The 56123-nt window shown below is 72.2% G+C and carries 53 protein-coding genes (1 of these 53 running past the window's edge); 23 read left to right on the top strand and 30 right to left on the bottom strand.

Annotated features, from left to right (window positions below; all coding sequences use genetic code 11):
* On the top strand, window positions 1-340 hold the 3' portion of the coding sequence (locus D581_RS0115485; RefSeq protein WP_018958130.1) for a carboxymuconolactone decarboxylase family protein. 179 nt of this gene lie to the left of the window's left edge; the window shows 340 of its 519 coding nt (coding positions 180-519); its start codon lies off the left edge, out of view; its stop codon occupies window positions 338-340.
* An 84-nt stretch (window positions 341-424) separates the two neighbouring features.
* Here D581_RS0115485 and D581_RS0115480 read toward each other — a convergent pair whose 3' ends face one another.
* Window positions 425-790 carry an arsenate reductase family protein gene (locus tag D581_RS0115480; RefSeq protein ID WP_018958129.1) on the bottom strand — a complete coding sequence of 122 codons (366 nt, stop codon included), beginning with the start codon at window positions 788-790 and terminating at the stop codon, window positions 425-427.
* 120 nt (window positions 791-910) lie between these two features.
* On the opposite strand from D581_RS0115480, the gene D581_RS0115475 reads away from it, so the two are divergent.
* From D581_RS0115475 to D581_RS0115460, 4 genes are all read left to right on the top strand, one after another.
* On the top strand, window positions 911-1216 hold the full coding sequence (locus D581_RS0115475; RefSeq protein WP_007450191.1) for a hypothetical protein: 306 nt from the start codon (window positions 911-913) through the stop codon (window positions 1214-1216).
* 103 nt (window positions 1217-1319) lie between these two features.
* Window positions 1320-2150, top strand: coding sequence for a M55 family metallopeptidase (locus tag D581_RS0115470; RefSeq protein ID WP_018958128.1), 831 nt, complete (start codon window positions 1320-1322; stop codon window positions 2148-2150).
* Window positions 2151-2210: 60 nt separating this feature from the next.
* Entirely contained in the window at window positions 2211-2744 is a 534-nt protein-coding gene (cpt, locus tag D581_RS0115465; protein WP_026290541.1) for a chloramphenicol phosphotransferase CPT, read from the top strand.
* An 86-nt stretch (window positions 2745-2830) separates the two neighbouring features.
* Window positions 2831-3397, top strand: a complete 567-nt coding sequence (locus tag D581_RS0115460) for a GNAT family N-acetyltransferase (protein ID WP_018958126.1) — start codon at window positions 2831-2833, stop codon at window positions 3395-3397.
* A 28-nt stretch (window positions 3398-3425) separates the two neighbouring features.
* On the opposite strand, the gene D581_RS0115455 is transcribed toward D581_RS0115460, so the two are convergent.
* On the bottom strand, window positions 3426-4844 hold the full coding sequence (locus D581_RS0115455) for an aminotransferase-like domain-containing protein (protein WP_026290540.1): 1419 nt from the start codon (window positions 4842-4844) through the stop codon (window positions 3426-3428).
* Between the two features lie 105 nt (window positions 4845-4949).
* Between D581_RS0115455 and D581_RS0115450 the strand changes: the two genes are divergently transcribed.
* Together D581_RS0115450 and D581_RS0115445 are read left to right on the top strand one after the other, a co-directional pair.
* Window positions 4950-6203, top strand: coding sequence for a Tm-1-like ATP-binding domain-containing protein (locus D581_RS0115450; RefSeq protein WP_018958124.1), 1254 nt, complete (start codon window positions 4950-4952; stop codon window positions 6201-6203).
* A 100-nt stretch (window positions 6204-6303) separates the two neighbouring features.
* Complete coding sequence (locus D581_RS0115445; RefSeq protein WP_018958123.1) at window positions 6304-7128, top strand: phosphoenolpyruvate hydrolase family protein; 825 nt, start codon at window positions 6304-6306, stop codon at window positions 7126-7128.
* A gap of 86 nt (window positions 7129-7214) precedes the next feature.
* On the opposite strand, the gene glnA is transcribed toward D581_RS0115445, so the two are convergent.
* The gene (gene glnA, locus D581_RS0115440; RefSeq protein WP_018958122.1) at window positions 7215-8624 is read right to left on the bottom strand and encodes a type I glutamate--ammonia ligase; all 1410 of its coding nucleotides are present in this window, start codon (window positions 8622-8624) and stop codon (window positions 7215-7217) included.
* 281 nt (window positions 8625-8905) lie between these two features.
* Between glnA and D581_RS0115435 the strand changes: the two genes are divergently transcribed.
* Window positions 8906-9313 (top strand): RDD family protein, encoded by a 408-nt coding sequence (locus D581_RS0115435; RefSeq protein ID WP_018958121.1) that lies wholly within the window; start codon window positions 8906-8908, stop codon window positions 9311-9313.
* A gap of 160 nt (window positions 9314-9473) precedes the next feature.
* On the opposite strand, the gene D581_RS0115430 is transcribed toward D581_RS0115435, so the two are convergent.
* From D581_RS0115430 to lipB, 4 genes are all read right to left on the bottom strand, one after another.
* Window positions 9474-10181 (bottom strand): DUF4191 domain-containing protein, encoded by a 708-nt coding sequence (locus tag D581_RS0115430; RefSeq protein ID WP_018958120.1) that lies wholly within the window; start codon window positions 10179-10181, stop codon window positions 9474-9476.
* A 30-nt stretch (window positions 10182-10211) separates the two neighbouring features.
* On the bottom strand, window positions 10212-10412 hold the full coding sequence (locus D581_RS0115425; protein WP_018958119.1) for an SCO2195 family GlnR-regulated protein: 201 nt from the start codon (window positions 10410-10412) through the stop codon (window positions 10212-10214).
* A gap of 270 nt (window positions 10413-10682) precedes the next feature.
* Window positions 10683-11663: a lipoyl synthase gene (lipA, locus tag D581_RS0115420; protein WP_018958118.1), complete on the bottom strand. Its 981-nt coding sequence runs from the start codon at window positions 11661-11663 to the stop codon at window positions 10683-10685.
* A gap of 235 nt (window positions 11664-11898) precedes the next feature.
* Window positions 11899-12756 (bottom strand): lipoyl(octanoyl) transferase LipB, encoded by an 858-nt coding sequence (gene lipB, locus D581_RS0115415; RefSeq protein ID WP_018958117.1) that lies wholly within the window; start codon window positions 12754-12756, stop codon window positions 11899-11901.
* Window positions 12757-13090: 334 nt separating this feature from the next.
* Here lipB and D581_RS0115410 point away from each other — a divergent pair, with 334 nt between their 5' ends.
* Complete coding sequence (locus D581_RS0115410; protein ID WP_018958116.1) at window positions 13091-14767, top strand: NsdA family TPR-like regulatory protein; 1677 nt, start codon at window positions 13091-13093, stop codon at window positions 14765-14767.
* 36 nt (window positions 14768-14803) lie between these two features.
* Here D581_RS0115410 and D581_RS0115405 read toward each other — a convergent pair whose 3' ends face one another.
* Both D581_RS0115405 and D581_RS0115400 read right to left on the bottom strand, forming a co-directional pair.
* Window positions 14804-16216: an FAD-dependent oxidoreductase gene (locus D581_RS0115405; protein ID WP_018958115.1), complete on the bottom strand. Its 1413-nt coding sequence runs from the start codon at window positions 16214-16216 to the stop codon at window positions 14804-14806.
* A gap of 350 nt (window positions 16217-16566) precedes the next feature.
* Window positions 16567-17466, bottom strand: coding sequence for a TIGR01777 family oxidoreductase (locus tag D581_RS0115400; protein ID WP_018958114.1), 900 nt, complete (start codon window positions 17464-17466; stop codon window positions 16567-16569).
* 62 nt (window positions 17467-17528) lie between these two features.
* Between D581_RS0115400 and D581_RS0115395 the strand changes: the two genes are divergently transcribed.
* Window positions 17529-18056, top strand: coding sequence for a GNAT family N-acetyltransferase (locus tag D581_RS0115395; RefSeq protein ID WP_018958113.1), 528 nt, complete (start codon window positions 17529-17531; stop codon window positions 18054-18056).
* A 22-nt stretch (window positions 18057-18078) separates the two neighbouring features.
* On the opposite strand, the gene D581_RS0115390 is transcribed toward D581_RS0115395, so the two are convergent.
* From D581_RS0115390 to D581_RS0115350, 8 genes are all read right to left on the bottom strand, one after another.
* Complete coding sequence (locus D581_RS0115390; RefSeq protein ID WP_018958112.1) at window positions 18079-18600, bottom strand: DUF4240 domain-containing protein; 522 nt, start codon at window positions 18598-18600, stop codon at window positions 18079-18081.
* A 62-nt stretch (window positions 18601-18662) separates the two neighbouring features.
* On the bottom strand, window positions 18663-19646 hold the full coding sequence (locus tag D581_RS0115385) for a helix-turn-helix transcriptional regulator (protein WP_018958111.1): 984 nt from the start codon (window positions 19644-19646) through the stop codon (window positions 18663-18665).
* A 173-nt stretch (window positions 19647-19819) separates the two neighbouring features.
* Window positions 19820-22492 (bottom strand): pyruvate dehydrogenase (acetyl-transferring), homodimeric type, encoded by a 2673-nt coding sequence (gene aceE / locus D581_RS0115375; protein ID WP_018958109.1) that lies wholly within the window; start codon window positions 22490-22492, stop codon window positions 19820-19822.
* 327 nt (window positions 22493-22819) lie between these two features.
* Window positions 22820-23443: a GntR family transcriptional regulator gene (locus D581_RS0115370; protein ID WP_018958108.1), complete on the bottom strand. Its 624-nt coding sequence runs from the start codon at window positions 23441-23443 to the stop codon at window positions 22820-22822.
* 148 nt (window positions 23444-23591) lie between these two features.
* A complete protein-coding gene (gene sucB / locus D581_RS0115365; protein WP_018958107.1) occupies window positions 23592-25436 on the bottom strand; it encodes a 2-oxoglutarate dehydrogenase, E2 component, dihydrolipoamide succinyltransferase in 1845 nt (614 codons plus the stop codon).
* Between the two features lie 62 nt (window positions 25437-25498).
* Entirely contained in the window at window positions 25499-26887 is a 1389-nt protein-coding gene (gene lpdA / locus D581_RS0115360) for a dihydrolipoyl dehydrogenase (protein WP_018958106.1), read from the bottom strand.
* 369 nt (window positions 26888-27256) lie between these two features.
* A complete protein-coding gene (locus tag D581_RS0115355) occupies window positions 27257-28813 on the bottom strand; it encodes a leucyl aminopeptidase (RefSeq protein ID WP_018958105.1) in 1557 nt (518 codons plus the stop codon).
* A gap of 222 nt (window positions 28814-29035) precedes the next feature.
* Window positions 29036-29818 (bottom strand): adenosylcobinamide-GDP ribazoletransferase, encoded by a 783-nt coding sequence (locus tag D581_RS0115350; RefSeq protein ID WP_018958104.1) that lies wholly within the window; start codon window positions 29816-29818, stop codon window positions 29036-29038.
* Window positions 29819-29906: 88 nt separating this feature from the next.
* Here D581_RS0115350 and D581_RS0115345 point away from each other — a divergent pair, with 88 nt between their 5' ends.
* The gene (locus D581_RS0115345; protein ID WP_018958103.1) at window positions 29907-30668 is read left to right on the top strand and encodes a hypothetical protein; all 762 of its coding nucleotides are present in this window, start codon (window positions 29907-29909) and stop codon (window positions 30666-30668) included.
* 21 nt (window positions 30669-30689) lie between these two features.
* Here D581_RS0115345 and cobT read toward each other — a convergent pair whose 3' ends face one another.
* Entirely contained in the window at window positions 30690-31811 is a 1122-nt protein-coding gene (gene cobT / locus D581_RS0115340; RefSeq protein WP_018958102.1) for a nicotinate-nucleotide--dimethylbenzimidazole phosphoribosyltransferase, read from the bottom strand.
* A gap of 181 nt (window positions 31812-31992) precedes the next feature.
* Window positions 31993-33195 carry a bifunctional adenosylcobinamide kinase/adenosylcobinamide-phosphate guanylyltransferase gene (locus tag D581_RS0115335; RefSeq protein WP_018958101.1) on the bottom strand — a complete coding sequence of 401 codons (1203 nt, stop codon included), beginning with the start codon at window positions 33193-33195 and terminating at the stop codon, window positions 31993-31995.
* A 78-nt stretch (window positions 33196-33273) separates the two neighbouring features.
* On the opposite strand from D581_RS0115335, the gene D581_RS0115330 reads away from it, so the two are divergent.
* Window positions 33274-33483 (top strand): hypothetical protein, encoded by a 210-nt coding sequence (locus D581_RS0115330; RefSeq protein WP_018958100.1) that lies wholly within the window; start codon window positions 33274-33276, stop codon window positions 33481-33483.
* 92 nt (window positions 33484-33575) lie between these two features.
* Here D581_RS0115330 and D581_RS0115325 read toward each other — a convergent pair whose 3' ends face one another.
* The 3 genes from D581_RS0115325 to D581_RS0115315 all read right to left on the bottom strand — a co-directional run bounded on the left by D581_RS0115325 (window position 33576) and on the right by D581_RS0115315 (window position 36192).
* Window positions 33576-34664, bottom strand: coding sequence for a trypsin-like peptidase domain-containing protein (locus D581_RS0115325; RefSeq protein WP_018958099.1), 1089 nt, complete (start codon window positions 34662-34664; stop codon window positions 33576-33578).
* A 137-nt stretch (window positions 34665-34801) separates the two neighbouring features.
* Window positions 34802-35464, bottom strand: a complete 663-nt coding sequence (locus D581_RS0115320) for a class I SAM-dependent methyltransferase (protein WP_018958098.1) — start codon at window positions 35462-35464, stop codon at window positions 34802-34804.
* A 128-nt stretch (window positions 35465-35592) separates the two neighbouring features.
* Complete coding sequence (locus D581_RS0115315; protein WP_026290538.1) at window positions 35593-36192, bottom strand: DUF3043 domain-containing protein; 600 nt, start codon at window positions 36190-36192, stop codon at window positions 35593-35595.
* Between the two features lie 319 nt (window positions 36193-36511).
* On the opposite strand from D581_RS0115315, the gene D581_RS0115310 reads away from it, so the two are divergent.
* The 5 genes from D581_RS0115310 (at window position 36512) to D581_RS0115290 (ending at window position 43104) form a co-directional block, all read left to right on the top strand.
* Window positions 36512-37297 carry a PspA/IM30 family protein gene (locus tag D581_RS0115310; RefSeq protein ID WP_018958096.1) on the top strand — a complete coding sequence of 262 codons (786 nt, stop codon included), beginning with the start codon at window positions 36512-36514 and terminating at the stop codon, window positions 37295-37297.
* A gap of 9 nt (window positions 37298-37306) precedes the next feature.
* Window positions 37307-37585, top strand: coding sequence for a PspA-associated protein PspAA (gene pspAA, locus D581_RS0115305; protein ID WP_020679206.1), 279 nt, complete (start codon window positions 37307-37309; stop codon window positions 37583-37585).
* A gap of 156 nt (window positions 37586-37741) precedes the next feature.
* A complete protein-coding gene (locus D581_RS0115300) occupies window positions 37742-39025 on the top strand; it encodes a sensor histidine kinase (protein ID WP_018958094.1) in 1284 nt (427 codons plus the stop codon).
* Window positions 39022-39768: a response regulator gene (locus D581_RS0115295; RefSeq protein WP_018958093.1), complete on the top strand. Its 747-nt coding sequence runs from the start codon at window positions 39022-39024 to the stop codon at window positions 39766-39768. The genes D581_RS0115300 and D581_RS0115295 overlap by 4 nt, the downstream gene beginning before the upstream one ends.
* Before the next feature lie 186 nt (window positions 39769-39954).
* The gene (locus tag D581_RS0115290; RefSeq protein WP_018958092.1) at window positions 39955-43104 is read left to right on the top strand and encodes an efflux RND transporter permease subunit; all 3150 of its coding nucleotides are present in this window, start codon (window positions 39955-39957) and stop codon (window positions 43102-43104) included.
* 61 nt (window positions 43105-43165) lie between these two features.
* Here D581_RS0115290 and D581_RS0115285 read toward each other — a convergent pair whose 3' ends face one another.
* Genes D581_RS0115285 through D581_RS0115275 form a run of 3 tightly spaced genes read right to left on the bottom strand, consistent with a single transcriptional unit; the run spans window position 43166 to window position 44433 of the window.
* Entirely contained in the window at window positions 43166-43360 is a 195-nt protein-coding gene (locus D581_RS0115285; RefSeq protein ID WP_032752756.1) for a DUF397 domain-containing protein, read from the bottom strand.
* 54 nt (window positions 43361-43414) lie between these two features.
* On the bottom strand, window positions 43415-43609 hold the full coding sequence (locus D581_RS0115280; RefSeq protein WP_018958090.1) for a DUF397 domain-containing protein: 195 nt from the start codon (window positions 43607-43609) through the stop codon (window positions 43415-43417).
* Entirely contained in the window at window positions 43606-44433 is an 828-nt protein-coding gene (locus tag D581_RS0115275; RefSeq protein ID WP_018958089.1) for a helix-turn-helix domain-containing protein, read from the bottom strand. Before D581_RS0115275 ends, D581_RS0115280 begins: the two co-directional genes overlap by 4 nt.
* A gap of 149 nt (window positions 44434-44582) precedes the next feature.
* On the opposite strand from D581_RS0115275, the gene D581_RS0115270 reads away from it, so the two are divergent.
* Complete coding sequence (locus D581_RS0115270) at window positions 44583-44882, top strand: hypothetical protein (RefSeq protein ID WP_026290537.1); 300 nt, start codon at window positions 44583-44585, stop codon at window positions 44880-44882.
* 25 nt (window positions 44883-44907) lie between these two features.
* A complete protein-coding gene (locus D581_RS0115265) occupies window positions 44908-45408 on the top strand; it encodes a GNAT family N-acetyltransferase (RefSeq protein WP_018958087.1) in 501 nt (166 codons plus the stop codon).
* Between the two features lie 3 nt (window positions 45409-45411).
* Here the strand turns inward: D581_RS0115265 and D581_RS0115260 are convergent, their stop codons facing one another.
* Together D581_RS0115260 and nadA are read right to left on the bottom strand one after the other, a co-directional pair.
* Window positions 45412-47640 carry a tetratricopeptide repeat protein gene (locus tag D581_RS0115260; protein ID WP_018958086.1) on the bottom strand — a complete coding sequence of 743 codons (2229 nt, stop codon included), beginning with the start codon at window positions 47638-47640 and terminating at the stop codon, window positions 45412-45414.
* A 351-nt stretch (window positions 47641-47991) separates the two neighbouring features.
* Window positions 47992-49179, bottom strand: coding sequence for a quinolinate synthase NadA (nadA, locus tag D581_RS0115255; RefSeq protein WP_018958085.1), 1188 nt, complete (start codon window positions 49177-49179; stop codon window positions 47992-47994).
* Window positions 49180-49443: 264 nt separating this feature from the next.
* Between nadA and D581_RS0115250 the strand changes: the two genes are divergently transcribed.
* The gene (locus tag D581_RS0115250; RefSeq protein ID WP_007451212.1) at window positions 49444-49800 is read left to right on the top strand and encodes a HesB/IscA family protein; all 357 of its coding nucleotides are present in this window, start codon (window positions 49444-49446) and stop codon (window positions 49798-49800) included.
* Window positions 49801-49896: 96 nt separating this feature from the next.
* Here D581_RS0115250 and D581_RS0115245 read toward each other — a convergent pair whose 3' ends face one another.
* Window positions 49897-51336, bottom strand: a complete 1440-nt coding sequence (locus D581_RS0115245; RefSeq protein WP_018958084.1) for a hypothetical protein — start codon at window positions 51334-51336, stop codon at window positions 49897-49899.
* Between the two features lie 197 nt (window positions 51337-51533).
* A complete protein-coding gene (locus D581_RS0115240) occupies window positions 51534-51731 on the bottom strand; it encodes a hypothetical protein (protein ID WP_026290536.1) in 198 nt (65 codons plus the stop codon).
* A gap of 157 nt (window positions 51732-51888) precedes the next feature.
* Between D581_RS0115240 and D581_RS0115235 the strand changes: the two genes are divergently transcribed.
* Window positions 51889-52863 (top strand): carbohydrate kinase family protein, encoded by a 975-nt coding sequence (locus tag D581_RS0115235; RefSeq protein WP_018958082.1) that lies wholly within the window; start codon window positions 51889-51891, stop codon window positions 52861-52863.
* On the opposite strand, the gene D581_RS0115230 is transcribed toward D581_RS0115235, so the two are convergent.
* Window positions 52864-54246, bottom strand: coding sequence for a cysteine desulfurase/sulfurtransferase TusA family protein (locus tag D581_RS0115230; protein ID WP_018958081.1), 1383 nt, complete (start codon window positions 54244-54246; stop codon window positions 52864-52866).
* A gap of 273 nt (window positions 54247-54519) precedes the next feature.
* Between D581_RS0115230 and ctaC the strand changes: the two genes are divergently transcribed.
* Together ctaC and D581_RS0115220 are read left to right on the top strand one after the other, a co-directional pair.
* Window positions 54520-55488, top strand: coding sequence for an aa3-type cytochrome oxidase subunit II (gene ctaC, locus D581_RS0115225; RefSeq protein WP_026290535.1), 969 nt, complete (start codon window positions 54520-54522; stop codon window positions 55486-55488).
* Window positions 55485-56123: cbb3-type cytochrome c oxidase subunit I (locus D581_RS0115220; protein WP_018958078.1), on the top strand; the 639-nt coding region annotated here is incomplete at its 3' end. The genes ctaC and D581_RS0115220, both read left to right, overlap by 4 nt.

The raw sequence follows: 56123 nt of genomic DNA, 5'->3' as shown, positions 1-56123 counted from the left end.
CCAGATCCGCGCCTCGCACCTGAACCGCTGCGCGTACTGCCTGCACATGCACACCACGGACGCGCGGAAGGCGGGCGAGAGCGAGGAGCGCCTGCACATGGTCGCGGTGTGGCACGAGGCGGACCACTTCTTCACCGAGCGGGAACAGGCCGCCCTGGCCCTGACGGACGCGGTCACCCGGATCGGGGACGCCGGCGTGCCGGGCGAGGTCTACGACCGGGCGGCGGCCCACTTCGACGAGGAGGAGCTGGCCCATCTGCTGGCCCTGATCCTCACAATCAACACCTGGAACCGCATAGCCCTGTTCACCGCCAAGCGCGCGGGCACGGACGAACGCTGAGCCTGTACGACACCAGGCGCGGGCTCACGTCAACCGGGGCCGGAGCTCCAGCCAGGCCCGCACCTCGGCCCGCAGCTCCGGGAGTCAGACACCGCGCCCCAACGCGTCCCGCACCGCTTCCTCGCTCCGCGCCACCACGGCCGTACCGTCATCGGCGGTGATGATCGGCCGCTGGATCAGCTTCGGGTGCTCGGACAGGGCGGCGATCCACCGCTCCCGCGAACCGGCCTCCCGCGGCCAGTCCTTCAGCCCGAGCTCCTTCGCCGCCGCCTCCTGCGTCCGCGTGATGTCCCACGGCTCCAGACCGAGCCGGTCCAGCACGGCCCGGATCTCCTCGGGCGAGGGCACGTCCTCCAGGTAGCGGCGGACGGTGTATTCGGCCCCCTCCGCATCGAGCAGGGTGAGCGCGCCGCGGCACTTCGAACAGGCCGGATTGATCCAGATCTCCATGGGGCCAAGGTTACGCGAGGGACTGCCGAAATAGGCTCTGGCCAGGGGCGATTGTCAGTGGGGGGCAGTAAAATGGAGGGAGTTCGTGAGGGTTCCACCACGCTGCCAGGAGGATGCCGAATGGCTGTTGCCACAGTCACGACCGAGCCGCTCGACCGACAGCTCCCGATGCCCTTCCACCCGCCGCTTCCCACCCCGCCGACGAAGAAGCGACTGCCCGCGGGCCGCCCCCGCGAGTGGTACGTCTCCCACAACCGCCGCCTCAAGGCCATGCGCCTGGCCATCGCCCTGCTCGACAGCGGGGTCTACCAGCCCTCCAGCGCGGGCAACCACCGGATACGGATCACCGCCGAGCGCCTCGGCATCCACCCGCCGTCCGACACCACCTGCCGCATGGTGCGCGCCCTGATCCGCTACGGCCGCTGACCACACCGCACCGCCGATCGCCCGGTGCCCCCGGCCTGCTCGTCCGGCCGGGGGCACAGGCCTGCCCCCCACCACCAACCGGCCCCGGTAAGCTCCCGAACCCATGAAGCTACTCATCTCGGTCGACATGGAAGGCGTCTCGGGAATCGTCCATTCCAGCGAGACGAACCCCGAGCGCTACGACTACCAGCGCGGCCGGGAGCTGATGACGGCCGACGCGAACGCGGTCGTCGCGGGCGTCCTGGACGCCGACCCCACGGCCGAGGTGCTGGTCGCCGACGCGCACGGCACCTTCCGCAACCTCCTGCCGGAGCAACTCGACCGCAGGGCCCGGCTGGTACGGGGCAAGCCGCGCGCGCTGAACATGCTCGCCGGGCTCGACGAGGCGACCGACGCCGCGCTCTTCGTCGGCTACCACGTCCGCGCGGGCGAGGGGCCGGGCGTGCTGGCGCACACGATGAACGGCGAGATCCTCGACGTACGGGTGGCGGGCCGCTCCCTGGGCGAGATCGGGCTCAACGCCGCCATGGCCGGCCACTTCGGCGTACCGGTCGTCCTGCTCAGCGGCGACGACGCGGCCTGCGCCGAGATGAACGCCCTGGTCCCCGGGACGGTCACCGTCGCGGTCAAGGAGGCCCTGGGCATGGCGGCGGCCGTGACGCTGCACCCGGACGAGGCCCGGGACCGGCTGCGCCGGGCGGCGGCGGACGCGGTGACCCGCCGCGCGGCCATCGAGCCCCTGACGCTCGCCCCCGCCCCGCTGGACGTGGAGGTCGACCTCGCGAGCCCGCACACCATCGATCTGGCGACCCTCGTACCGGGCGTCTCACGCGCCGGGGGCGCCCGTACGGTCACCTTCACATCCCCCGACTACGCGACGGCGTACCGGCTGATCCTGCTCCTCGCGCAACTGGCCACGATCAAGCCCGCCTGACCGGCCGGAGCCGCTCGAAAACGCGTCGAACACCGCCCCGGTTCCCTCTACTGTGACCGGGTGACAACCCAGGTGATCGTGCTGAACGGCGGCTCCAGCTCCGGCAAGTCCGGCATCGTCCGCTGCCTCCAGGCGGAACTGCCGGCCCCGTGGCTCGCCGCCGCGGTCGACGCTTTCGTCGATGCGCTGCCCGCGTCCCTGCGCACCTCGGACGCGGGTTTCGAGTTCGCCGAGGACGGCGGCGTGGCGGTCGGCCCGGAGTTCCGCAGGCTGGAGGCGGCCTGGCGCGAGGGCGTCGCCGCGATGGTCCGCGCGGGCGCCAAGGTCATCGTCGACGACGTGTTCCTCGGCGGCCCGGCGTCCCGGGAACCGTGGCGGAAGGCGCTGACGGGCCTGGACGTCCTCTGGGTGGGCGTCCGCTGCGAGGGCGCGGTCGCGGAGGCCCGCGAGATCGCCCGGGGGGACCGCCCGAGAGGCATGGCGGCAGCACAGGCGGAGACGGTCCACCGGGGCGTGGCGTACGACCTGGAGGTCGACACGACCCACACGGAGTCCCTGACCTGCGCGAGAACCATCGCCGCCCACCTCACGTAACGGCACCACACCACCGCACCACACCACCGCACCACCACATCACCGCAACCCGGCCCCCGCACGGGCCGCCGAGACAGTGGAGAACTATGACCGACCTGTGGACCGGCGAGAGAATACGCCTGCGCGGCGTCGAACCGCAGGACTGGGAGGGCTTCCGGGCCCTGGCCCTGCACACCGTGGACGCCCGCAACGCCGACGTGGTCCAGCCGCCCCGCTCGGACGAGAGCTTCCGCGCCTGGGCCGCCGAGCGCGCCGGCCGCACCCCGAACCCGGCCGCGTACCACCTGGTCATCGAGACCCGCTTCGAGCACGCCTTCGTCGGCGCGGTGTCGGTCGGCGAGACGGACGCCCGGGCGGGCCGCTTCCGTACGGGCATCGAGGTCACCCGGGAACACCGCCGCCAGGGCTACGCGGCCGAGGCCTCCGAGCTGGTCCTCACCTACATGTTCGCCGAACAGCGCAGCCACAAGTGCGAGGTGGAGGTCTACGCCTTCAACGACGCCTCCCTGGCCCTCTACCGCAGACTCGGCTTCGTGGAGGAGGGCCGCCTGCGCCAGCACGAGTTCTTCGCCGGCGCCTACCACGACGTGGTCCTGCTGGGCATCACGGCCGACGAGTACTGGGCGGGACGGGCGCGGCCCTCGCTGCGGTGAGGGCGGGCCCGCACCGGCTCCCCGTACGTCAGAGTGATCCAGTGCTCCGCTCCGCGCTGTCGACCAGTACCGGAAGGGCCCTCTCCAGACTGCCGTAATCGTCGGCGAACGGGAGGCGCAGATGGTGGCGGAAGCCGTCGACCGCGGAGAAGGCGGGGCCGGGCACGATGAGGACGCCCGCCCGGCGGGCGAGCTGGGCGGTGGCCTCCGCGTCCGCGCCCGGGATCTCCACCCAGAGGGCGGAGCCGCCCACGGGGCGTTCCCACCGCCAGCGCGGGGCATGGGCGAGGAGGAGGCGTTCGGTCTCCGCGAGACGGTCGCGCAGGCGGGAGCGGCGCTGGGCGCGGGCCTCGGGCAGCTGCTGGAGCAGCCGCACGGCGAGCATCTGGTCCACCACCGGGCAGGAGAGGTCGACGGACTTCTTGATGTCGGCCAGGCGGTGGACGACGGTGGCGGAGGCGCGGATCCAGCCCACCCGCAGGCCGCCCCAGAACAGTTTGGACAGGGTGCCGATCGTCGCCGTGGCGGCGGCCGGCAGCTTGGGGGCGAGGGAGACGGGCGCGCCGTCGTGACGCAGCGCCAATTCGGCGTACGCGTTGTCCTCCACGGTGTAGACCCCCTGTTCCGTCAGTGCGGCCGCCCAGCGCAGCCGGGCGTGCTCGTCCATGCCCCGGCCCGTGGGGTTGTGCACGGACGGCTGCAGGTAGGCCAGCCGCGGCCGGACACGACCGGCCAGCCGGGCCAGCGCCGCCGGGCCGTCGCCGTGGGGTGACGCGGCCGGGAGCGGGACGAGGCGGGCGCCCCGGGACCGCAGCGCCTCCAGCGCCCCCCGGTACGTCGGGTCCTCGACGGCCACCGTGTCCCCGGGCTCGACCAGCCCCTGGGTGATCAGCCAGATGGCCTGCTGGGACCCGGCGGTGACCAGGATCTGTTCCGGGGAGGTGGGCAGCCCGGCGGAGCGGTGGTATCCGGCGAGCGCCTCCCGCAGCTCCGGCAGCCCGAACGGAACGTAGCCGTCACCGGCCAGCGCGGGGCCGAGGTCGTGGGCGGACAGGGCGCCGACCGCCGTCGCGACCGCGGGCAGGCCGTCCAGCGCGCCGCTGGACAGGTCGATGCCGCTGTCCCTGGTCCCGAAACTGGCCAGGCGCCCCTCCGTCGCCGGCTCGCCCACCGCCCCCGAGGCCCGCAGCCGCGACCCGCTGCCGTGCCGGCTCTCCAGCCGGCCCTCGGCCTCCAGCAGCCCGTACGCGGCCGTCACCGTACTGCGGCTGACACCGATCGCCGCCGCGAGGGCCCGCTGCGAGGGAAGCACCGTTCCCGGGGGGACGTCCCCACGCTGCGCCAGTTCCCGCAGGGCGTCGGCCAGCAGTCGCGGCATCGCTCCCGTCCCCCCTTGGGACCAACCGGTGAGCAGACGCGACAGGCGGGTGGGAGGGATCCGGTCCATGCACCCATCATCCCGCTTCGCAGGCCACTTGGCCTCAAGTGGTGTGTGCCGCCCCGGGGTGCCGCGCGCAGGATCGAGAGACCGTTCGTTCGAAGGAGAAAGAACATGGCGACCGTCGTGCTGGTCGGAACTCTGGACACCAAGGGGACGGAGTACGCGTGGCTCGCGACGCGGCTGCGCGCGTCCGGGTGCGATGTCGTGACCGTCGATGCCGGGGTGATGCCGCTGCCGGCCGGAGCCCCCGTGGGGGACATCGACGCCGCCGCCGTCGCCCGACGCGCCGGGCACGACGTGGAGGCGCTGCGGGCCGCCGGGGACCGCGGCGCGGCGGTCTCGGCCATGGCCGAGGGCGTCGAGCTGGTCGTCGGCGATCTGCACCGGGAGGGCCGGCTGCACGCGGTGCTGGCGGTGGCCGGCAGCGGTGGCTCGTTCATCGCCGCGCGGGCCATGCGGGCGCTGCCCGTCGGCGTGCCGAAGCTGCTGGTGTCCACCATGGCGGGCGGGGACGTGTCCGCGTACGTGGGGAGCAGCGACATCACCATGATGTACAGCGTGGTCGACGTGGCGGGCATCAACTCCGTGTCCTCGCTGATCCTGGGGAACGCGGTGGCCGCCGCCGCCGGTATGGCAGCCCATCACGAGCGGAGCCTGGTACGTCCGCGCGCCGAGGGCCGCAGGCTGATCGGCGCCAGCATGTTCGGCGTCACCACACCGGCCGTCGACGCCGCCCGCCGCCGACTGGACGAACTCGGTTACGAGGTCCTGGTCTTCCACGCCACAGGCGCGGGCGGGCAGGCCCTGGAGAAGCTCGCCGCGGGCGGGTTCCTGGCCGGGGTCCTGGATCTCACCACCACCGAGCTCGCGGACGAACTGGTCGGCGGGGTGCTGAGCGCCGGGCCCGACCGGCTCACCGCGGCGGGCCGGTCGGGCATCCCCCAGGTGGTGGCCCCGGGGGCGCTGGACATGGTCAACTTCGGGGCCCGGGAGACGGTCCCGGAGCGCTTCGCCGAACGCCACCTGCTCGTGCACAACCCGACGGTCACCCTGATGCGGACCACCGCCGACGAGATGGCGCTGCTCGGCACCTCCCTCGGGTACAAGCTGGCCGCCGCGGAGGGGCCCGCCGCGGTCTTCTGGCCGCTGGGCGGCGTCTCCGCCGTGGACGAGCCCGGAGGGCCCTTCCACGACCCCGCGGCCGACGAGGCCGCTCTGACCTCCCTGCGGTCGGCTCTGCGGGGCAGTGACGTCGAGCTCCACGAGATCGACGCGCATCTGAACGACCCGGCCTTCGCCATCGCCGCCGCCGACCGCCTCCACCAGCTGATCACCGCCCGTGACCATCGGACCGCGGACGCCTGAGACGGCTCCGGGCGCCTCGGGGCCACGGCCCTTCCCGCCCTCCCTACCCTCCCCGCCCTCCACACGGGACACCGAAACCCCACCGAACAGGAGCACCCTCGTGGACCGCAACCAAGCTCTGAACCGTCTGATCGCCCAGGTCAGCGCCGGAAAGCCCGTCATCGGAGCAGGCGCCGGCACCGGCCTGACCGCCAAGTGCGCGGAGGCCGGCGGTGTGGACCTGCTGATCATCTACAACTCGGGCCGCTACCGGATGGCCGGCCGCGGCTCCCTGGCGGGCCTCCTGCCCTACGGCGACGCCAACGCCATCGTGCTGGAGATGGCCGGGGAGGTGCTTCCCGTCGTGCGGGAGGTGCCGGTACTCGCCGGGGTGTGCGGCACCGACCCCTTCCGGATCATGGGCAACTTCCTCGACCAGTTGAAGGCCGTCGGCTTCACCGGCGTACAGAACTTCCCGACGGTCGGGCTGTACGACGGCACGTTCCGGGAGAACCTGGAGGAGACGGGCATGGGCTTCGGCCTGGAGATCGACATGATCCGTGAGGCCCATGAACGGGAACTGCTGACCGCCCCCTACGTCTTCGACCCCGACCAGGCCGCCGCCATGGCCGCGGCCGGCGCGGATGTCCTCGTACCCCACGTAGGACTCACCACCAAGGGCGCCATCGGGGCCGCCACCGCCCTCACGCTCGACCAGGCCGCCACGGCCGTGCAGGACATGCACGACGCCGCCAAGCGCGTCAACCCGGACATCATCGTGCTCTGCCACGGCGGGCCCATCGCCGAACCCGACGACGCCCGCTACGTTCTGGAACACACGTCGGGCATCGCCGGGTTCTTCGGCGCCTCCTCCATGGAACGCCTCCCCACCGAGCGCGCCGTCACCGAACAGGCACGCGCCTTCAAGTCACTTTCGATCGGCTGAGCGCCATGCCGAAGGGCCGCCACCTCCCGGAAGGAGATGGCGGCCCTCGGCGTCCCGGGCGCGGGTGAGTCCGGCCCGTGGTGTTCCTAGAGGTCGAAGTACAGCTCGAACTCGTGCGGGTGCGGGCGCAGCTGGATCGGGGCGATCTCGTGGGTGCGCTTGTAGTCGATCCACGTCTCGATCAGGTCCGACGTGAAGACGCCGCCCGCCTGGAGGTACTCGTTGTCCGCCTCCAGGGCTTCGAGCACGGCCGGGAGGGACGTCGGGACCTGCTGGACGTTGGCGTGCTCCTCGGGAGCCAGCTCGTAGAGGTCCTTGTCGATCGGCTCGGCCGGCTCGATCTTGTTCTTCACGCCGTCCAGGCCCGCCATCAGCAGGGCAGAGAACGCGAGGTACGGGTTCGAGGACGGGTCCGGGGCGCGGAACTCGACGCGCTTGGCCTTCGGGTTCGAGCCGGTGATCGGGATGCGCATCGCGGCGGAGCGGTTGCGCTGCGAGTACACCATGTTGACCGGGGCCTCGAAGCCGGGGACCAGGCGGTGGTAGGAGTTCACCGTCGGGTTGGTGAAGGCCAGCAGCGACGGGGCGTGCTTCAGGATGCCGCCGATGTAGTAGCGGGCCATGTCCGAGAGGCCGGCGTAACCCTGCTCGTCGTAGAAGAGCGGAACGCCGCCCTGCCACAGCGACTGGTGCACGTGCATGCCCGAGCCGTTGTCGCCGAAGATCGGCTTCGGCATGAAGGTCGCGGTCTTGCCGTTGCGCCAGGCGACGTTCTTCACGATGTACTTGAAGAGCATCAGGTCGTCCGCCGCGGCGAGCAGCGTGTTGAACTTGTAGTTGATCTCGGCCTGGCCGGCCGTGCCGACCTCGTGGTGCTGGCGCTCGACCTGGAGGCCGTTCTTGTCCAGCTCCAGGGAGATCTCGGCACGCAGGTCGGCGAAGTGGTCGACCGGCGGGGTCGGGAAGTAGCCGCCCTTGTAACGGACCTTGTAGCCGCGGTTGTTCTCCTCCGACCCGGTGTTCCAGGCGCCGGCCTCGGAGTCGATGTGGTAGAAGCTCTCGTTCGCCGACGTCTGGAAGCGGACGTTGTCGAAGACGTAGAACTCGGCCTCCGGGCCGAAGTACGCGGTGTCCGCGAAGCCGGTCGAGGCGAGGTACGACTCGGCCTTCTTGGCGATGTTGCGCGGGTCACGGCTGTACTGCTCGCCCGTGATCGGGTCGTGGATGAAGAAGTTGATGTTGACGGTCTTGTCACGGCGGAAGGGGTCCACCCGAGCCGTCGACAGGTCCGCGCGCAGCGCCATGTCCGACTCGTGGATGGCCTGGAAGCCGCGGATCGACGAACCGTCGAAGGCCAGTTCCTCGGCCGGGTCGAAGGTCGCTGCCGGGATCGTGAAGTGCTGCATCACCCCGGGCAGGTCGCAGAACCGGACATCGATGAACTTGACGTCGTTGTCCGCTACGTACTTCTGCACTTCGTCGGCGTTCTGGAACATCCAACTCCTCCTACTCCCGGCCCGGGAGGGACGGGGTTATAGCTCGTGGTGCGGCCAGTGCGGTGGCGCACGCTGGACCCGACCATAGGCAGGCGTGATTTCTCAAGCGTGACCCATTTGTTTCGCCCAAGTTAACCGGGGCGGTGGTGGGAGGCATCTCCGCGACTGTTTCCGGTGCCCCGCCCGGCCAGGGGTAAACACGGGCGCAGTACCGTGGACGGGTGGACAACAGGCAAGCAATCGGATCGTGGCTCTCGGGGCCCCGCGCGGCCGCCGAGGAGATGGGCGCCGACTTCGGCTACCGCGGGAAGGGACTCGGGCTGCCCGAGGAGGGGCCCGGCTCGGTCGCTCCGCTCGGACGGCGCTTCGGGGCCCTCTTCATCGACTGGTCGCTCTGCATGGTGATCGCATACGGGCTGCTCGCTCGCGGTGACCAGCAGGCGGCGGGGAACTGGGCGCTCGGGGTCTTCCTCGTGATGAGCCTGCTGACCGTCGGCACCATCGGCTGCACGCCCGGGAAGCGTCTCCTGGGCGTACGGGTGGTCGCTGAGGACGGCGGGCGGCTCGGGTTCGTACGGGTCGTCGTGCGGACCGTCCTGCTCCTGCTCGTCATCCCCGCGCTGGTCTGGGACCGCGACGGGCGCGGACTGCACGACCGGCTGGCGCGTGCCGTGCAGGTCCGGATGTGACCTCCCCGGTAGGGGCATGGGGAACCACTGGATGTGACACCCCCGGGACGGGCGTGAGGAACCGGATGTGACACCCCTGGCAGCACGGGTATGAGAAACGGGGCGGCCCCGGGACCGTTCACCGGTCCGGGGCCGCCCCGTTTCACGTCTGTCGCCGTGGTCAGCGCATCTTCCCGCCGCGCGGCATCCGCATGCCCTTGGGCATCGGGCCCTTCGGCAGCGGCATGTTGCTCATCAGGTCGCCCATCGCGCGCAGCCGGTCGTTGGTGGAGGTCACCTGCGGGCCGGTCAGGACGCGGGGAAGCTTCAGCATCTTGGTGCGGACCTTCTTCAGCGGCACCTGGCCCTCGCCGTTGCCGACGATGATGTCGTGCACCGGCACGTCCACCACGATGCGGGCCATCTTCTTCTTCTCGGACGCCAGCAGGCTCTTCACCCGGTTCGGGTTGCCCTCGGCCACCAGGACGATGCCGGCCTTGCCGACCGCCCGGTGGACGACGTCCTGGCTGCGGTTCATCGCCACCGCGGGGGTGGTGGTCCAGCCGCGTCCGATCCGGTCCAGGACGGCGGCCGCCGCTCCGGGCTGGCCCTCCATCTGTCCGAAGGCCGCCCGCTCGGCGCGACGGCCGAAGATGATCGCCATCGCGAGGATGGCCAGGACGAAGCCCAGGATGCCCAGATAGACCGGGTGCCCGATCGCGAAGCCGATGCCGAGGAGGACACCGAACGTGACGATTCCGACACCCGCGACGACAAGACCGATCTTGCTGTCGGTCCGCCTGGTCATCTTGTAGGTCAGGGCGATCTGCTTGAGCCGCCCTGCGTTCTCGGCGCTGTCCGCGCCTTCAGTTTTTGCCTTCCTCGCCATGTACTGAAGTTTACGTGGCGTGGGAGCGACCTAGGAACGCTGGTCGGCCACGGCTTCCAGCACGTGCTGGGCCTCCACCCGGTCCTTGGCGCGGCGGCGGTCCTCCAGGACGGCCGTCCAGGCGTTGCGGCGGGCGGTGCGCTGGCCGCTGCTCAGCAGCAGCGACTCGACGGCCCGCAGGGCGGTGGTGACGGACGGAAGGGCGTGGGCGCGGACCGGTGCGGCCTGCATCGTGGTGTTCCCCCTCGGAACGGATGCGCCTCGGGGGCGCGGATGGGTGTGGGAAGCGGTGACGGCGGCGGCCGCTGGAGCCGCTGCCGTATGTGTACCCAGGGTCACTGCTCGGTGTTACCAGTGCATGACCGGGTGGTCAAACACCAATGAAGCCTTGATTCCGGCGCCGCGCACGCCGAAGCGGTCCGTACGCGTCCCCGACCTGCGGGGAGCGTCCGGACCGCTTCGACGGTGCGGTTACTGCTCGGTAGTCGCTCGTGAGCGGATTCACACGGCCGGTGCGGCCTGAGTGCTTCCGGCGGCGGCGACGCCGCGCGCCTCCATCGCCTGCTGGAAGAGACGTCCCGCGCGGTACGAGGACCGCACCAGCGGGCCCGACATCACGCCGGAGTAGCCGATCGCGTCGGCCTCGTCCTTCAGCTCGACGAACTCGTGCGGCTTCACCCAGCGCTCGACCGGGTGGTGCCGTACCGAGGGGCGCAGGTACTGCGTAATCGTGATGAGCTCGCAACCTGCGTCGTACAGGTCCTGGAGCGCCTCGCTGACTTCCTCGCGGGTCTCGCCCATGCCGAGGATCAGGTTCGACTTGGTGATCAGACCGGCCTCGCGGGCCCGGGTGATGACCTCCAGGGAACGCTCGTAGCGGAAGCCGGGGCGGATCCGCTTGAAGATCCGCGGCACCGTCTCCACGTTGTGCGCGAGCACCTCGGGGCGCGAGGAGAAGACCTCGGCGAGCTGCTCGGGCTCGGCGTTGAAGTCGGGGATCAGCAGCTCGACCTTGGTCGCCCCCGCCTCCCGCTCCGCGGTGAGCGTGTGGATCTGGCGGACGGTCTCGGCGTACAGCCAGGCGCCGCCGTCCTCCAGGTCGTCGCGGGCGACGCCGGTGATGGTGGCGTAGTTCAGGTCCATCGTGACGACCGACTCGCCGACGCGGCGGGGCTCGTCACGGTCCAGCGCCTGCGGCTTGCCCGTGTCGATCTGGCAGAAGTCGCAGCGCCGGGTGCACTGGTCGCCGCCGATGAGGAAGGTGGCCTCGCGGTCCTCCCAGCACTCGAAGATGTTGGGACAGCCCGCCTCCTGGCAGACCGTGTGCAGCCCTTCGCCCTTCACCAGCTGCTGCAGCTGCTTGTACTCGGGGCCCATCTTCGCCCGCGTTTTGATCCACTCGGGCTTGCGCTCGATGGGGGTCTGGCTGTTCCGGACCTCCAGGCGCAGCATCTTGCGCCCGTCGGGTGCGACAGCGGACACTCCGGCTCCCCTTTGCTCTCTGCTGCGTTGGATTCGCGTCGGGTTCGCGTGGGATGCGCGAGCGATGCGCGAGGGAATCGCTTGGGATTCTTTGGCGAACACCAGGGTACGCCCGTACATCGAACGGCCTTACGCCTGCCCAACCTGCGGCCGACGGGGCCTATTCCCCGGCCGGTGGCGGCGGTCGGGGCTACTGGTCGGTAAGGTCGGTGGGGCCGGCATGGCCTGTGGGCCCTTAGGCGGGGGCCGCAGCTGGGGACGCGGCTGGGGCCGGAGCCGGGGCCGGAGCTGGGGACGCGGCTTTCGGCTGCTCGACCGCGCGCGGCGCGAGCTCCGCGTTCTCCAGGATGTCCCGCAGGTGCTTCTCGGCGACCGGCAGCACCTCCTCGATGGTGATCTCCCGGCCCAGCTCGTTGGAGAGGGACGTGACGCCCGCGTCGCGGATGCCGCACGGCACGATCCGGTCGAACCAGGTGTTGTCCGGGTTCACGTTGAGCGCGAAGCCGTGCATCGTGACGCCCTTGGCGACCCGGATCCCGATCGCGGCCAGCTTGCGGTCCTCGCGGCGCTGGCCGGCGTTGGACGGGGCGTACTCGGGGCCGTTCAGCCGCGGGTCGAACTCCTCGTCCTGGAGCCTCGGGTCGAAGTCCAGCGAGAGGCCGCCCAGCGCCTGGCGCTGCTCGACCGGGTCACCGAGCACCCAGACGCCGCTGCGGCCCTCGACCCGGGAGGTCTCCACGCCGAAGTCGGCGGCCGTGCGGATCAGCGCGTCCTCCAGCCGACGGACGTGCGCGACGACGTCGACCGGGCGCGGCAGCTTCTGGATCGGATAGCCGACGAGCTGCCCGGGGCCGTGCCAGGTGATCTTCCCGCCGCGGTCCACGTCGATGACCGGAGTGCCGTCCAGCGGACGCTCGCTCTCCGCCGTGCGACGCCCCGCGGTGTAGACGGGCGGGTGCTCCAGGAGCAGACAGGTGTCCGGCACCCGGTCCTCGAACCGGTCCGCGTGCACCTCGCGCTGCTTCTGCCAAGCCTCCGTGTACTCGACGGCCTGTTCGCCGAAGCCCAGACGGACGAACCGCAGTTCGCTCACCGATGCCTCCCTACGTGGGTCCCGGGTGCCCGGAGGGGTGTCCCCGGGGTGACGGAACCCTGCACTGATCGCGCCCGCATCCACTGTACGACCGACGCCCGGACGGCCCCCCGGCAGGTGCGGGGCCGGTGCGGGGTCCGGTCCCGGGCCCGTCCGCCGCCCGGGGCCGGACCGTCCACGGGCCGGACGTTTCCGTCAGCTCCGCCCGGAATCCTCACACGATCGGATGAACGTGGAGCAAAGGGCGGCTGTGACCGCTCCGGTGGCCGCTAAATTCACGCCGTTCCCATGAGGGCTGCCCGTCCGGCCCCGAAGGCAGGAGACCGTACAGCTGATGTCGGAACGACCCCCGCAGCGCACGCCCAACCGCAGACTCGCCTCACTCATCGCGGAAGCCGGCTTCTCGCACGCCGGCCTGGCCCGCCGGGTCGATCAGCTCGGCCTCGAACACGGCCTCGACCTGCGGTACGACAAAACCTCGGTCACTCGCTGGCTGCGGGGGCAGCAGCCGCGCGGCACCACGCCCGCGCTGATCGCCGAGGTGTTCACCCGACGGCTCGGGCGGCGGCTCTCCGCCCAGGACCTCGGGCTCGACGCCTGCGCGCCCGTCTACGCGGGGCTGGAGTTCGCGGCCACCCCCGCCGAGGCGGTCGACATCGTCAGCGGTCTCTGGCGCAAGGACTCCGGCACCCACGTCGAGCTGCGCAAGATCGCCTTCACCCCGGCCGGACTCGTCGTCCCCAGCCGTGACTGGCTGATCGGCCGGGCCGACGAATGGGTGGCCCGGGACGGCGCCGCCGCCCGCCGGGCCGGGGGAGAGGCCGCGGCCCCCTCGCCCGGCCGCCCGGACGGGGCGCCGCGCACCGAGGCCAGGGGACTCCCGCGCCCGGCCACCGGACCGGGCCGGCCCACGCCCCCGGGCCCGTCCGCCACTCACCAGCCCGCCACGCACCCGTCCGCCACTCACCAGCCCGCTACGCACCCCTCCGCCCCGCATCCGCCCGCCACCCACCGGTCCCTCACGCACCCGCCCGCCGCCGGGGCGTCGCCCGGGGCCGCGGCGCTGCCCATGGTCCCGCGCCAGCGCCAGACCGACCGCGGCCCCGGACAGCGGGTCGGCGGCGGGGACGTCGCCGCGCTGCGTTCGGTCGGCGAGCTGTTCCGCACCCTCGACCACGCCTACGGCGGCGGCCACGCCCGGCAGGCCCTCGTGCGGTACCTGGAGCACGAGGCCGAGCCGATGCTCCGGGGCACGTACGGCGAGGCCACCGGACGGCGCCTGTTCGCCGCGGTGGCCGACCTGACCCGGCTGGCCGGCTGGACCTCGTACGACATCGCCGCCCACGGCCTGGCCCAGCGGTACTTCGTCCAGGCGCTGCGGCTCGCCCAGGCCGCCGGGGATCGCGGATACGGCGCCTACGTCCTGATCACGATGAGCCGCCAGGCGGTCTACCTCGGGCACGGCAGGGAGGCCGTCCAGCTCGCCCGCGTGGCCCAGCAGGGCGTCGGCTCGGCCGCCCCGCTCCTCGTCCAGGCGCTGCTGCACGCGGTCGAGGCGCGCGGGCACGCCGTGCTCGGCGAGGCGCGCTCCTGCACCGCCGCCCTGACCCGGGCCGAGCACGCCCTGGAGACCGCGCGCCCCGGCGACGAGGTGCCGCACTGGGCCCGGACCTTCGACGAGGCGCAGCTCGCCGACGAGCTGGGCCACTGCCACCGCGACCTCCAGCAGTGGCGGGCCGCCGCCCAGCACGCCGAGCGGTCGCTCCAGCTGCGCGCACCGGCGTACGCCCGGAGCAGGCTGTTCTGCCGGGTGGTCCTCGCCTCGGCCCGGCTGGGCCTGGGCGAGCTGGACCAGGCCTGCCTGCTGGGCGCGGAGGCGGCCCAGCAGGCGGCCGAGATGCGCTCGGTGCGCGCCGCCGAGTACGTACGCGCCTTCGAGCGCAGCCTGGAGCCCTACCGGGACGCGGTCGCCGTACGCGGCTACCGCGACCGGGTCGCCGCCCTCGGCTGACCCGCCGGGTGCGTGGCCGGGGCGCGGCCGGGTGCGTCACGCGGCATCCGGCAGGCGCGGGCTCCCCTCGCGCGTGCCCGGGACCGCCAGGTCGGTCAGGATCGCCTCGGCCGCCCGCCGCCCCGAGTGCAGCGCGCCCTGGACCGTGCTCGTGTCGCGGTGGTCGCCGCACACGTACAGCCCGGCCAGCACCCGCACCGGTCGGCGCGGATCGTGCGGGGCCTCCATCGCGGGTACCGCCTCCGGGTCGTGATGGGCCGCCAGCAGCTCCCAGCCGTCCGTCGGCACCCCGTACAGCGCCGCCAGGTGCGTCCGCACCGAGCGGTCCAGGTCCGGCGGCGGGGTCCCGAGCACCGTGGAGGTGATCAGCGTCCGGCCCTCCGGCGCCCGCGACGGATCGACCTCGCTCATCACCGCGGTGTACGCCACCGGGCCCGACCGGTCGCCGTCCAGCACCAGCGACCTGCCCGTGGGCGGCGGGGCGGGCGCGGTGTGGTGAAGGACCGTCACCGGGTGGAAGGACGGCACCCGCAGACCGGGCAGCAGCTCGGCCGCGGCCCCCGCGCCGGTCGCCAGCAGCAGGGAGCGGCACCCCAGTTCACCGTGCTCCTTGGTGCGTACGGAGGTGATGTCGGCGGCCGTGACGTGCACCCCGGTCCGGACCGTGCCCGGCGGCAGCGCGGCCGCCAGCAGCTCCGGCAGCTCGGACGACCCGCCCGCCGGTACGCACAGGCCGCCGCGTGCGTAGTCCCGCAGGGCGAGATCGGCGCGCCGGCTCGACGTGGTGAGGGCGGGGTCGCTGAGCAGGGCCGTGAGCAGGGGGCGCAGGACGCCGTCCACCGTACGGGCGGGCAGGCCGACGCCGGGCAGGGCGTCCCCGGCGGTCCGCTCCGGGCGGGCCAGGAGCCGGGCCTGCGGGGTGGCCGCCAGCCGGGACAGCGCCGCGCCCAGCCGGGCCCGGTCGATCGCACCGGTCACCACGGCGCCCCGGCCGCCCCCGCGCGCCGGGGCGCCGTGCTCGTGCCCGTACGCGCTCTGCGCCGCCCAGGGCGTACGGGAAGCCCGGGCGGCTCGGGGGGCTCGGGCGGCTCGTGGGGCGCTCGAACGGGTGCGCACTGCCTTGAGTGCGCCCCTCGCGCTCCGTATGTCGCCGGTGAGCTGGCGGCGGCCCTCGCTGTGGACCAGGACGCCCGGCGCGAACTCCCGCAGCTCCGGAGCGCTGAGCCCCGGGGTGCCGGTCAGCTCGGGCCAGGACGTGCAGAGGAGCGGGCCGAGCCGGTCGAGCCGGAACCCGTCCGTCTCGTCGGTGGTGAGCCGGCCGCCCACCCGGGGCTCGGCCTCCAGGACACTGACGCCGAGCCCCGCCCGGACGAGCAGGTGGGCCGCTGACAGGCCGGCGATTCCGGCCCCGATGATGATCACGTCTGCGTGGTGTGCCGTGCTGCGCACGTGCCCCTCCCCGAGTCGGTGCGACTGGTGGGGGGCTCTTGCCCCCGACAGGCCCCCGGAATGCCGGAGTTCGCAACGAAGCTAGGATGATGGCTGATACTCGGTCAGACGCGCGTGCCGGGGAGCACGGGGGCACGGGGTCGCACACGCGCCCCGGTGAGACCGGTCGGCCACGTGAGAAACGGAAAGCGCGCCGGTCGGCCACATGAGAAACGGTGAGTGCGGCCGGTGGCCTCGTGGGAAACCGCTACCGCGACCGGAGGCCCCCGCGAGGATCCGCTACCGCGGCCGGTCGGCCCCGCGAGAACGGCGTATGACCGCCGCGAGGGACCGGTGGACGCGCGGCCGGATCAGCGCAGCGCGGCGCGGATCGCCGCGTCGATGCCGGGGAAGGCGAACGAGAAGCCGGAGTCCAGCAGCTTCGCCGGGATCACTCGCTGGCTGCCCAGCACGTCCTCCGCGAACTCACCGAGCGCGAGCCGCAACGCGGGCGCCGGCACGGGGAACAGCGTCGGGCGGCGCAGCACCCGCCCCATCGCGGCGGTCACCTCGGCGTTGGTGACGGGCTTCGGTCCGGTCAGGTTCACCGGGCCGGTCAGCGTCTCGGTGTCCAGGATGTGGCGCAGCGCCGCGACATGGTCGTGCAGCGCGATGAAGCTCCAGTACTGGCGGCCGTTGCCCAGCTTCCCGCCCAGCCCCGCCTTGAACAGCGGGAACAGCCGCCCCCAGGCCCCGCCCTCGCGGCCGACGACCAGCCCGGTCCGCGCGTGCACCGTGCGGACGCCCGCTTCCTCGGCGGCGGCGGTGGCCGCCTCCCACTCCTCGCAGACCGAGGGCAGGAACCCGTCCCCGGGCGGCGCGCCCTCGTCCACCGGGCGGTCCCCGGTGTCGCCGTAGAAGCCGATGGCGGACCCGGCGAGCAGCACGCGGGGCGGGGTGTCCAGCGAGGCGACGGCCTCGGCGACGGCGGCGGTCCCCAGGACCCGGCTGTCCCGGATCTCCCGCTTGTAGGCGTCGGTCCAGCGGTGGTCGCCCACCCCGGCCCCGGCCAGGTGCACGACGGCGTCGCAGCCGACGAGGCCGGCCACGTCCACGTAACCGCGCTGGGGGTCCCACTCGACCTCGTCGCCGGTTCTGGCGGCGCGGCGCACCAGGCGGGCCACCTCGTGCCCGTCGGCGCGCAGCGAGCGCACCAGCGCGGCCCCGATGAGTCCGGACGATCCGCTGACGGCGATACGGGAGCTCGGCATGGGCCCATCCTGCCCCATGAAACGCCTCGAACACCGGGGGCACCGCGTGACAAAGTGACCCCATGGCCGCACTCACCCTCCGCCCCGTCCGCACCGCCGCGCCCGCCGACGACGACCAGCTCGCCGAGCTCGACCGGTCCACCTGGTCGACGCTGCACGCGGTCCTGCCGCGGCCGACGCCCCCGTACGACCCCTTCTTCGGGGAGCGGAACCCGCCGGAGGACTTCCTCGTGGTGGAGGCGGACGCGGAGACGGAGGGCGACGGACCCCGCATCGCCGGGTACATACGCCTCGTCCCGCCCACCCCGCTCGCCGCCAACGCCCATGTCCGCCAGATACGGGGCCTCGCCGTGGCGACCTGGGCGCGCGGGGCCGGCGTGGGGCGGACCCTCCTGCGGGCCTCGTTCGCCGAGGCCCGCCGCCAGGGCGCCAACCGGATCACGCTGCGGGTGCTCGCGCACAACGACCCCGCCCGCGCCCTGTACGCCTCCGAGGGCTTCGCCGTCGAAGGGGTGCTGCCCGGGGAGTTCTTCCTGAACGGGCGTTACGTCGACGACGTCTGCATGGGACGCTCGCTCGGCCCCGCCTGAGCACCGGGCGGCCGGACGGGAGCTACCGGGGCCCGAAGCGGTCCCACAGCTCGGGGAAGCGGGCGGCCAGCGCCTCCTCGTCCTCGAAGTCGACCGGGGAGCCCAGCGGCTCCGCGGCCTGCGGCGGCAGCCCCAGGTCCGGCGCGACCACACCGGTGAGCTGCTCGTACGCCTCGTCGGCCGCGTAGCCCAGCTCCTCGCCGTCCCCGTCGATCTGCTCGTCGAACTCCTCCAGCGACTCCGCCAGGCCGTCCGGATCGTGCAGCGCCCCCTCGAAGACCTCCCGGCCCTGGCCGATCAGCCAGCAGCGGAAGTAGTCGAACGCGTCGTCGCTCGCCCCGCCCAGCAGCACGGCGGCCGCGCCCCACAGATCCCAGTGGTAGGCGCGGTTGTAGCGGGCCTCGAAGTGCCGGGCGAAGTCCAGCACGGAATCGGGATCGAGCTGCACCAGCCGTTCCACCAGCAGGTCGGCGTGGTCCTCGGGGTCGCCCTCGGCGGCCTCGCGGGTGCTGTCGATGATCTCCCAGAATTCCGTTTCGTCCATCACGGGTCCAGCATCCAGCCTGCCGGGGGCTCCCGCACGCGCAGACACCGAATTGACGCCTTTCAGCGATACATCTCGCGCAGGCGTTCGGCGGCGTCCGCGAACCGGATCCGCAGCGACTCGGGCGCCAGGACCTCCAACTCGGGCCCCAGCGCCAGCAGCTGGCCATAGGCCACATCCAGCGATTCCACCGGCAGCGTGAGGGTGCGCAGGCCGTCCGGACCCGGCTCGGAGGCCTCCGCGAGCGCGGTGGCGGCCGCCGCCCGGTCACCGGTGTACGCCAGCATCCGCGCCCCGCGCTCGGACACCCGTACGGTCACCTCACTGCGCAGCAGGGACCGGGCGAACCCGGTGGCCCGCTCCTCCCAGAACCCGGGCAGGTCGAAGGTCCCGTCCCGGTCGAACCGTTCGTCGGCGGGCTCCACGGCGGTGAAGCGGTCGATCCGGTAGACCCGGAAGTCCTCGCCCGCCCGGGCGCAGAGGTACCAGACCCCGGCCTTGAGGACGAGACCGTACGGAGCCAGCTCCCGCGCCACCTCCCTCCCCTCCTGCTCGCGGCCCCCGCCCGGGCGGTAGCGGGCCCGCAGCAGCCGGTCGTCCCAGACCGCGTCGGCGATGACGGGCAGCAGTCCGGGGGTCTCCGGCTCGTGGTACCAGGAGGGCGCGTCCAGGTGGAAGCGCCGGGCGGCGGAGGAGGAGGCGTCGCGGAGGGAGGGCAGCAGCGCCGCCGACACCTTGAGGCGGGCGGCCGACGCCGCGTCCTCCAGCCCCATCTCGCGCAGCGCGGCGGGCAGCCCGGAGAGGAACAGCGCCTCCGCCTCGTCCCGGGCGAGGCCGGTCAGCCGGGTGCGGTAGCCGCCGACGAGCCGGTAGCCGCCGGCCCGGCCGCGCTCCGCGTACACCGGGACGCCCGCGTCGGAGAGCGCCTGCGCGTCCCGGGTGACCGTACGCTCCGACACCTCCAGCTCGGCCGCCAGCTCGGCGGCGGTCATCGCGGGTCGGGCCTGCAGAAGCAGCACCATCTTGATCAGCCGGGCAGCGCGCATGGCCCCATTGTGGCGGCACCGGCACGGTGGACCACGCCGGAACCCCCGGCCGCCGGGCGGGCGCGTTGTCGGACGCGCACGCTCCGGTGACCGGGGGCTTCGGCTTCGTACAGGACTTCGTACAGGACTTCGTACAGGACCTCGTGTAGGAGGGGGGCCGTACGGGAGTGGGCTCAGAGCCCGTAGCGCTCCCGGGCCTCCTTGATCGCGGAGGCCGGGACCTCGCCGCGCCTGGCGAGCTGGGCCAGCGAGGCCACCACGATCGACTGGGCGTCGACGCCGAAGTGGCGGCGGGCCGCGGCGCGGGTGTCGGAGAGGCCGAAGCCGTCCGTGCCGAGCGAGGACCAGTCCTGCTCCACCCACTGGCTGATCTGGTCCGGGACCTGGCGCATCCAGTCGCTGACCGCGAGCACCGGGCCCGGAGCGCCGGAGAGCGCCTGCGTCACGTACGGGACCCGCTGCTCACCGCGGAGCAGCGCCTCGTCGGCCTCCAGCGCGTCGCGGCGCAGCTCGCCCCACGAGGTGGCGGACCAGACGTCGGCCGTGACACCCCAGTCGGCGGCCAGCAACTCCTGGGCCTCCAGGGCCCAGTGGATCGCCGTACCGGAGGAGAGCAGCTGGATGCGCGGCGCGTCCGCCTTCGCGGGCGTGCCCTCCTTGAAGCGGTACAGGCCCTTGACGATGCCCTCCTCGACGCCCTCGGGCATCGCGGGCTGGGGCTTCGGCTCGTTGTAGACCGTCAGGTAGTAGAAGACGTCCTCGGCCTCGGGGCCGTACATCCGGCGCAGGCCGTCCTTGACGATCACCGCGACCTCGTACGCGAACGCCGGGTCGTAGTTGAGCGAGGCCGGGTTGGTGGCCGCGATCAGGTGCGAGTGGCCGTCCGCGTGCTGGAGGCCCTCACCCGTCAGGGTCGTACGGCCCGCCGTCGCCCCGACGATGAAGCCCTTGCCGAGCTGGTCGGCGAGCTGCCACATCTGGTCGCCGGTCCGCTGCCAGCCGAACATCGAGTAGAAGATGTAGAACGGGATCATCGTCTCGCCGTGCGTCGCGTACGACGTGGCGGCGGCGATGAAGTCGGCCATGGACCCGGCCTCGGTGATCCCCTCGTTGAGGATCTGGCCGTCCTTGGCCTCCTTGTAGTACATCAGCTGGTCGCGATCGACCGGGTCGTACGTCTGCCCCAGCGGCGAGTAGATGCCGGCGGACGGGAAGAGGGACTCCATGCCGAAGGTACGGGCCTCGTCCGGGACGATCGGCACCCAGCGCTTGCCGGTCTCCTTGTCCCGCATCAGGTCCTTCACCAGGCGGACGAACGCCATGGTGGTAGCCATCTCCTGCTTGCCGGACCCCTTGTACAGGGCCTTGAACGCGCGCTCCTCGGGCTGCGGCAGCGGCGCGGAAGCGTGCATCCGGCGGGCCGGGGCGGGGCCGCCGAGGGCGGCACGGCGCTCCTGGAGGTAGCGGACCTCGGGGGAGTCGGCGCCGGGGTGGCCGTAGGGGACGAGACCGTCCTCGAAGGCGCTGTCGGGGATCGGGAGGCCGAGCAGCTCGCGCATGCCCTTGAACTCGTCGATCGACAGCTTCTTCATCTGGTGGTTGGCGTTCTTGGACTCGAAGCCCTTGCCGAGCGTGTAGCCCTTGACCGTCTGGGCCAGGATCACGGTCGGCGCGCCCTTGTGCTCGACGGCCGCCTTGTACGCCGCGTACACCTTGCGGGCCTCGTGGCCGCCGCGCGAGGTGTAGAAACACTCGCCGATCTTCGCGTCCGTGAGCAGCTTCGCCAGCTCGGCGAGCGCGGGCTCGGCGCCGAAGAAGTGCTCGCGGATGTAGGCGACGTCGCGGGTGGCGTACGTCTGGAACTGCGCGTCCGGGACCTCCCGCAGGCGGCGCAGCAGCGCGCCCGTGGTGTCCAGCTGGAACAGCTCGTCCCAGGCGTTGCCCCAGAGCGTCTTGACGACGTTCCAGCCGGCCCCGCGGAACTGCGCCTCCAGCTCCTGGACCACGCGGAAGTTGGCGCGGACCGGGCCGTCGAGGCGCTGCAGGTTGCAGTTGATGACGAAGGTCAGGTTGTCGAGCTGCTCACGGGAGGCCAGCGCGAGGGCGGCCGTCGACTCGGGCTCGTCCATCTCGCCGTCGCCCAGGAAGGCCCAGACGTGCGAGTTGGCGGTGTCCTTGATGCTGCGGTTGGTCAGATAGCGGTTGAAGCGCGCCTGGTAGATGGCCGAGAGCGGGCCGAGGCCCATCGACACGGTGGGGAACTCCCACAGCCAGGGCAGCCGCCGGGGGTGCGGGTAGGACGGCAGACCGTCGCCGCCCGTCTCCTGGCGGAAGTTGTCCAGCTGCCGCTTGTTGAGCCGGCCGTCGAGGAAGGCGCGGGCGTAGATGCCGGGGGAGGCGTGGCCCTGGATGTAGAGCTGGTCGCCGGAGCCGTCCCCCTCCTTGCCGCGGAAGAAGTGGTTGAAGCCGGTCTCGTAGAGCCAGGCGGCCGAGGCGAAGGTGGCGATGTGGCCGCCGACCCCGTACCTGGCTCCCCGGGTCACCATCGCGGCCGCGTTCCAGCGGTTCCACGCGGTGATCCGCGACTCCATCTCCAGGTCGCCGTCGAACGCGGGCTCGGCGGCGGTCGGGATGGTGTTGACGTAATCGGTCTCCAGCAGCTTGGGCAGCGCGAGACCGGCGCCCTCGGCGTGCTGCAGCGAGCGGCGCATCAGGTACGCGGCACGGTGCGGGCCGGCGGCCTGGGTGACGGCGTCCAGGGAGGCCGCCCATTCGGCGGTCTCCTCGGGGTCACGGTCCGGGAGCTGGTCGAGCTCGCTCGGAAGCTTTCCTACGGGGTCGGTCATGATCGCCGCCTTCCGGAGAGGAGGGGGGTGGAGAAGGCCCTGGCTGGCAGGACAGGGCGATGGGGCCGGTGGGCCCGCGGATGAACTGTAAGGCGCTGATCGATGATCGATCAAAGGATTGAAGGCAAAACTTCTCGATACGAAGAAAAGTGGCATGGGGTGCCTCGAAAGGGGGCACGGAGTGACGCGAAATAGCGTGCAAATGGGGCGCTGACCTGCACGGAAGAGCAGGCTGGGCGGCAGATGATCGGAGCTTCACAGGGGTCGTCGGGCGAAGGGCGCCGGGAAGCTCGCTGGCGCCGGGAAGCTCGTCGGCACCGGGAAGGCTCAGGCCCGGGGCGCGCAGCCGAGCACGTGCGCCTTCACCAGGGCCCCGATCGCCGGGTCCTCGGCGAGGAACGCGTCGATGAGCGCCTGGTGCTCCTCCGCGTACGACTTCTGCACCGTGCCCAGCCAGCGGATCGACAGGGCCGTGAACACCTCGATGCCCAGCCCCTCCCAGGTGTGCAGCAGCACCGCGTTCCCGGCCGCCCGCACCATCTCCCGGTGGAAGCCGACCGTGTGCCGTACCTGCGCCTCGCCGTCGGCCAGCCGGTCCGCCTCGTACAGCGCGGCCACGTGCGGGGCCAGCGCCGAGCAGTCCCGGCCGAGCCGCGGGGCCGCCAGCTCCGCCGCGATCTGCTCCAGCCCGGCCCGGACCGGGTAGCTCTCCTCCAGATCGGCCGCGGTGAGGTTGCGGACGCGTACGCCCTTGTTGGGGGCCGACTCGATCAGCCGCAGCGTCTCCAGCTCGCGCAGCGCCTCGCGCACGGGCGTCTGGCTGACCTCCAGCTCGGTGGCGATGCGGCGCTCCACGATCCGCTCACCCGGCTTCCAGCGCCCGCTGACGATCCCCTCCACGATGTGCTCGCGGATCTGTTCGCGCAGCGAGTGGACGACGGGCGGGGTCATGGAGGGCTCCTTCAGGGCAGACCGGTGCTGCCTACATCATCACGGCGGCGGTAGGCCTTCTGTGGTGGTTAGACAATACGGCGGCGCCCCCGCCCGGATGAGTTCCGGACGGGGGCGCCGCTGGTGAGGCTGGTTACAGCCGGGCAGTTCAGAGGCCGAGTTCGACCTCGAACTCACCCGCCTCCAGGATCGCCTTGACCGACGTCAGGTAGCGGGCGGCGTCCGCGCCGTCCACCAGACGGTGGTCGTAGGAGAGCACGACGTACGTCATGTCGCGCACCGCGATCGTCTCGCCGAGGTCCGGGTGGTCGATGACCACCGGACGGCGGACCGTGGCGCCGATGCCCAGGATGGCCGCCTGGTTCGGGGGCACGATGACGGTGTCGAACAGCGCACCGCGCGAACCGGTGTTGGTGATGGTGAAGGTGGCGCCGGACATGTCGTCCGGCGTCAGGCCGCCACCGCGCGCCTTGCCCGCGAGCTCCGCGGTCTTCTTGGCGATGCCGGCGATGTTCAGGTCGCCCGCACCCTTGATGACCGGGGTCATCAGACCCTTCTCGGCGTCCACGGCGATGCCGATGTTCTCCGAGTCGAAGTACGTGATGGTGCCCTCGTCCTCGTTGATCCGGGCGTTGACGACCGGGTGGGCCTTCAGCGCCTGGGCCGCCGCCTTCACGAAGAACGGCATCGGGGACAGCTTGACGCCCTCACGGGCGAGGAAGGCGGACTTCGCCTGGTTGCGCAGCTTCATCAGCTTGGTGATGTCGACCTCGACGACCGAGGTCAGCTGGGCCTGCGAGTGCAGCGCCTTCATCATGTTCTCGCCGATGACCTTGCGCATGCGGGTCATCTTGACCGTCTGACCGCGCAGCGGGGACGCCTCCAGCTTCGGCGCCTTGGCGGCCGCCGGAGCAGCGGCTGCCGGGGCCGGAGCGGCCGCGGCGGCCTTGGCGGCCTCCGCGGCGGCGACCACGTCCTGCTTGCGGATACGGCCACCGACGCCGGTGCCCTTGACCGCGCTCAGGTCCACGTTGTTCTCGGACGCGAGCTTGCGGACCAGCGGCGTGACGTACGCGCCGTCGTCACCGGAGGGCGCGGCCGGGGCGGCCGGCGCCGGGGCGGCGGGGGCGGGCTGCGCCGGCGCCGGGGCGGCGGGAGCCGCCGGGGCCTGGGCCGGAGCGGCCGGAGCCGGAGCCGCGGGGGCCGGGGCGGGAGCCGCAGGGGCCTCCTGCTTCGGCTCCTCGGCCTTGGGGGCCTCGGCCTTCGGGGCCTCCTGCTTCGGGGCCTCCTGGGCCGGGGCGGCGGGCTGCGCCGGAGCGGCGGCCGGGGCCGCGCCCGGAGCGCCGATGACGGCGAGCTTGGCGCCGACCTCGGCGGTCTCGTCCTCGCCGACCACGATCTCCAGCAGCACACCGGCGACCGGGGCGGGGATCTCGGTGTCGACCTTGTCCGTGGAGACCTCCAGCAGCGGCTCGTCCTCGGCCACCTCCTCGCCGACCTCCTTGAGCCAGCGGGTGACGGTGCCCTCGGTGACGCTCTCGCCGAGCGCCGGGAGGGTGACGTCGGTGCCCTCGGCGGACGAAGCGCCGGTGGTCGCCTCGGCGGTCGGGGCCTGGGCCGGAGCCTCGGTCTCGGTCGACGGGGCGGTGGGCGCCTCCTCGGCCTGCGGGGCCGGGGTGGAGGCGGGCTCGGCGGCGGGGGCCTCGGCGGCGGGAGCCTCGGCCTGCGGGGCTTCGGCCTCGGTCGGCGCGCCCGAGCCGTCGTCGATGACGGCCAGCTCGGCGCCGACCTCGACGGTCTCGTCCTCGGCGACCTTGATGGAGGTCAGAACACCGGACGCGGGGGCCGGGATCTCGGTGTCGACCTTGTCGGTCGAGACCTCGAGCAACGGCTCGTCGGCCTCGACGCGCTCGCCCTCGGCCTTCAGCCAACGGGTGACAGTGCCCTCGGTGACGCTCTCGCCGAGCGCCGGAAGGGTTACGGAAACCGACATGGTTTCAGTTGCTCCTTACGAAATTGCGGAAGTGGTCGGTCGTCGCGCCCGGGACCGGGGGATCAGTCGTGGGCGTGGAGAGGCTTGCCGGCCAGCGCCAGGTGAGCCTCGCCCATCGCCTCGTTCTGCGTCGGGTGTGCGTGGATGAGCTGGGCGACCTCGGAGGGCAGCGCCTCCCAGTTGTAGATCAGCTGTGCTTCGCCGACCTGCTCGCCCATGCGGTCGCCCACCATGTGGACGCCGACCACGGCACCGTCCTTGACCTGGACGAGCTTGATCTCGCCCGCGGTCTTCAGGATCCGGCTCTTGCCGTTGCCCGCGAGGTTGTACTTGAGGGCGACGACCTTGTCCGCGCCGTAGATCTCCTTGGCCTTGGCCTCGGTGATGCCGACGGAGGCGACCTCGGGGTGGCAGTACGTCACCTTGGGCACGCCGTCGTAGTCGATCGGAACGGTCTTCAGACCGGCGAGACGCTCCGCCACCAGGATGCCCTCGGCGAAGCCGACGTGGGCGAGCTGGAGGGTCGGGACGAGGTCGCCCACGGCCGAGATCGTCGGGACGTTGGTCTGCATGTACTCGTCGACCAGGACATAGCCGCGGTCCATCGCGACGCCCTGCTCCTCGTAGCCCAGGCCCTGCGAGACCGGGCCGCGGCCGATGGCGACGAGCAGCAGCTCCGCCTCGAAGGTCTTGCCGTCGGCGAGCGTCACGCGGACGCCGTCCTCGGTGTACTCGGCCTTGTCGAAGAAGGTGCCGAGGTTGAACTTGATGCCGCGCTTGCGGAACGCGCGCTCAAGAAGCTTGGAGCTGTTCTCGTCCTCGACCGGGACGAGGTGCTTGAGGCCCTCGACGATCGTGATCTCGGTCCCGAAGGACTTCCACGCCGAGGCGAACTCGACGCCGATGACGCCGCCGCCCAGCACGATCGCGGACTTCGGGACGCGGTCCATCTTCAGCGCGTGGTCCGAGGAGATGATCCGGTTGCCGTCGATCTCCAGGCCGGGCAGCGACTTCGGCACGGAGCCGGTCGCCAGCAGCACGTGGCGGCCCTGGACGCGCTGGCCGTTCACGTCCACGGAGGTGGGGGAGGAGAGCTTGCCCTCACCCTCGATGTAGTGGACCTTGCGCGAGGCGATGAGTCCCTGGAGACCCTTGTACAGCCCCGCGATCACATCGTCCTTGTACTTGTTGACGGCCTCCATGTCGATGCCCTCGAAGGTCGCCTTCACGCCGAACTGGGCCGACTCGCGGGCCTGGTCCGCGATCTCGCCCGCGTGCAGCAGTGCCTTCGTGGGGATGCAGCCGTTGTGCAGGCAGGTGCCGCCGACCTTGCCCTTCTCGATCAGGGCGACGTCCAGGCCCAGCTGCGCTCCGCGCAGGGCCGCGGCGTAACCGCCACTGCCACCGCCGAGGATCACTAGGTCGAAAACGGTGCTGGCGTCGTTCGCCACGTCACGTCCTCCATGCATGTGCGCCGTACGCCGGGCCCCGTCGCTGGGGTGTGACCGGCCGGTCGGCTGGTGTGCGGCCGCTTTTGTCTTCGGCCCTGTGGTGGGGGCCCTGTCCTGCCGAGAACCCATCTTCGCACTTGTCGACGGTGGGCGGGACGCGGGGCCCGGGTCCGGGACGGATGATCGTCCGTCCCGGAGGGTTACTGCTGCGTAGATACCTACGGTTTCGGCCGGTGTTCGTCGAGAGCGAAACCCGCTCGCCCGCCGTCGCCCATCCGTCCTGTCCCGCTCATCCTTGCCGCTTACGCTCCGAGAACACGTACGGCCCCGGACCTATGCCCGGGGCCGTACGCGACGGAAGGCGGGGACTCAGCCGAGGTCGCCGGCGGCAGTGCGCTCGGCGAGCCGCACCAGGGTGCGGACCGCGGAGCCGGTGCCGCCCTTGGGCGTGTAGCCGTACGGCGCGCCCTCGTGGAACGCCGGGCCCGCGATGTCCAGGTGCGCCCAGGCGATGCCCTCGCCCACGAACTCCTTCAGGAACAGGCCGGCCACCAGGCCGCCGCCCATCCGCTCGCCCATGTTGGCGATGTCGGCTGTGGGCGAGTCCATGCCCTTGCGCAGGTCGGCGGGGAGCGGCATCGGCCAGGAGGGCTCGCCGACCTCCTCGGCGATCTCGTGGATCGAGGTGCGGAACGCGTCGTCGTTGGCCATCACACCGAAGGTGCGGTTGCCGAGCGCCAGCACCATCGCGCCGGTCAGGGTCGCCACGTCGACGATCGCGTCCGGCTTCTCCTCCGAGGCGCGGGTCAGCGCGTCGGCCAGGACGAGCCGGCCCTCGGCGTCGGTGTTGAGCACCTCGACGGTCTTGCCGCTGTACATGCGCAGCACGTCACCGGGGCGGGTGGCGTTGCCGGAGGGCATGTTCTCGGCCAGCGCGAGCCAGCCGGTGACGTTGACCTTGAGGCCCAGACGGGCGGCGGTGACGACGGCGGCGAACACGGCGGCGGCGCCGGCCATGTCGCACTTCATCGTCTCGTTGTGGCCCGCCGGCTTGAGCGAGATGCCGCCCGAGTCGTAGGTGATGCCCTTGCCGACCAGGGCCAGGGTCTTCTCCGCCTTCGGGTGCGTGTAGGCGAGCCTCACCAGGCGCGGGCCGCGCTCGGCGCCCTGGCCGACGCCGAGGATGCCGCCGAAGCCGCCCTTGACCAGGGCCTTCTCGTCGAGGACCTGGACCTTGACGCCGTGCTCCTTGCCCGCGGCGGTGGCCACGGCGGCGAAGGACTCCGGGTACAGGTCGTTCGGCGGGGTGTTGATCAGGTCGCGGGCGCGGTTGATCTCCTCGACCAGGGCGAGGGCGCGCTCGACGGCGGCCTTGTAGGCCTTGTCACGCGGCTTCGCGCCGAGCAGGGCCACCTCGGCGAGCGGCAGTTTCGGGCCACTGTCCTTGGACTTCGCGTCCTTGGGGGCGAGCTTGTTCTCGCCGCCCTGGTAGGCGGTGAAGGCGTACGCGCCCAGGAGCGCGCCCTCGGCGACGGCGGCGGCGTCCTCGACGGAGGCGGCGGGCAGCGCGAAGCCGGCCTTCTTGGAGCCGGTCAGCGCACGGGCCGCGGTGCCCGCCGCGCGGCGCAGCGCCTCGGCGTCGTAGGCGTCCTCCTTGTCCGGGACCGGACCGAGGCCGACCGCGACGACGACCGGGGCCTTGAGACCGGACGCGGCGGGCAGCTTGGTCAGTTCGCCCTCGGCACCGGTGGCGCCCAGGGTCGCGAGGACGGCGGCGAGCTTTCCGTCGAACGCCTTGTCCACGGCCTCGGCGCCGGGCGCGAGGACCAGACCCGACTTGGACCCAGCGCCCTTGGCGACGCCGACGACGAGTGCGTCGGCGCGCAGCGTCGCCGCACCGGCAGTGCTGAGAGTGAGAGCAGTCACGGTGGTGAAATCTCGCTTCCGTTGAGTTCGAGTTCGGTCGAGGGGTGGGCCGACCGTGCCCGGCGCATCGTAGACGCCCCGACGATGTGCCGGGAATGAGCCTACGCGCGCGGTTCCTGCTCCGGGACGGCGGCGGGGCTTCCGGGACCTTCTCCGACCGTTACGGCGGTCCGGAAAGGCCCGGGAAGGCCCGGGAAGCAAGGCCGCCGATGTGCCCCTCCGTCAGGTCCCGAGCGCCAGTGCCACCAGGGCCGCCGTCGCCGCCGTCTCCCCGACGCCCCCGAAGACGTCCCCGGTGACCCCGCCGAACCGCCGCACGCAGTGCCGCAGCAGCAGTTCGCCCGCGGCGAGCGCGACGAGCACCGCGAGCGCGTGGCGCAGCTCCCCGTACGGGCCGAGGGGCGCGCCCGCCACCGCGCACAGCGCCACCGTCACCACCGCCGCGAGCAGAGCCCGCCCGGCCGGGACCGTGGACGCCACCACCGCGCCGAGCCCCTCCGGCCGGGCCGCCGGGACGCCCTGACGGGACGCCAGGGTCAGCGCGAGGCGGGCGGCGACGCCCGCGACGACGGCCCCGAGGGCCCCGTGCGCCCAGCCCTCCCCGTACAGCTCGAAGAGGACGGCGACCTGGGCCAGCAGGACCAGCAGCAGCGTGATGACACCGAACGGCCCAATGTCGGACTGCTTCATGATCCGCAGCGCGTCCTCGGCCGGCTTTCCGCTGCCGAGGCCGTCCGCCGTGTCCGCCAGGCCGTCCAGGTGCAGCCCCCGGGTCAGGGCGGCGGGCACCGCGACGGAGGCGACCGCCGCGAGCAGCGGCCCCGAGCCGGCCAGCAGGGACAGTGAGCCGAGGGCCCCGGCGAGCAGCCCCACCACGAGCCCGGCGAGCGGGGCCCAGAGCATGCCGGAGCGGGCGGTCCCGCGGTCCCAGCGGGTCACGCGGACGGGCAGCACGGTCAGGGTGCCGAAGGCGAAACGTATGCCGTGGCTGTTCAGGGAGGTCACCGCGCGCAGGCTAGCCGCTGGGCCCCGCCGATAGATTGGGCGAAACGCGTCAATCGCCGCGAAACCTGACGTATCGGGAGTGGGTGGCATGGGTCACTGGTGGCACGACAACATCGCGGAGCCGGGCAAGACGCCCCTGCTCCTCGCGCTGGCCGCCTTCGTCCTGACCTTCGCGATCACCCGCACCGTCACCCGCATGATCCGTGCCGGGAAGGGCCCGTTCCGCGACATCACCCCGGGCGGGGTGCACATCCACCACGTGGTGCCCGGGGTCGTGCTGACGGTGATCGGCGGATTCGGCGCGGTGGCCGGCGGGCGGCACGGCGTGGCCGCGGGGATCTGCGCGGTGGTCTTCGGGGTGGGGGCCGGTCTGGTGCTGGACGAGTTCGCCCTGATCCTGCATCTGGACGACGTGTACTGGACCGAGGAGGGCCGCCGGAGCGTGGAGGTGGTCGTGCTGACCGTCTCGCTGGTGGCGCTGGTCCTGGCGGGCTTCTCGCCGCTCGGCGTCGACGACGTCACCGACGAGGAGCAACAGGGGAGGCTCGGCCTCATCACGACCTACGTGATCAACTTCTGCTTCGTCCTGACCGCCCTGTTCAAGGGCAAGGCACGGATGGCGGTGCTCGGCACCCTCGTCCCCCTCGTCGCCCTGGTCGGCGCGGTCCGGCTGGCCCGCCCCACCTCCCCCTGGGCCAGGCGCTTCTACCGCCACCGCCACCGGGCCCGCTCCCGGGCACTGCTGCGGGCCTACCACCACGACGTGCGCTGGGCCGGGCCGCGCCGGAAGTTCCAGGACCTCATCGGCGGCGCCCCGGACCGCGTCCCACCGCCCGCGCCCAGGTCCTGAGGGCCCGGGCACACCTCAGCCTCAGACGCCGTCGAGGGCAGCCGCCTCCGGCCCCGACTCCGGGGCTTCCGCGCCCTCCGCGTCCTGCTCGGCCACGGTCTTCTCCGGTTCCCGCTCCGGCAGTTCGGCGGCCAGCGCCGCCGCCGCCCGCACCAGCGGCAGCGCCAGCAGCGCACCGCTGCCCTCGCCCACCGTCACGCCGTGGTCCAGCAGCGGGGTCAGCGCCATCCGGTCCAGCGCCTTCGTCTGCGCGGGCTCCCCGCTGACCTGACCGGCCAGCCACCAGTCCGGCGCCCGGAACGCCGCCCGCTGCGCCACCAGCGCGCAGGCCGCCGAGACGACCCCGTCCAGGATCACCGGCATCCGGCGTACCGCGCTCTGCAACAGGAAGCCCGTCATCGCCGCCAGATCCGCCCCGCCCGACGTCGCCAGCAGCTCCAGCTGGTCACCGAGCACCGGCCGGGCCCGGCGCAACGCGTCCCTGATCACCGCGCACTTGCGCATCCACGCCAGGTCGTCGATGCCCGCGCCGCCGCGACCGGTCACCACGGAGGCGTCCGTTCCGCAGAGTGCCGCGACGAGGGTGGCCGCGGCCGTGGTCCCGCCCACGCTGAGGTCGCCGAGCACCACCAGATCGGTGCCGGAGTCCGCCTCCTCGTCGGCGATCGCCATGCCCAGACGGACCGCCTGCCCGGCCTCCTCCGCGCTGATCGCGTCCTCGACGTCGATCCGTCCCGAACCCCGCCGCACCCGGTGCCGCACCACGGACTCGGGCAGCAGCTCCGGATCGCAGTCCAGGGAGACGTCCACGATCCGCATCGGCACCGAGAAGCGCCGCGCCAGCACCGAGACCGGGCTCGCCCCGTCGAGGGCGGAGCGCACCAGCTCGTACGCGCTTCCCGCGGGCCGGCCGGAGACGCCCAGTTCCGCCACCCCGTGGTCACCGGCGAAGAGCACCAGACGCGGCTGCTCGACGGCCCTGACCGGCACGGACTGCTGCGCGGCGCTGAGCCACTCGCCCAGCTCGTCGAGCCGTCCGAGCGCCCCCGGGGGCACGGTCAGCCGCTCGCGCCGCTCCTCGGCATCGCGCCGCACACCCCCGTCGGGGCGTTGGATCAGGTCGGAGAAGTCGTCCAGGTTCACGGAGGTCTGCCTCGCGGGTCGTCACGTCGGGTCCGGTCCGGGAACCCGGCGGCGGGCCCCCGGGGCTGTCCGGATCAGCACCGGACAGGCCCCAGCCGGAACAGTACCGGTCGGCCCACCCGGAGGACCGTGCCCCGAACCAGGGCCAAGGGCCGGCCCCCCTGCCCCCGCCGCGGGCCGCCTACCCCCGCAGCACCAGCACCTGCCCCGCCACCACCAGCAGCACCTGCTCGCACTCGGCCGCCACCGCCGCGTTCAGCCGCCCCAGCTCGTCCCGGAACCGCCGCCCCGCCGACGTCGCCGGCACCACCCCGGACCCCACCTCGTTGGTCACCAGCACCACCGGCCGCCGGGCCCCGCGCACCGCGGCGACCAGCTCCGCGACCCGCTCCCGCAACGCCGCCTCGCCGCCACCGTGCCACCGCTCGTCCTCCCAGGCCTCCACCCGGTCCATCGCGTCGGTCAGCCACAGCGACAGGCAGTCGATCAGCAGCGGCGGCCCGTCCGCCCGCAGCAGCTCCGCGACCTCGCACGTCTCCTCGGTCCGCCAGGCGCCGGGCCTGCGCTCCCGGTGCAGTCCGATCCGGGCCGCCCACTCCGGGTCCCCCTCGCGGCGGCCGCCGGTCGCCACGTACACCACCTCCGGGAAGGTCTCCATGCGCTGCTCCGCCTCCAGCGACTTCCCCGACCGCGCGCCCCCCGTCACCAGCACCCGGCGCGGCACGTCCGGCACCGCGTGGTACTCGCCCACCACCAGCGTCGTCCCGTCCGGCACCGCCCGCGCGCCGGCCGCCGCCAGCCGCCGGTCCAGCGCCGGGCCCGGCGGGGCGTCGTGGTCCAGGTGGACCGCGATCACCTCGGTGGCCGGCCCGACCGCTCCGGCCGACCGCAGCCGGGCCACCGCGTCGGGCCGCCCGATCACATCGAGGACGACCATGTCCAGGGGCCGGTCCAGCCGCTCGGGCAGGCCGGAGGGGGCGGCCCCCGGCGGCAGGTACAGCAGCCGCTCGCCCTCCGGGGAGGTCACCTCGTAACCGGTCCCCGGGGCGTCCATCGCCATCGCCCGCACCCGGTGCCCGCTGATCAGCGTCAGGACCTGGCCGTCCGGAACCCGGCCGGCCGGCGGCAGCAGGGCGGGCAGCTCGACGGCGGGCCCGTCGTGCGGGTGCGTCAGCAGCACCTGCCGGACCGCGCCCAGCGAACGTCCCGCGCGGGCGGCGGCGAACACCGCCCCGGGGGTGAGGTCCAGCAGCAGCGCGCCGTCGACCAGCAGCGCCGTCGCGGCCCGCGCCCACGGGCCGCGGGCCGAGGCGCAGGCCGCGCAGGGACAGGAGGGGCGGGGCAGCCCGTCGGGGGCTCCGGTGCCGAGCAGAGTCAGTTCCACACCTTGATCCTCCCGTGTCCCCGCGTGAGGTGCGCGTCCGGCTACGCTTCGGGAAGCAACGTGACCCAGGAGGCTGGCATGGCGTGGACGTGGCGGTTCGAGAAGTCCGACGGTACGGAGACGGAGCCGGCGTTGCAGCCGGAGGAGTTCACCACCCAGGGCGACGCGGAGTCCTGGATCGGTGAGTTCTGGAAGGAGCTCCTGGAAGGCGGCGCCGCACAGGTGACGCTCTTCGAGGACACCACCAAGATCTACGGCCCGATGAGCCTGAAGGCGGACAGCGCCTGAGGTTCGGCCGACAGCGGACGCCGACAGCGGACGCCGACAGCGGAAAGGGCGGTACGGGAGACCCGTACCGCCCTTTCCGCTGTCGGCGGGGCTCAGATCTCCCCGAGCGTGACCTCCGCCGTCCGGCTGTCGCCGTCGCGCGCGTACGTCACGGTCACCTTCTGGCCGGGCTTGTCGCCCGCCAGCGCCTCGGAGAGCGAGGTGATCGTGGTGACCTCGCTGTCCTCGATCTTCGTGATGGTGTCCCCGGGCCTCAGCCCCGCGTCGTCCGCCGCGCCGCCCCGCTCCACGCTGACCAGCGCCACCCCGGCGGGGCGGTAGCTGTCGTCGACGACCGTGCGGCCCGTGATGTTCAGCGCGGCCCGGCCCGAATCGGTGACCTTGCCGTCCTTGATGATCTGGTCGGCGACCGTCCTCACCATCGAGACGGGGATCGCGAAGCCGATGCCCGGCGCCGCGCTGTCGCCCATCTGCGGGTCGGTCGCCGCGAGGGTCGGAATGCCGATCACCTGGCTGTCGAGGTTGACGAGCGCCCCGCCGCTGTTGCCCGGGTTGATCGCCGCGGACGTCTGCACCATGTTGGCGATCGTCGCGCCCGTGCCGCCGCCCGCCCGGCTCTCGCTCACGGTCCGGCCGAGCGCCGAGACGATGCCCTGGGTGACGCTGCTGGACAGGCCGAGCGGCGAGCCCATCGCCAGCACGATCTGCCCCACCTCGACCTTCTCCGCGTCGCCGAACTTCGCGGGCTTCAGCCCGTCCGGCACCTCGTCGAGCTTGATCACGGCCAGGTCCTGCTCCGGGTAGGAGGAGACCAGCGAGGCGCTCAGCACCGCCTCCCCGGTGGCGACGCTGACCTTGAACTTCTCCTCGTCGCCGACCACATGGGCGTTGGTGACGATGTGCCCCCTGTCGTCGTAGACGACCCCGGAACCGAGGCCTTCCGAGGCGTCGATCTGCACCACCGACGGCAGTACGTCGTTGATGACGTCCTGGTAGGCGTTCTCCAGGTCGTCGGGGGCGCGCTTCACCGCACCCTGCGCCGTACCGGACGCACTGGCTTCGGGGGCGGGAGCCGCCGGACTCGTACCGGAGCAGCCGCCCGCCAGGGCGATGGCGCAGACGGCCACGGACAGGGGAAGCAGCAGCCTGCGCGCCCGGCTGCGGGAGGGGGAGACGTCCATATCCGGAGTCTGACGCTCGCCCCACCCGGGTGCCCGAACTGATGAGCCGAACGGGCCCACCCACGTGAGAACGGGCCCACCCACGTGAGAACGGGCCCGCCCACGTGATGAACGAGCCCGCCCACGTGATGTCCGCGTCAGCCGCGCACGCCGCACAGGTGCAGCAGCGCCGCCACCCCCCGGTAGGGGTCGGTGCGCCCGGCCCGGTCCTCCAGGGCCAGGGCCCGCTCCAGCTCCTCGGCAGGCAGCTCCGCCCCGTCCGCCACGTTGTCCGTGAAGATCCGCACCCCGTACCAGGCGTGCAGCGGGGCGGCGATCCCCGCGAGCGTGGCCCGCAGCGCGTCGAGCCGGTCGGCCCGCACGGTGAGGCCGAGGCGGTTGGTGTACGTGGCGGTGTCGAAGGCGGTCAGGGCCGCGCCGAAGTCACCGGCGAGCCCCGGGCGCATCGCGAGCGCGTCCGCGTTCCGTACGAGCAGGGAGAGCAGCCCGCCGGGGGCCAGCATCCGGGCGAGCCCGGCCAGCATCGGGTCCGGCTCCTCGACGTACATCAGGACGCCGTGGCACAGCACCACGTCGAAGCTGCCGGGCAGGAAGTGCACACCGGTGTCCCGGCCGTCGCCCTCGATGAGCCTGACCCGCTCCCGGATGCCCTCGGGCTCGGTCGCCAGGGCCTCACGGGCCGCCGTCAGCATCCCGTCGTCCGACTCCAGGCCGGTCACCGAGTGACCGGCCCGCGCCAGCCGCAGGGCCTGGGTGCCCTGGCCCATGCCGACGTCCAGGACGCGCAGCCGCTGCCCCACCGGGAACCGCCCGGCTATCTGCTCGTCCAGCTGACGCGCGACGAGCTCCTGGCGGACCCGGTCGCGTACGCCGCCGAGACCTGCCAGCCACGCCGAGGAGGCCCCGGTGAAGCCGGAGGCCTCCGTGCTCAGGGCCGCTCTCCGCGCTTGACCTGCGGCTTCGGAAGCCGCAGTCGGCGCATCTGGAGCGTGCGCATCAGGCCGTACGCCACGGCTCCGCGCTTCGGCGTGTCCGGGAAGCGCTCGCGCAGCTGCTTCTTCAGGCGCATCGAGATACCGATCGAGTCGATCACGATCAGGATGATCACGCCGAGCCAGAGCAGCAACGAGATGCTCTGGATGTTCTGCACCTGGATCACGCTGAGGATCAGGATGATCACGGCGAGCGGCAGGAACCACTCGGCGATGCAGAAGCGCGAGTCCACGTAATCGCGGACGAAGCGCCTGACCGGGCCCTTGTCGCGGACCGGGAGGTAGCGCTCGTCGCCGGAGGCGAGAGCCTCGCGCTGCCTCGCCAGGTCGGTGCGCCGCGCTTCGCGCTGGCGCTTCATGGCCGCCTTGCGATCGGTCGGCGCACTCGACGCGGCACGACGGCGCTGCGTCTGGGCCTCGCTGCGCTTGGGGGTGGGGCGACCCTTGGGAGCCTGCGGGTCGCGGGGCTGCTGGGAGAGGTCCGCCGTCACCTTGTCGGTGGGGGCCTTCTCTGTCTTGGCACGGCTACGGAACACAAAACCCAAGGGTACGGGGTCGGCGCGCGGGCCCGGAGACCCGGGCGGGAACGATCCGGCAACGGACGGCGTCCCCACAGGTGTCCCGACGGGGCGATACGGGTGTCAACCACCCGTTCCCGCACCCGTCACCAGAATGTTCCGGGGCCTCACCTACACCCTGGGCGGGAGTGTTCACGGGGCGCAGTCGTCCTTGGGGAGGAGCACATCGACGTCCGAACAGTGCGGTAATAGAGGCAGGGCCCGTACTGTGGGTTCTATCGGGAGTGCTGGAGTCCAGTCCGTCAGAAGGGGGCGCGCGAAGCCCATGAGCGGTGTCATGAAGCGTATGGGGATGCTCTTCCGCGCGAAGGCAAACAAGGCCCTTGACCGGGCCGAGGATCCGCGCGAGACCCTTGACTACTCGTACCAGAAGCAGCTGGAGCTGCTTCAGAAGGTGCGCCGCGGCGTCGCCGACGTGGCGACGTCCCGCAAGCGCCTGGAGCTGCAGCTGAACCAGCTGCAGGGCCAGTCGTCCAAGCTGGAGGACCAGGGCCGCAAGGCGCTGGCGCTGGGCCGTGAGGACCTGGCGCGCGAAGCGCTGTCCCGGCGCGCCGCCCTCCAGCAGCAGGTCACCGACCTGGAGACGCAGCACACCACGCTGCAGGGCGAGGAGGAGAAGCTCACCCTCGCGGCCCAGCGCCTCCAGGCCAAGGTCGACGCCTTCCGCACGAAGAAGGAGACCATCAAGGCCACCTACACGGCGGCCCAGGCCCAGACCCGGATCGGCGAGGCCTTCTCCGGCATCTCCGAGGAGATGGGCGATGTGGGCCTCGCGATCCAGCGTGCCGAGGACAAGACGCAGCAGCTCCAGGCGCGGGCCGGCGCCATCGACGAGCTGCTCGCCTCCGGCGCCCTGGACGACCCGACCGGCACGGCGAAGGACGACATCGCCGCCGAGCTGGACCGGATCTCCGGCGGCACCGACGTGGAGCTGGAGCTGCAGCGCATGAAGGCCGAGCTGGCCGGCGGCTCCTCGTCCTCGCAGCAGGCCATCGAGGGCGGCGCACAGGACGGTGCGCAGCAGCCGCAGCAGTCGTCCCCGCACAAGTTCGACAAGCAGTAAGGCAGCGTCATGATCGTACGGATCATGGGGGAGGGCCAGGTCAAGCTGGCCGACAGTCACCTCGTCGAACTGAACGAGCTCGACGAAGTCCTGCTCAAGGAGATGGAGAGCGGCGACGGCCCCGGCTTCCGCACGACCCTCCACGCGCTCCTGGACAAGGTGCGCGAGCTCGGCACTCCGCTGCCGGACGACTCCCTGGAGCCGTCCGAGCTGATCCTGCCGGCGCCCGACGCCACCCTCGAAGACGTCACCGCCATGCTCAGCGACGGCGGACTCATCCCCAACTGAGTCCACGGGCCGGCCCGGCGGGCCCGTGGATCGCCGCACCAGCACCCCGCACCGCTGCCCCGCGCCCGGTCCGCCGGACGCGGGGCAGCGCTGCTCCGCGCCCCTCCCCGGAGAAGGCCCCCGTACCGGAGCGGGGGCCGCGTACCGTAGCTGGACGTGACCACCCTCTCGTCCGGCTTCGCGCGCGCCCGCCGCTGGCTCCGGGACCATCCCCTCGCGCTCGACGCGACCCTCGCCCTCGGCTCCCTCGTCGCGATGATCGCCGGTTCGTTCGCGGACCCGGGCACCGGACACGGGCCGACTTTCGGCACCCGCACCCCCGAGCTGTTCAGCGTGCTCCTGATGGTCGTCGCCGCCGTGGCCCTGGTCCTGCGGCGACGGCGTCCGATGGCGGTGCTCGCCGTCACCGGGGTCCTCTCGGCCACCGAGTACATCCTGATGGATCCGCCCGCCCCGGTCGTCATGAGCACGGTCATCGCCCTGTACACCGTCGCCTCGCGCACCGACCGCCCCACCACCTGGCGGGTCGGGCTGCTGACCATGGGGGCGCTCACGGCGGCCTCCATGGTCTTCGGCTCGACGCCCTGGTACAGCCAGGAGAACCTCGGCGTGTTCGCCTGGACCGGGATGGCCGGGGCCGCCGGGGACGCCGTACGCAGCAGACGCGCGTTCGTCGACGCCATCCGGGAACGAGCCGAGCGGGCCGAGCGCACCCGCGAGGAGGAGGCCCGCCGCCGGGTCGCCGAGGAGCGGCTGCGGATCGCGCGGGACCTCCACGACGTCGTCGCCCACCACATCGCCCTGGTCAACGTCCAGGCCGGGGTCGCCGCCCACGTCATGGACAAGCGCCCGGACCAGGCCAAGGAAGCACTCGCCCACGTCCGCGACGCCAGCCGCTCCGCGCTCAACGAACTCCGGGTCACCGTCGGCCTCCTGCGCCAGCAGGGCGACCCCGAGGCGCCCACCGAACCGGCCCCCGGACTCGCCGTCCTCGGCGAGCTGGTCGACACCTTCCGCAACGCCGGGCTCCCCGTCGAGGTGGCATGCTCCGACCACGGGAACCGGCTGCCCGCCGCCGTCGACCTGGCCGCCTACCGGGTCATCCAGGAGGCCCTGACCAACGTCCGCAAGCACGCGGGCGCCGGGGCCAGGGCCGAGGTGAGCGTCGTACGGGTGGGCGCCACCGCCGAGGTCACCGTGCTCGACAACGGCCGGGGGTGCGCCGGCCGACGGCCCGGCGCCGGAGCCGACGACGACCTGGACAGCGGCGGTCACGGCCTGGTCGGCATGCGCGAACGCGTCACCGCCCTCGGCGGGGCCCTCACCGCGGGTCCTCGGTACGGCGGCGGATTCCGGGTCCATGCGATCCTTCCGGTCGAGGCCCGCAAGGGTGAACCGGAGCGGCCGGGCACAGCGGGCGGAACGAGGCTCTGCCGATGACCCAGCCGACCCCGGCACCGACCCCGTCACCGGAACCGACGACCGTGCCGCAGCAGGCTCCCATCAGGGTGCTGCTCGCCGACGACCAGGCGCTGCTGCGCAGCGCGTTCCGGGTGCTGGTGGACTCCGAACCGGACATGGAAGTGGTCGGCGAGGCGGCCGACGGGGCCCAGGCCGTCGAGCTGGCCCGCGCCACCGGCGCCGACGTGGTGCTCATGGACATCCGGATGCCGGGCACCGACGGACTCGCCGCCACCCGCATGATCAGCGCCGACCCGGAACTGTCCGCGGTGCGGGTGGTCATGCTCACCACCTTCGAGGTCGACGAGTACGTGGTCCAGTCGCTGCGCGCCGGGGCCTCCGGCTTCCTCGGGAAGGGCGCGGAGCCGGAGGAGCTCCTCAACGCCATCCGGATCGCCGCGGCCGGCGAGGCGCTGCTCTCGCCCGCCGCGACCAAGGGGCTCATCGCCACGTTCCTGGCCCAGGGCGGCAGCTCGGGGGAGGGGCCGGACAGCGCGGAGTACGCGGAGCGGCTGGCGGCGCTCACCGGCCGCGAACGCGAGGTGCTGGTGCAGGTCGCGGGCGGCCACTCCAACGACCGGATCGCCGAGCGGCTCGCGGTCAGCCCGCTCACCGTCAAGACCCATGTGAACCGGGCGATGGCGAAGCTGGGAGCCCGGGACCGGGCCCAATTGGTGGTAATCGCCTACGAATCGGGCCTGGTGCGTCCCCGGGCGGAGTGACCGGGTGGAGTTCCGGCGTACTGCGGTGTACTCCACCTGCGGTATGCGCGGCATAAGAAAGCAGCCCGGGGGGCGACGAATCGGCGGCGCGGAGCGGAGATCGTAGGACTGGGCTGGAGGTGTAGGTCCCTGACGTTTTCCCCCTCCCGCCCTCTGCCGCGTACGCCACAGAAGAGAGACCCACCCATGTCCTGGCTGTCCAGATTCAGCCTCGCGCAAAGGGCCCTGATCGGGCTGATCTCGATTGTCGCGCTGGTCTTCGGCGCGATAGCGATCCCGCAGCTCAAGCAGCAGCTGCTGCCCACCATCGAACTGCCGATGGTCTCGGTGCTGGCGCCCTACCAGGGTGCGTCTCCCGATGTGGTCGAGAAGCAGGTCGTCGAGCCGCTGGAGAACTCCCTCAAGGCCGTCGACGGCGTCGAGGGCATCACCTCCACCGCCAGTGAGGGCAACGCCCTCATCATGGCGACCTTCGACTTCGGCGACGAGGGCACCAAGCAGCTCGTCGCGGACATCCAGCAGGCGGTCAACCGGGCCCGCGCCCAGCTGCCCGACGGCGTCGACCCGCAGGTCGTCGCCGGCTCCACGGACGACATCCCGACCGTGGTCCTCGCCGTCACCTCCGACAAGGACCAGCAGGTCCTGGCCGACCAGCTCGACCGCACGGTCGTCCCGGCCCTGGAGGACATCGAGGGCGTCGGCCAGGTCACGGTGGACGGTGTGCGGGACCTCCAGGTCTCCGTCGTCCCCGACGACAAGAAGCTCGCCGAGGCCGGCCTGGACGCGGGCGCGCTCGCCCAGGCCCTCCAGGCGGGCGGCGCCACCGTTCCGGCCGGCTCCTTCTCCGAGTCCGGCAAGAGCCGCACCATTCAGGTCGGCGGCTCCTACACCTCGCTGCAGCAGATCGAGGACCTCCAGGTCGTCGCCAAGGCCCCGGCGGGCGGCAAGCCCGGAAAGCCGGTGCGCCTCGGTGACGTGGCCGAGGTGAAGCAGGAGCCGTCCAACGCGGTCTCCATCACCCGCACCAACGGCAAGCCGAGCCTCGCCGTGATGGCGACGATGGACAAGGACGGCAGCGCCGTCACCATCTCGGACGCGGTCAAGGACAAGCTCCCCGACCTCCGCGAGGACCTCGGTGAGGGCGCGGAGGTGACGGTCGTCTCCGACCAGGGCCCCGCCGTCTCCAAGTCGATCTCGGGCCTGACCACGGAGGGCGCGCTCGGCCTGGTCTTCGCCGTCGTCGTGATCCTGGTCTTCCTCGCCTCGATCCGCTCGACGCTGGTCACCGCGGTCTCCATCCCGCTCTCGATCGTCCTCGCGCTGATCGTGCTCTGGACCCGCGACCTGTCGCTGAACATGCTCACGCTGGGCGCGCTCACCATCGCCATCGGCCGGGTCGTCGACGACTCGATCGTGGTCCTGGAGAACATCAAGCGCCACCTCGGCTACGGCGAGGAGCGCCACGCGGCGATCATCACCGCGGTCAAGGAGGTCGCCGGAGCGGTCACCTCCGCCACGCTCACCACCGTCGCGGTCTTCCTGCCCATCGGGCTGGTCGGCGGCATGGTCGGCCAGCTCTTCGGCTCGTTCTCGCTGACCATCACCGCGGCGCTGCTGGCCTCCCTGCTGGTCTCGCTCACCGTGGTGCCGGTGCTGTCGTACTGGTTCCTGCGCGCGCCCAAGGGCACCCCCGAGGACGCGGCGGAGGCCCGACGCCTCGCCGAGGAGAAGGAAGCGGCCAGCAAGCTCCAGCGGATCTACGTCCCGGTCCTGCGCTTCGCGACCCGCCGCCGGGTCACCAGCCTCGTCATCGCCGTCGCCGTGCTCCTCGGCACCTTCGGGATGGTCCCGCTGCTGAAGACGAACTTCTTCGACGCCGGCGAGCAGGAGGTCCTGACCGTCAAGCAGGAGCTGACGCCCGGCACCAGCCTGGAAGCCGCCGACGAGGCGGCCCGCAAGGTCGAGAAGGTCATCGAGCAGGACAAGGGCGTCAAGGACTACCAGGTCACCGTCGGATCCTCCGGCTTCATGGCCGCCTTCGGCGGCGGCACGGGCGCCAACCAGGCTTCCTACCAGGTCACCCTGAAGGACGCCGCGGACTACGAGGACGCCCAGGACCGCATCGACGAGGCCCTCGGCAAGCTCGACGGCATCGGCGACACCACCATCGGAGCGGGCGACGGCTTCGGCTCCCAGGACCTGAGCGTCGTCGTCAAGGCCGCCGACGGAGACGTCCTCAAGAAGGCCGCCGAGGCGGTCCGCACCGAGGTCGCCACCATCAAGGACGTCACCGACGTCCAGAGCGACCTGGCGCAGAGCGTCCCGCGCATCTCGGTCACCGCCAACGACAAGGCGGCCGCCGCCGGATTCGACTCCGCCACGCTGGGCGGCATCGTCGCCGGAGCCGTACGCGGCACGCCCGCCGGCACCGCGACGCTGGACGACACCGAGCGCGACGTCGTCATCCGGTCCTCCACCCCGGCCGCCACCATGGCCGAGCTGAAGGCCCTGCCGCTCGGCCCGGTCAAGCTCGGCGACATCGCCGACGTGAAGGTCGTCCCCGGCCCGGTCTCGATGACCCGGATCGACGGACAGCGCTCGGCGACGATCACCGCCAAGCCCGTCGGCGACAACACCGGCGCGGTCAGCACCGATCTCGCCAAGAAGATCGACGCCCTGGACCTCCCGGACGGCGCCACCGCCACCATCGGCGGCGTCACCGAGGACCAGAACGAAGCGTTCATGCAGCTCGGCCTCGCCATGCTGGCGGCCATCGCGATCGTCTTCATGCTGCTGGTGGCCACCTTCCGGTCGCTCGTCCAGCCGCTGATCCTGCTGGTCTCCGTCCCGTTCGCGGCGACCGGCGCGCTGGCCCTCCTGCTCATCACGGGCACCCCGCTGGGCGTCCCCGCGATGATCGGCATGCTGATGCTCATCGGCATCGTGGTCACCAACGCGATCGTGCTGATCGACCTGATCAACCAGTACCGCGCCCAGGGTCTCGGCATCGTCGAAGCCGTCATCGAGGGCGGACGCCACCGCTTCCGCCCGATCATCATGACGGCGCTCGCGACCATCTTCGCCCTGCTCCCGATGGCGCTCGGCGTCACCGGCGAGGGCGGCTTCATCTCGCAGCCGCTGGGCGTCGTGGTGATCGGCGGCCTGATCAGCTCCACGCTGCTGACCCTGCTGCTGGTGCCGACGCTGTACGCGATGGTCGAGCTCCGCAAGGAGCGCCGCGCCAAGAAGAAGGCGGCCAAGCGCGCCGCGAAGACGGGCGTCCCGGACCGGGCGGAGCCGGAGGAGGCCCGCGAGGCCGAGCCGGCGAAGGCCTGACACGAGAGGAGGGGCCTGTCCCGCGCACCCGCGTGGGACAGGCCCCTTCCGTGTTTCCCGCCTACTTGACCGAGGAGATGAACGCGTCCCAGGCGGTGGCCTGGAGGACGAGTGCGGGCCCGGTGGGGTTCTTGCTGTGGCGTACGGGGACGAGTCCGGGGAAGTCGTCGCTGATCTCGACGCACTCGCCGCCGCTCGCGTTGCTGTAGCTGCTGCTGCGCCAGGTGGCGGTGCTCAGGTCCGGAGACTGGGGCATGTAGCCCTCCATCGCTGCGGGGGTGATTTTCCTCGGATTCGTAGCGCGCTAGATCTACTTGACCGAGGAGACGAACGCCTCCCAGGTGGTGGCCTGGAGGGCGAGTGCGGGTCCGGTGGGGTTCTTGCTGTCGCGTACGGGGACGAGTCCCGGGAAGTCGTCGCTGACCTCCACGCATTCACCCCCGTTCGTGTTGCTGTAGCTGCTGCTGCGCCAGGTGGCGGTGCTCAGCTCGGGGGAGTGGGTCATGGTCGGTAGCCCTCCATCGCGGTACGAATTCGATCCGCCGACTCGCCCAGCGTGAGGGAGTTGGCCCGCAGCACGTCGTACTGCCGCCGCCACTTCTTCACCGCGACCGGGTCTTCGTAGAGATGACCGGCCTGGATGCCTTCCTCGTACGCCACCGAAGTGCCATCCGGCAGAGTCAGCAGAGTGAGCGCGCCACCCAGCAACGAGTGCGGCCCCGCACTGAACGGCATCACCTGCACTTTACTGCTCGGCGTGTCCACCTGCTCCAGCAGCGAGGCCAGTTGCTCGCGCATGCACTCAGGGCTGCCGACCTGCCGCCGCAGCACCGCCTCGTCGATGATCGCCCAACGGAGCGGTGGATCGTCCGAACGCAGCCGCACCTGCCGGGACATCCGCGCGGTGACACGATCCTCGACCTGTTCGGGGCTCAGCTCCTCCTGGCAGCGGAGCAGGCCCCGCGCGTACTCCTCCGTCTGCAACAACCCCGGCAACGCCTGCGCCCCGTACTGCTCTATCACCTCCGCCCGGAACTCGAAGTCCATGTACCGCTGGTACTGGTCCGGGTGGATCTCCCGCCGGGCCAGCTCGTAGAGCCCGTGGAAGTGCTTGTCCGTCCCGAAGGCGATGTCCAGGCGGCTCGGGATGTCCGGCGGCGGCATCAGCTCGGCCGTCTCGATGCGGCCCAGCGTGCTCTTGCTGGAGTTCACGATGCCCGCGAGCTGGACGAGGGACAGGGCCGCCCGCTCGCGGTGGCGGCGTTGCTCGGAGCCGAAGTAGTGGCGGGCGGACACATAGGGCGTGAGGGGCTGGGGCTTGAACGTCACGGTGCGTGCCTTTCGTGTGTCCCGTTCCCAAGGCCGGGACAGCTGCGCTCTGTTGAGGTCACGTTCCTCAGGGCGACGATTGCGGCACACACCGTAACCGCCCTTTCGTGCAGTGCACCAGAGGGCCTTCTCCGGAGGTAGTGACCGAGATGATGTTCGACGGCAAGGGCCGGGCCCTGCGACTGCTCCCGTGGACCAACGACTTCGGGGGGCCGTGCTGGCTCAGCACGACTGACCCGGGCAGTCGCGTCTCCCGGATGGCGGACGAACTGGAGGCCGCCATGATCGCCTCGGCCGAGGAAGTGCTCTGCGAGGCGCGGGAGTTGCTGGCGGAGTCGGTGGTGGGGGAACGGGAGCTGCGGTTCGCGGGCACCCGGCTCGCCGAGTCGCTGGGGGACACCCTGCGGATCGCGGCGAGCCGGGGCGGACGGCTGGAGAACACCGACTGAGAGGCCGGGCGGCTAGGTTGCGGCCATGGAGATACAGGCCCGCCCCTACCGCCACCCGCACGTCTCCCGGCTGGTCGACCGCTTGCAGGCGGAGTACGTCGAGATCTACGGGTCACCGGACGACAGCCCCACCGACCCGGGGCAGTTCTCGCCCCCTCGCGGGTCGTTCGCGGTGGGGTACGTCGACGGGGAGCCCGTCGCCATGGGTGGCTGGCGGTTCCGCGAGGACGGGCGCGCGGAGCTCAAGCGCATGTACGTCACCGACGAGCACCGCGGCCAGGGGCATTCCCGCACCGTCCTGGCGTGGCTGGAGGGCTCGGCCGCCGAGGCGGGAGCGTCGGCCATGGTTCTGGAGACGAACCAGCGGCACCCGGCGGCGATCGGCCTGTACCGCTCGTGCGGCTACACCGAAACGCCCGCTTTCGGCCACTACGCCGACGACCCGCTCACCGTCTGCCTGGGCCGGCCGCTCCAGCCTCCTCGGGTGCGGCCGGCCGGCCCGCCGTCGCCGACGGCGGGCCGCTGACCCTCAGGCCTCCCCGCCCAGCGCCTGAATGATTCGGTGCCACGACTTCCCCCGCTGGTCGGGGAGCCGGGCGCTGAGGGCCACCGTCTCCCGCACCAGCTTGGCGCGGGTCTCCTCGGAGGCCTTGTGCAGGAGCGCGGCCAGGTCGTCCGGCTCGAAGCCCTCGGTGGCCCCGGCGAGGACCAGGGCCACCTGTGCGTGGGTGAGCGAGGAGAGCCGGTCGCCGAAGACCTGGCCCTCGATGCCCCCGCCGTGCATCAGCGCGACGCCGTCCCCGGCCTCCAACGCCCGGTCCACGTAAGCCTGGAGGGCCTCGCGGTCCTCGACGAGGCGGTAGGCGGCGTCCAGGCCCTCGGCGCGGCCGATGTCGAGCATCGCGACGTGGGCCAGCGGGGTGTCCCCGGGCGGCTGGACGGTCAGCAGGCGCGGGTGCTCCTCCAGGTAGGCCCGCGACTCCGTCCAGTCCGCGCACTCCAGCCACTGCGCCAACTGCTCCTGGAGGATCAGCGGATCGTAGGCGGCGGTCACCCCGTGGGCGATGACGGCCTCACGGAGCAGGGCGTGCCGCTGCGCACCGTGCGGGTCCAGGACGGCCAGCTCGTCCAGGGCCGTCGCCGCCTCCTCGCCGCCGAGGACCTCGGCGTGCTCGGACCAGAAGTCGCGTGAGCGGGGCCAGTTGGGCGCGAACATCCAGGCGCTGACGAGGTCCAGCGTCCCCGGCGACAGGGCGAGCCAGCTCGGCACGGGCGTGAAGGTCTCGTCCTCCCAGGCCGTGTGCACCGCCGCGATGTCACCGTACGAGCGCAGCGCCTGCCGGGCCCGTACGGTCACGGTGTCCGCGCCGACGGTCCTCTCCGCGTCCTCGTCGAGCCAGTTCACCAGCTCGCTCACCCCGGTCGCGGGCCACGGGTCCGGGCAGCGCAGCAGGAAGGCGCTCCGCTCCACGGCCAGACGCCGGGCGGTCGCCGGCGCGGCCCCGGCGAACTCCTTGAGGGTCTCGTCGAACTCCTCGATCGCCGCCGCGTGCTCGCCGGTACGGGCGAGAGCCCGGGTCAGGCCGTCGAGGGCGGAGACCAGGGCGGCGTCGGGGGCGCCGGGAGCCTCCAGCGCCAGCGACCGGTGGAGGGCCACCGCCTCCCAGAACGCCTCCACCGCTCCCGCGGCGTCCCCGTTCAGCTCCACGTACGTGCCGAGCACCTGGAGGGAGTCGGCCAGCTCGGCCAGGACGGCGTCCCCCTGTTCGCGCAGGAGGTCGACGGCCTCCCGCGCCGGGGGCAGGGCCTCCTGCGGGTCGCCGGTGCCGGCCAGGCTCCGGGCGAGGGTGCGCAGCGCGGCGGCGAGGCCGGGGCGGCAGGCCGCGGGGTGACGGGCGGCCGGCTCGCGGCAGAGCGCGACGGCTTCCTCCGCCACCCGGAGGCCCGCCTCCGCGTCACCGGCCTTGTTGAGGTGACCGGCCAGGCCGTCGAGCGCCGTGGCCAGCTCCGGGCGGAAGACGTCCGGTCGCTGCCCGGCGAGCGCGCGGAAGAGGCCGCACGCCTCCTGGGCCGCTTCGACCGCCCCGGAGGCGTCGCTCACGGCCGCGCGGTGGCCGCCGAGGGCGTGGAGCGCCGCGGCGAGCCGGGGGAGGAAGGCCTCCGGATCCTCCACGGCCAGGCCCCGGAGAAGGCCGACCGCCTCCTCGGCGTGGGGCACGGCCTCCACGGCCTCCCCGGCGTCCGCCAGACGTGCGGCGTAGTTCAGGAGATACGCGGCGAGCGCCGGGACGGACGCGCCCGGCTGCTCCTCCTCGACCAGCTCGCGCTGGAGCCGCACGGACTGCTTCGCGAACGGCACGGCGGACGCCCGGTCCCCGGTGTCGGCGACGCGGTCGCCCAGGGCGCCCATGGCCAGGGCCAGCTCCGCCTGGAAGTCGCCGGGGCGCTTCATGCCGAGTTCGGCGTAGATCCGCGCGGCCTCCTTCGCCGGGGGCAGGGCGCCGGTGCGGTCCCCGGCGGCGGCGAGCAGGTCCGACAGCCGGTGCAGGGCCCCGGCCAGCGCGGGCAGGCCGGTGGCGGGGTCCTCCTCGGCGGCGGCCCGCCGGCCGCTCACCTCCTCCCGCGCACGCGCCAGCTCCGCACGCGCCGGCTCCGCCTCCGACACCTCGGAGGCGGCGTCGTTCTGCCGGATCTCGTGCCCCGCGCCCGCTCCCACCGCCACGTCGCCGACGCCCGTTCCACGGTCCTCGTAACCCATACCCGCCCCATCGTTCTCGCCGTTCGTTCCGATCGGCCTCATCGGGCCTCACCGGTCCCGCGCGCGAAGAAGCGCTGCGGTGAGTAGCAGCGTAGTTACGCGGTGGTGTCATCGGCCGCCGTATGGGAGAACCGACCCGGCCGGAACGTTCCTGCCCGACCGCCCCGACCGCCCCGACCGCCCCGACCGCCCCGACCGCCCCGACCGGAGCGCCCCGACCGCCCCGACCGCCCCGACCGGAGCGCCCCGACCGGAGCGTCTCGGCCGGTGCGTCCCGGGCATACGGGAAAGCCCCGGTACGCCGACCTGCGGCATACCGGGGCTTCTCGGTTCTCGGGGACCCGCGCGGCGCTACGGCAGCGCCAGCATCCGCTCCAGCGCGAGCTTCGCGTACTTCTCCGTCTCCGGGTCGACCTCGATCCGGTTGACCAGCTTGCCCTCGGCCAGGGACTCCAGGGTCCAGACCAGGTGCGGCAGGTCGATGCGGTTCATCGTCGAGCAGAAGCAGACCGTCTTGTCGAGGAAGACGATCTCCTTGTCCTCCGCGGCGAAACGGTTCGCCAGTCGGCGGACCAGGTTCAGCTCCGTGCCGATGGCCCACTTCGAGCCGGCCGGGGCCGCCTCCAGGGCCTTGATGATGTACTCCGTCGAGCCCACGTAGTCCGCGGCGGCGACGACCTCGTGCTTGCACTCCGGGTGCACCAGCACGTTGACCCCTGGCATCCGGGCCCGGACGTCCTCGACCGACTCGACCGAGAAGCGGCCGTGGACCGAGCAGTGCCCGCGCCACAGGATCATCTTCGCGTCGCGCAGCTGCTCGGCGGTGAGGCCGCCGTTCGGCTTGTGCGGGTTGTAGAGGACGCAGTCCGTGAGGCTCAGCCCCATGTCCCGCACGGCCGTGTTGCGGCCCAGGTGCTGGTCGGGCAGGAAGAGGATCTTCTCGCCCTGCTCGAAGGCCCACTCCAGGGCCCGCTTCGCGTTGGACGACGTACAGATCGTGCCGCCGTGCTTGCCGGTGAAGGCCTTGATGTCGGCGGAGGAGTTCATGTACGAGACGGGCACCACCTGATCGGCGACCCCGGCCTCCGTCAGCACGTCCCAGCACTCGGCGACCTGCTCGGCGGTGGCCATGTCGGCCATCGAGCAGCCGGCCGCCAGGTCGGGCAGGACGACCGCCTGGGCGTCCGTGGTCAGGATGTCCGCGGACTCCGCCATGAAGTGGACGCCGCAGAAGACGATGTACTCGGCCTCCGGACGCGCGGCCGCGTCGCGGGCCAGCTTGAACGAGTCGCCGGTGACGTCCGCGAACTGGATGACCTCGTCGCGCTGGTAGTGGTGGCCGAGGACGAACACCTTGTCCCCGAGCTTCTCCTTCGCGGCGCGGGCGCGCTCCACCAGGTCCGGGTCGGACGGGGAGGGCAGGTCGCCGGGGCATTCGACGCCGCGCTCGCTCCTCGGGTCGGCCTCGCGGCCGAGCAGCAGCAGCGCGAGCGGTGTCGGCTGTACGTCCAGGGGCTGGGCCGTGGTCACGTCACGCACCCTTTCTAGTCTGCGAACTCAAGATCACTCCGCGAACATCCGCGAAGAGCTTCGGCGAACTCGCCTTTTCGTCTATTTGACGCTATCTATCATAGCCGCTTCGTGTCAGTTTGACGATGCCGATAGCGTCGATGTGACGCATCCCCCGGGCGGCCCGGTGTGCGAGCATGAAAGGGAACAGACAAGCGCTTGGCCCGGAATGAATCCGCGGGTCTGGCGGTTGAACCGTCGGCAAGCAGTCCGTACAACCCGGGAGAGAAGCAGATGTCCGTATCGGACGAGACCACCACCGTGAGCGACGGCATCCTCCTGTCCGACGCCGCCGCCGCCAAGGTCAAGGGCCTGCTGGAGCAGGAAGGCCGCGAGGATCTGGCGCTGCGCGTCGCCGTTCAGCCCGGCGGTTGCTCGGGCCTGCGCTACCAGCTCTTCTTCGACGAGCGTTCGCTCGACGGTGACGTCGTGAAGGACTTCGACGGCGTCAAGGTCGTCACCGACCGGATGAGCGCCCCGTACCTGGGCGGCGCCTCCATCGACTTCGTCGACACCATCGAGAAGCAGGGCTTCACGATCGACAACCCGAACGCCTCCGGCTCCTGCGCCTGCGGCGACTCGTTCAGCTAAGCGCTGCGCGTACGGCATACGGAGGCGGCCCCGGGATCAGTCCCGGGGCCGCCTCCGTACGTACAACACCGCTCACCCGCTCACCCGCTCACCCGTTCATCCGCGCGGCACCGCACCGCCCGACGCCGCGTCGATCACCGTGCGGTCGCCCAGCGGCTTCTCCAGCGTCACCGTCCGGGTCAGCTCCTTGGCGATCATGATGCAGGCCTTCTTGCCCTCCTGCGGCTTCTCCGTCACCGAGATCGCCACCTGGCCCGCGCTCTCCTTCGCGCTCGCCGTGTACGTACTGCACACGCCGCCCCAGAACGTCACCTCAAGGGTCCGCCCGTCCGCGCCGTACGAGGTCACCTTCCGGTCCCCGGAGGGCGCGGGCGCCTCCGGCTTCTCGATGAACTCCGGGTCCACGGCGACCTGCGTGACCATGTTCTCCGGGCCGCCGGGGGCCTGGCGGACCGTGAACAGCCAGGACGGCACCAGCGTCTGCCGGCCGTCCACGTAGTTCAGCGCGAGGCCGAACACCGCGTCCTCGACCGTCTGCTCCACCGGCGCCCGCTTGCCGTTCGACGGCACGCACTGGGGGGCCGAGGGCTTCGGCTCGCCCTGGTGCGGTACGGGAGTGGCGCAGCCGCCGACGTCCCGGTCGGCGTCGCCCCTGCCCCGGCTCACCGCGTTCAGCTGCTTCAGCGCCTCGTCCGCGCCGACCGCCGGGTAGGTGTCGCCCTTCTCCAGCGCCTTCAGGTGTCCGCTGCCGCCGGTCACCTCGCCGTCCGGGCCCACCTGGACACCGGTCGACCAGCCGTAGGTCGGCAGCCCGTCGATCTTCGGGTCGGCGTTCACCACCCGGACGTCGCCCATCAGCTGGCCCGCGTTCAGCGTCGCGTCGTCCTGCCCGGCCGCCTTGAGCACCGGGATCGCGGCCGCCTTCGCCGCCTTCTCGCTCACCGGGTCACCGCCCGGCTCCGGCGCCCCGTTCGCGCACATCGTCCCCGGCTCACAGGGCTTGGCCGGGGTGGTGCGGGCGAACGTCCAGGTGCCCGGGGCCTGCTTTCCCACCTTCAGGATCGCCCCGGGCCCGTCGTCGTCGCCGACCACCCAGGACGTGCCCTGGGTGCGCGGCGAGCCCGGGATGCCCAGCGCCTCAGCCAGCCGGGCGACGTCGGCCGACGCGACCGTGCTCTTCGCGTGGTGGACCGCCGCCTCGTCCGGGCCGTCCGGGAGTTCACCGGCGGCCCGGTAGATCACGGGCGGGCCGCCCGGGTCCGGTTCGCCGGGTGCGATGCCCGCGGGAGGGGTGTCCGAGGCCGAGGACGTGGAGCCCGGGCCGTCGCCGACAGGGGCGTCAAGGGCCAGCGGCAGGGCCTCGCCCCGCGTCGACGCGTTGCTGTCCGCCGCTCCGCCGTCGCCCGCGGCGGTCGAGGCCCAGTACGCCCCACCGCCTCCGGCCAGCAGCACGGCCGCGGCCACCGAGGCCACCGCGAGCGGCGGACGCCGCCGCCGGGGACCGGTCACGTCGTTGTCGGGTCGCTCGGTGCTCACCGGATCGCTCCTTCGACTGCGTTGCCGTCGCGGTGCCTGCCGCGTGTCCCCGGACGGGGACACCGGTGGGACGGAGCGGAGGAGCGCGCGGTTCCCGCGGCCGGGACCGGGCCGGACGCGGACACCGTGCGGTCGCCGCCGGAAGCCCGGACGGAATGGCCGAAACGTGATGTCGTCCGTGCCGGTGCGGTCGGTCCTCAGTCGCCGTACTCGGACATCGCGTCGATCAGCCGCGCCGACGAGGGCGGGACCGTCACCCCGTTGATCAGGGACGGCTTCACCGGAACCGGCGCGCTCTTCACGGACGCCGTCCAGTGCGGCGCCATGCGCGCACAGTCACCGCGCAGTGCGGCCAGGCTCAATTCCGACTCGGGCAATGCGGTGGGCTTCGACATATCCGCACCGTAACCACGGTCGAGCACAGGTAGAAAGCCCTACTATCGGGTAGTTTTCCCTTTTCCTGGCCGCCGGCTCACCCGGTAGCGTGAACTGTCACGTCGTCCCGGAGGGCGCACACTCACGGCCCTTCGCCTTCCGCAGGAGTAGCCTCCCGTGCGCATTGCAGTCACCGGCTCGATCGCCACTGACCACCTCATGACCTTCCCCGGCCGCTTCGCCGACCAGCTGGTCGCGGATCAGCTGCACACGGTCTCCCTCTCCTTCCTGGTCGACAACCTCGATGTCCGCCGGGGCGGTGTCGCCGCCAACATCTGCTTCGGCATGGGCCTGCTCGGCACCAGCCCGATCCTGGTCGGCGCCGCGGGCGCGGACTTCGACGAGTACCGCTCCTGGCTCGACCGGCACGGCGTCGAGACCGGATCGGTCCGTATCTCCGAGGTACTGCACACCGCCCGCTTCGTCTGCACCACCGACGCCGACCACAACCAGATCGGCTCCTTCTACACGGGCGCGATGAGCGAGGCCCGCCTCATCGAGCTGAAGAGCGTCGCCGACCGCGTCGGCGGCCTCGACCTCGTCTCCATCGGAGCCGACGACCCCGAGGCGATGCTCCGCCACACCGAGGAGTGCCGCTCCCGGAACATCCCGTTCGCCGCCGACTTCTCGCAGCAGATCGCGCGGATGGACGGCGAGGAGATCCGCATCCTCCTCGACGGCGCCACCTACCTCTTCTCCAACGAGTACGAGAAGGGGCTCATCGAGTCCAAGACCGGCTGGAGCGACGAGGAGATCCTCGCCAAGGTCGGCCACCGCGTCACCACCCTCGGCGCCCGCGGTGTCCGGATCGAGCGGGCCGGCGAGCCGGTCATCGAGGTCGGCTGCCCCGAGGAGGACACGAAGGCCGACCCCACCGGCGTCGGCGACGCCTTCCGGGCCGGCTTCCTCTCCGGCCTCGCCTGGGGCGTCGGCCTGGAGCGCGCCGCCCAGGTCGGCTGCATGCTCGCCACCCTGGTCATCGAGACGGTCGGCACCCAGGAGTACACCCTGCGCCGCACCCACTTCATGGACCGTTTCACCAAGGCGTACGGCCACGAGGCCGCCGCCGAGGTCCGGCAGCACCTGGTGTGATCAGCTGAGCCGGCGGACCACATAGGCCGAGCCGCGGTCCGCCGGCTCCTCGCCCACGTACTCCTGGCCCCGCATCTCGCACCAGGCCGGGATGTCCAGCCGCGCCGCCTCGTCGTCGGCGAGCACCGTCACCGTGGCGCCCACCGCTACCTCCCCGATCACCTTTGCGAGCTCGATCACCGGGACCGGGCAGCGGCGGCCCAGCGCGTCGACCACCAGGGACGCGGCGGGCCCGGGGGGGCGGGGTGCGGAGACCGGGGCGCCCAGCCGCTCGCGGACCCCGGCGACCACCCCGGGCAGGACCTCCAGGAAGCGGTCCACGTCCGCCCCGGCCGTGCCCGGCGGCAGCGACACCCGGATGTTCCCCTCCGAGAGCACCCCCATCGCCTTGAGCACATGGCTCGGAACCAGGGTGCTGCTCGTGCAGGACGAGCCGGACGACACGGAGAACTCCCTCCGGTCCAGCTCGTGCAGCAGGGTCTCCCCGTCGACGTAGAGACAGGAGAAGGTGACCAGATGCGGCAGCCGCCGCTCCGGATCACCCACCACCTCGACATCGGGAACCCGCTCGGTCACCACGGTCCGGATCCGGTCCACCAGGGCGCGCAGCCGCACCGACTCCGCCGCCGCCTCGCCCCGTACCGCGCGCAACGAGGCCGCCGCCGCCACGATCGCCGGCAGGTTCTCGAACCCCGCCGCCCGCCCCGACTCCCGCTCCCCGGCCGGTCCCCGGGATGCGAACCGCACCCCCTTGCGGACCGCGAGCAGCCCGACCCCGGCCGGACCGCCCCACTTGTGCGCGCTCGCCGTCAGCAGCGACCAGCCCCCCGGGACCGGGCCCCAGCCGAGCGACTGGGCGGCGTCCACCAGCAGCGGCACCCCGGCGTCCGCACAGCGCGCGGCGACCTCGGCGACGGGCTGCTCGGTGCCCACCTCGTGGTTGGCCGACTGGAGGCAGGCCAGCGCGGTGTCCGCCCGCAGCGCCCCGCCGTACACCGCCGGGTCCACCGCCCCCGTGCGGTCCACCGGCACCTCGGTGAACGAGCCGCCCGCCGCCTCGTGGGCCGCCGCCGAATGGAGCACCGACGAGTGTTCGACCGCCGAGAGGGCCAGATGGCGGCCGACACGCCGACGCCCCGAAAGAGCCCCGGCAATTCCCGCGTGCACCGCCGTCGTCCCGGACGAGGTGAAGACCAGTTCGTCGGGGCGGCATCCGACGGCCTCCGCGGCGGCCTCCCGGGCCGCGTCCAGGAGCAGCCTGGCCCGCCGCCCCTCCCGGTACAGGCGGGCGGGATCGGCCCAGCCCTCGTCGAGCGCGGCAAGCAGGGCCTGGCGTGCGACGGGGTGCAGGGGGGCGGCGGAGGCGGCATCGAAGTAGGGCACCCCGCCACGCTAGCCCGCACCCGGCCCCACCTCGCCGGGGGCCGTTCCTCCCGGACGGGCGAGTGGCCGTCAGATGGGGCCCGGAGGCCCGGATTCCACCCCATGGGCGTGTCGGGCGGCGCGTTGGGCACCCTCCCCGCGCGACCCCAAATAGCGTCCAGTAGGGTTTGGTCCGCATAAACATCCAAACCCCTGCCCGCGTCAGGGCCGGCGACCGACCAGAGACATACGGGCGCGCCGACCGTGCGGGCGAGACTCTCGGGAAGGCGCTACGTGAGTCCCAACGGCTCCGACCGCTCGTCGCGGCGCCCGATGCGGCGGAAGCTGCCGCAGGTGCTGACTGCGGGCCTGGTCCTGGCGACGGCCTCCGGTTGTTCATACAACTGGGAGGATTTCCCCCGCCTCGGAATGCCCACTCCGGTTACGGAAGAGGCCCCTCGGATCCTCTCTCTCTGGCAAGGCTCGTGGGCGGCAGCGCTCGTCACGGGTGTCCTTGTCTGGGGGCTGATCCTCTGGAGCGTCTTCTTCCACCGGCGTAGCAGGACCAAGGTGGAGGTACCTCCGCAGACCAGGTACAACATGCCCATCGAGGCGTTGTACACAGTGGTTCCCCTCATCATCGTCTCGGTGCTCTTCTACTTCACCGCACGTGATGAGTCGAAGCTCCTCGAGCTCTCCGACAAGCCCGCCCACACCATCAACGTGGTCGGCTTCCAGTGGAGCTGGGGCTTCAACTACATCGAGAAGGTGGACGGCCAGCCCGCGGCGGGCCCCGAGATCCCCAAGGAACTCGACGCCATCCCCGACCGGTTCCGCAAGGACTTCCCCGAAGGCGCCGGCGGCGTCTACGACGTGGGCATCCCCGGGACCCGTAACCCGCAGAACGGCAACCCGGGTCCGACCCTGTGGCTGCCGAAGGGTGAGAAGGTCCGCTTCGTCCTCACTTCGCGTGACGTCATCCACTCCTTCTGGGTGGTGCCGTTCCTCATGAAGCAGGACGTCATCCCGGGCCACACCAACGCGTTCGAGGTCACTCCCAACCGGGAGGGCACCTTCATGGGCAAGTGCGCCGAGCTCTGTGGCGCCGACCACTCCCGGATGCTCTTCAACGTCAAGGTCGTCTCCCCGGAGCGTTACCAGCAGCACCTCAAGGAGCTGGCTGAGAAGGGTCAGACGGGCTACGTGCCAGCAGGCATCGCGCAGACGGACCCGGCCAGGAATGCGGAGAAGAACCAACTGTGAGCATCCTCAACGAACCTCAGGGTGCCGCTCCGGCAGACGACTCGTACGAGGACGAGCTGCCCGTGCGGCGCAAGCAGCCGGGAAACATCGTCGTGAAGTGGCTGACCACCACTGACCACAAGACGATCGGTACGCTCTACCTGGTCACGTCGTTCGTGTTCTTCTGCATCGGCGGACTCATGGCGCTCTTCATGCGCGCCGAGCTGGCCCGTCCGGGCACGCAGATCATGTCGAACGAGCAGTTCAACCAGGCGTTCACGATGCACGGCACGATCATGCTGCTGATGTTCGCGACGCCGCTGTTCGCCGGATTCGCGAACTGGATCATGCCGCTGCAGATCGGCGCGCCCGACGTGGCGTTCCCGCGGCTGAACATGTTCGCGTACTGGCTGTACCTCTTCGGCTCGCTCATCGCGGTGGCCGGCTTCCTCACCCCGCAGGGCGCGGCCGACTTCGGCTGGTTCGCCTACTCCCCGCTCTCGGACGCGGTCCGTTCGCCGGGGATCGGCGCCGACATGTGGATCATGGGTCTGGCCTTCTCCGGCTTCGGCACGATCCTCGGCTCGGTCAACTTCATCACCACGATCATCTGCATGCGCGCACCCGGCATGACGATGTTCCGCATGCCGATCTTC

It is taken from the genome of Streptomyces sp. CNB091 (genome assembly GCF_000377965.1).
Note: the sequence above shows the minus strand (reverse complement) of the source record. Positions and strands in the feature narration are given on the sequence as shown.

Excerpts from the sequence above, each read along its gene's own strand:
- D581_RS0115330 (WP_018958100.1), top strand. The coding sequence starts at position 33,274 with ATGGCGTGGACGTGGCGGTTCGAGAAGTCCGACGGTACGGAGACGGAG.
- D581_RS0115270 (WP_026290537.1), top strand. The coding sequence starts at position 44,583 with ATGATGTTCGACGGCAAGGGCCGGGCCCTGCGACTGCTCCCGTGGACC.
- D581_RS0115385 (WP_018958111.1), bottom strand. The coding sequence starts at position 19,646 with ATGCGCGCTGCCCGGCTGATCAAGATGGTGCTGCTTCTGCAGGCCCGA.
- D581_RS0115480 (WP_018958129.1), bottom strand. The coding sequence starts at position 790 with ATGGAGATCTGGATCAATCCGGCCTGTTCGAAGTGCCGCGGCGCGCTC.
- D581_RS0115265 (WP_018958087.1), top strand. The coding sequence starts at position 44,908 with ATGGAGATACAGGCCCGCCCCTACCGCCACCCGCACGTCTCCCGGCTG.
- D581_RS0115450 (WP_018958124.1), top strand. The coding sequence starts at position 4,950 with ATGGCGACCGTCGTGCTGGTCGGAACTCTGGACACCAAGGGGACGGAG.
- D581_RS0115390 (WP_018958112.1), bottom strand. The coding sequence starts at position 18,600 with ATGGACGAAACGGAATTCTGGGAGATCATCGACAGCACCCGCGAGGCC.
- D581_RS0115250 (WP_007451212.1), top strand. The coding sequence starts at position 49,444 with ATGTCCGTATCGGACGAGACCACCACCGTGAGCGACGGCATCCTCCTG.
- D581_RS0115410 (WP_018958116.1), top strand. The coding sequence starts at position 13,091 with ATGTCGGAACGACCCCCGCAGCGCACGCCCAACCGCAGACTCGCCTCA.
- pspAA (WP_020679206.1), top strand. The coding sequence starts at position 37,307 with ATGATCGTACGGATCATGGGGGAGGGCCAGGTCAAGCTGGCCGACAGT.
- D581_RS0115470 (WP_018958128.1), top strand. The coding sequence starts at position 1,320 with ATGAAGCTACTCATCTCGGTCGACATGGAAGGCGTCTCGGGAATCGTC.
- D581_RS0115435 (WP_018958121.1), top strand. The coding sequence starts at position 8,906 with ATGGGCGCCGACTTCGGCTACCGCGGGAAGGGACTCGGGCTGCCCGAG.
- D581_RS0115400 (WP_018958114.1), bottom strand. The coding sequence starts at position 17,466 with ATGCCGAGCTCCCGTATCGCCGTCAGCGGATCGTCCGGACTCATCGGG.
- D581_RS0115285 (WP_032752756.1), bottom strand. The coding sequence starts at position 43,360 with ATGCCCCAGTCTCCGGACCTGAGCACCGCCACCTGGCGCAGCAGCAGC.
- D581_RS0115455 (WP_026290540.1), bottom strand. The coding sequence starts at position 4,844 with ATGGACCGGATCCCTCCCACCCGCCTGTCGCGTCTGCTCACCGGTTGG.
- D581_RS0115430 (WP_018958120.1), bottom strand. The coding sequence starts at position 10,181 with ATGGCGAGGAAGGCAAAAACTGAAGGCGCGGACAGCGCCGAGAACGCA.
- D581_RS0115295 (WP_018958093.1), top strand. The coding sequence starts at position 39,022 with ATGACCCAGCCGACCCCGGCACCGACCCCGTCACCGGAACCGACGACC.
- D581_RS0115475 (WP_007450191.1), top strand. The coding sequence starts at position 911 with ATGGCTGTTGCCACAGTCACGACCGAGCCGCTCGACCGACAGCTCCCG.
- D581_RS0115395 (WP_018958113.1), top strand. The coding sequence starts at position 17,529 with ATGGCCGCACTCACCCTCCGCCCCGTCCGCACCGCCGCGCCCGCCGAC.
- D581_RS0115260 (WP_018958086.1), bottom strand. The coding sequence starts at position 47,640 with ATGGGTTACGAGGACCGTGGAACGGGCGTCGGCGACGTGGCGGTGGGA.
- D581_RS0115310 (WP_018958096.1), top strand. The coding sequence starts at position 36,512 with ATGAAGCGTATGGGGATGCTCTTCCGCGCGAAGGCAAACAAGGCCCTT.
- D581_RS0115345 (WP_018958103.1), top strand. The coding sequence starts at position 29,907 with ATGGGTCACTGGTGGCACGACAACATCGCGGAGCCGGGCAAGACGCCC.
- sucB (WP_018958107.1), bottom strand. The coding sequence starts at position 25,436 with ATGTCGGTTTCCGTAACCCTTCCGGCGCTCGGCGAGAGCGTCACCGAG.
- D581_RS0115460 (WP_018958126.1), top strand. The coding sequence starts at position 2,831 with ATGACCGACCTGTGGACCGGCGAGAGAATACGCCTGCGCGGCGTCGAA.
- D581_RS0115290 (WP_018958092.1), top strand. The coding sequence starts at position 39,955 with ATGTCCTGGCTGTCCAGATTCAGCCTCGCGCAAAGGGCCCTGATCGGG.
- aceE (WP_018958109.1), bottom strand. The coding sequence starts at position 22,492 with ATGACCGACCCCGTAGGAAAGCTTCCGAGCGAGCTCGACCAGCTCCCG.
- glnA (WP_018958122.1), bottom strand. The coding sequence starts at position 8,624 with ATGTTCCAGAACGCCGACGAAGTGCAGAAGTACGTAGCGGACAACGAC.
- D581_RS0115240 (WP_026290536.1), bottom strand. The coding sequence starts at position 51,731 with ATGTCGAAGCCCACCGCATTGCCCGAGTCGGAATTGAGCCTGGCCGCA.
- D581_RS0115325 (WP_018958099.1), bottom strand. The coding sequence starts at position 34,664 with ATGGACGTCTCCCCCTCCCGCAGCCGGGCGCGCAGGCTGCTGCTTCCC.
- D581_RS0115425 (WP_018958119.1), bottom strand. The coding sequence starts at position 10,412 with ATGCAGGCCGCACCGGTCCGCGCCCACGCCCTTCCGTCCGTCACCACC.
- D581_RS0115370 (WP_018958108.1), bottom strand. The coding sequence starts at position 23,443 with ATGACCCCGCCCGTCGTCCACTCGCTGCGCGAACAGATCCGCGAGCAC.
- D581_RS0115280 (WP_018958090.1), bottom strand. The coding sequence starts at position 43,609 with ATGACCCACTCCCCCGAGCTGAGCACCGCCACCTGGCGCAGCAGCAGC.